45 protein-coding genes, 2 tRNA genes and 3 rRNA genes (2 of these 50 only partly in view) are annotated in these 57,671 nt (G+C 42.4%); 26 read left to right on the top strand and 24 right to left on the bottom strand.

Annotation, left to right across the window (positions count from 1 at the left end; all coding sequences use genetic code 11):
• From ACAY00_RS01275 to ACAY00_RS01230, 10 genes are all read left to right on the top strand, one after another.
• On the top strand, nucleotides 1-933 hold the 3' portion of the coding sequence (locus tag ACAY00_RS01275) for an alpha/beta hydrolase-fold protein (protein WP_371376145.1). The gene continues 66 nt to the left of window position 1, outside the view; only the last 933 of its 999 coding nucleotides appear in the window; the start codon falls outside the window, past its left edge; it ends in the stop codon at nucleotides 931-933.
• A gap of 20 nt (nucleotides 934-953) precedes the next feature.
• Nucleotides 954-1,202: a DUF2164 domain-containing protein gene (locus ACAY00_RS01270; RefSeq protein WP_371376143.1), complete on the top strand. Its 249-nt coding sequence runs from the start codon at nucleotides 954-956 to the stop codon at nucleotides 1,200-1,202.
• Nucleotides 1,203-1,209: 7 nt separating this feature from the next.
• Complete coding sequence (locus ACAY00_RS01265) at nucleotides 1,210-1,662, top strand: YaiI/YqxD family protein (RefSeq protein WP_371379486.1); 453 nt, start codon at nucleotides 1,210-1,212, stop codon at nucleotides 1,660-1,662.
• Nucleotides 1,663-1,809: 147 nt separating this feature from the next.
• Nucleotides 1,810-2,439, top strand: a complete 630-nt coding sequence (locus tag ACAY00_RS01260) for a dUTP diphosphatase (RefSeq protein WP_371376141.1) — start codon at nucleotides 1,810-1,812, stop codon at nucleotides 2,437-2,439.
• A gap of 260 nt (nucleotides 2,440-2,699) precedes the next feature.
• Entirely contained in the window at nucleotides 2,700-2,888 is a 189-nt protein-coding gene (locus ACAY00_RS01255; protein ID WP_371376139.1) for a hypothetical protein, read from the top strand.
• Nucleotides 2,888-3,067, top strand: coding sequence for a hypothetical protein (locus ACAY00_RS01250; RefSeq protein ID WP_371376136.1), 180 nt, complete (start codon nucleotides 2,888-2,890; stop codon nucleotides 3,065-3,067). The genes ACAY00_RS01255 and ACAY00_RS01250 overlap by 1 nt, the downstream gene beginning before the upstream one ends.
• Before the next feature lie 297 nt (nucleotides 3,068-3,364).
• On the top strand, nucleotides 3,365-4,339 hold the full coding sequence (locus ACAY00_RS01245) for an alpha/beta hydrolase (RefSeq protein WP_371376134.1): 975 nt from the start codon (nucleotides 3,365-3,367) through the stop codon (nucleotides 4,337-4,339).
• A gap of 145 nt (nucleotides 4,340-4,484) precedes the next feature.
• Nucleotides 4,485-5,192: a 5'-methylthioadenosine/S-adenosylhomocysteine nucleosidase gene (gene mtnN / locus ACAY00_RS01240; protein ID WP_371376132.1), complete on the top strand. Its 708-nt coding sequence runs from the start codon at nucleotides 4,485-4,487 to the stop codon at nucleotides 5,190-5,192.
• An 88-nt stretch (nucleotides 5,193-5,280) separates the two neighbouring features.
• On the top strand, nucleotides 5,281-5,685 hold the full coding sequence (locus tag ACAY00_RS01235) for a rhodanese-like domain-containing protein (protein ID WP_371376129.1): 405 nt from the start codon (nucleotides 5,281-5,283) through the stop codon (nucleotides 5,683-5,685).
• Nucleotides 5,686-5,708: 23 nt separating this feature from the next.
• Complete coding sequence (locus tag ACAY00_RS01230) at nucleotides 5,709-6,362, top strand: trimeric intracellular cation channel family protein (RefSeq protein ID WP_371376126.1); 654 nt, start codon at nucleotides 5,709-5,711, stop codon at nucleotides 6,360-6,362.
• Nucleotides 6,363-6,385: 23 nt separating this feature from the next.
• On the opposite strand, the gene ACAY00_RS01225 is transcribed toward ACAY00_RS01230, so the two are convergent.
• The 3 genes from ACAY00_RS01225 to tyrS all read right to left on the bottom strand — a co-directional run bounded on the left by ACAY00_RS01225 (nucleotide 6,386) and on the right by tyrS (nucleotide 8,616).
• Nucleotides 6,386-6,715, bottom strand: coding sequence for a ribonuclease E inhibitor RraB (locus ACAY00_RS01225; protein WP_371376124.1), 330 nt, complete (start codon nucleotides 6,713-6,715; stop codon nucleotides 6,386-6,388).
• A gap of 63 nt (nucleotides 6,716-6,778) precedes the next feature.
• Complete coding sequence (locus tag ACAY00_RS01220) at nucleotides 6,779-7,321, bottom strand: DUF4136 domain-containing protein (protein WP_371376121.1); 543 nt, start codon at nucleotides 7,319-7,321, stop codon at nucleotides 6,779-6,781.
• 95 nt (nucleotides 7,322-7,416) lie between these two features.
• The gene (gene tyrS / locus ACAY00_RS01215) at nucleotides 7,417-8,616 is read right to left on the bottom strand and encodes a tyrosine--tRNA ligase (RefSeq protein WP_371376115.1); all 1,200 of its coding nucleotides are present in this window, start codon (nucleotides 8,614-8,616) and stop codon (nucleotides 7,417-7,419) included.
• A gap of 157 nt (nucleotides 8,617-8,773) precedes the next feature.
• Here tyrS and ACAY00_RS01210 point away from each other — a divergent pair, with 157 nt between their 5' ends.
• From ACAY00_RS01210 to ACAY00_RS01190, 5 genes are all read left to right on the top strand, one after another.
• On the top strand, nucleotides 8,774-10,111 hold the full coding sequence (locus ACAY00_RS01210; protein WP_371376112.1) for a peptidoglycan DD-metalloendopeptidase family protein: 1,338 nt from the start codon (nucleotides 8,774-8,776) through the stop codon (nucleotides 10,109-10,111).
• Between the two features lie 102 nt (nucleotides 10,112-10,213).
• Nucleotides 10,214-10,405 (top strand): hypothetical protein, encoded by a 192-nt coding sequence (locus tag ACAY00_RS01205; RefSeq protein ID WP_371376109.1) that lies wholly within the window; start codon nucleotides 10,214-10,216, stop codon nucleotides 10,403-10,405.
• 170 nt (nucleotides 10,406-10,575) lie between these two features.
• Nucleotides 10,576-12,363 carry an ABC transporter ATP-binding protein/permease gene (locus ACAY00_RS01200; RefSeq protein WP_371379483.1) on the top strand — a complete coding sequence of 596 codons (1,788 nt, stop codon included), beginning with the start codon at nucleotides 10,576-10,578 and terminating at the stop codon, nucleotides 12,361-12,363.
• Nucleotides 12,364-12,594: 231 nt separating this feature from the next.
• The gene (locus tag ACAY00_RS01195) at nucleotides 12,595-14,130 is read left to right on the top strand and encodes a DUF3360 family protein (RefSeq protein ID WP_371376106.1); all 1,536 of its coding nucleotides are present in this window, start codon (nucleotides 12,595-12,597) and stop codon (nucleotides 14,128-14,130) included.
• Between the two features lie 55 nt (nucleotides 14,131-14,185).
• A complete protein-coding gene (locus ACAY00_RS01190; protein WP_371376103.1) occupies nucleotides 14,186-14,683 on the top strand; it encodes a glycine cleavage system protein R in 498 nt (165 codons plus the stop codon).
• Between the two features lie 32 nt (nucleotides 14,684-14,715).
• On the opposite strand, the gene yfcE is transcribed toward ACAY00_RS01190, so the two are convergent.
• Complete coding sequence (gene yfcE / locus ACAY00_RS01185; RefSeq protein WP_371376100.1) at nucleotides 14,716-15,261, bottom strand: phosphodiesterase; 546 nt, start codon at nucleotides 15,259-15,261, stop codon at nucleotides 14,716-14,718.
• Nucleotides 15,262-15,830: 569 nt separating this feature from the next.
• Between yfcE and pflB the strand changes: the two genes are divergently transcribed.
• The 3 genes from pflB (at nucleotide 15,831) to ACAY00_RS01170 (ending at nucleotide 20,566) form a co-directional block, all read left to right on the top strand.
• Nucleotides 15,831-18,116, top strand: coding sequence for a formate C-acetyltransferase (pflB, locus tag ACAY00_RS01180; RefSeq protein WP_371376097.1), 2,286 nt, complete (start codon nucleotides 15,831-15,833; stop codon nucleotides 18,114-18,116).
• A 158-nt stretch (nucleotides 18,117-18,274) separates the two neighbouring features.
• On the top strand, nucleotides 18,275-19,012 hold the full coding sequence (gene pflA / locus ACAY00_RS01175) for a pyruvate formate lyase 1-activating protein (protein WP_371376094.1): 738 nt from the start codon (nucleotides 18,275-18,277) through the stop codon (nucleotides 19,010-19,012).
• Between the two features lie 240 nt (nucleotides 19,013-19,252).
• On the top strand, nucleotides 19,253-20,566 hold the full coding sequence (locus tag ACAY00_RS01170) for a M20/M25/M40 family metallo-hydrolase (protein WP_371376092.1): 1,314 nt from the start codon (nucleotides 19,253-19,255) through the stop codon (nucleotides 20,564-20,566).
• Between the two features lie 86 nt (nucleotides 20,567-20,652).
• Here the strand turns inward: ACAY00_RS01170 and glpD are convergent, their stop codons facing one another.
• Complete coding sequence (gene glpD, locus ACAY00_RS01165) at nucleotides 20,653-22,173, bottom strand: glycerol-3-phosphate dehydrogenase (RefSeq protein WP_371376089.1); 1,521 nt, start codon at nucleotides 22,171-22,173, stop codon at nucleotides 20,653-20,655.
• Between the two features lie 284 nt (nucleotides 22,174-22,457).
• On the opposite strand from glpD, the gene glpK reads away from it, so the two are divergent.
• Nucleotides 22,458-23,936 (top strand): glycerol kinase GlpK, encoded by a 1,479-nt coding sequence (glpK, locus tag ACAY00_RS01160; RefSeq protein ID WP_371376086.1) that lies wholly within the window; start codon nucleotides 22,458-22,460, stop codon nucleotides 23,934-23,936.
• Between the two features lie 203 nt (nucleotides 23,937-24,139).
• Nucleotides 24,140-24,820 (top strand): type 1 glutamine amidotransferase domain-containing protein, encoded by a 681-nt coding sequence (locus ACAY00_RS01155; protein WP_371376083.1) that lies wholly within the window; start codon nucleotides 24,140-24,142, stop codon nucleotides 24,818-24,820.
• Nucleotides 24,821-24,874: 54 nt separating this feature from the next.
• Here ACAY00_RS01155 and ssb read toward each other — a convergent pair whose 3' ends face one another.
• From ssb to ACAY00_RS01130, 5 genes are all read right to left on the bottom strand, one after another.
• Nucleotides 24,875-25,519: a single-stranded DNA-binding protein gene (gene ssb, locus ACAY00_RS01150; RefSeq protein ID WP_371376080.1), complete on the bottom strand. Its 645-nt coding sequence runs from the start codon at nucleotides 25,517-25,519 to the stop codon at nucleotides 24,875-24,877.
• A gap of 282 nt (nucleotides 25,520-25,801) precedes the next feature.
• A complete protein-coding gene (locus ACAY00_RS01145; RefSeq protein WP_371376077.1) occupies nucleotides 25,802-29,008 on the bottom strand; it encodes an amidohydrolase family protein in 3,207 nt (1,068 codons plus the stop codon).
• 169 nt (nucleotides 29,009-29,177) lie between these two features.
• Nucleotides 29,178-29,798, bottom strand: coding sequence for a flavin prenyltransferase UbiX (locus ACAY00_RS01140; protein ID WP_371376075.1), 621 nt, complete (start codon nucleotides 29,796-29,798; stop codon nucleotides 29,178-29,180).
• 7 nt (nucleotides 29,799-29,805) lie between these two features.
• Entirely contained in the window at nucleotides 29,806-31,176 is a 1,371-nt protein-coding gene (gene mpl / locus ACAY00_RS01135) for a UDP-N-acetylmuramate:L-alanyl-gamma-D-glutamyl-meso-diaminopimelate ligase (protein ID WP_371376072.1), read from the bottom strand.
• 38 nt (nucleotides 31,177-31,214) lie between these two features.
• Nucleotides 31,215-33,644, bottom strand: a complete 2,430-nt coding sequence (locus tag ACAY00_RS01130; protein WP_371376069.1) for a zinc-dependent metalloprotease — start codon at nucleotides 33,642-33,644, stop codon at nucleotides 31,215-31,217.
• 357 nt (nucleotides 33,645-34,001) lie between these two features.
• On the opposite strand from ACAY00_RS01130, the gene ACAY00_RS01125 reads away from it, so the two are divergent.
• Together ACAY00_RS01125 and ACAY00_RS01120 are read left to right on the top strand one after the other, a co-directional pair.
• Nucleotides 34,002-34,982 (top strand): class 1 fructose-bisphosphatase, encoded by a 981-nt coding sequence (locus ACAY00_RS01125; protein ID WP_371376067.1) that lies wholly within the window; start codon nucleotides 34,002-34,004, stop codon nucleotides 34,980-34,982.
• Between the two features lie 370 nt (nucleotides 34,983-35,352).
• On the top strand, nucleotides 35,353-35,667 hold the full coding sequence (locus ACAY00_RS01120; protein WP_371376064.1) for a DUF3718 domain-containing protein: 315 nt from the start codon (nucleotides 35,353-35,355) through the stop codon (nucleotides 35,665-35,667).
• 197 nt (nucleotides 35,668-35,864) lie between these two features.
• Here ACAY00_RS01120 and rrf read toward each other — a convergent pair.
• From rrf to ACAY00_RS01095, 5 genes are all read right to left on the bottom strand, one after another.
• Nucleotides 35,865-35,979 (bottom strand): 5S ribosomal RNA (gene rrf / locus ACAY00_RS01115).
• 159 nt (nucleotides 35,980-36,138) lie between these two features.
• Nucleotides 36,139-39,028 (bottom strand): 23S ribosomal RNA (locus tag ACAY00_RS01110).
• Between the two features lie 539 nt (nucleotides 39,029-39,567).
• Nucleotides 39,568-39,643 (bottom strand) — tRNA-Ala (locus tag ACAY00_RS01105).
• 128 nt (nucleotides 39,644-39,771) lie between these two features.
• Nucleotides 39,772-39,848: transfer RNA gene (locus ACAY00_RS01100), tRNA-Ile, on the bottom strand.
• Nucleotides 39,849-39,949: 101 nt separating this feature from the next.
• Nucleotides 39,950-41,489 (bottom strand): 16S ribosomal RNA (locus tag ACAY00_RS01095).
• The 16S, 23S and 5S rRNA genes sit together here with 2 tRNA genes alongside, the layout of an rRNA operon.
• Nucleotides 41,490-42,249: 760 nt before the next feature.
• On the opposite strand from ACAY00_RS01095, the gene ACAY00_RS01090 reads away from it, so the two are divergent.
• On the top strand, nucleotides 42,250-42,699 hold the full coding sequence (locus ACAY00_RS01090) for an RNA recognition motif domain-containing protein (protein WP_371376061.1): 450 nt from the start codon (nucleotides 42,250-42,252) through the stop codon (nucleotides 42,697-42,699).
• 86 nt (nucleotides 42,700-42,785) lie between these two features.
• Here ACAY00_RS01090 and purD read toward each other — a convergent pair whose 3' ends face one another.
• The 6 genes from purD to prmA form a co-directional block, all read right to left on the bottom strand.
• Nucleotides 42,786-44,072: a phosphoribosylamine--glycine ligase gene (purD, locus tag ACAY00_RS01085; protein WP_371376058.1), complete on the bottom strand. Its 1,287-nt coding sequence runs from the start codon at nucleotides 44,070-44,072 to the stop codon at nucleotides 42,786-42,788.
• A gap of 40 nt (nucleotides 44,073-44,112) precedes the next feature.
• Nucleotides 44,113-44,931, bottom strand: coding sequence for a class I SAM-dependent methyltransferase (locus tag ACAY00_RS01080; protein WP_371376055.1), 819 nt, complete (start codon nucleotides 44,929-44,931; stop codon nucleotides 44,113-44,115).
• Between the two features lie 119 nt (nucleotides 44,932-45,050).
• Nucleotides 45,051-46,634 (bottom strand): bifunctional phosphoribosylaminoimidazolecarboxamide formyltransferase/IMP cyclohydrolase, encoded by a 1,584-nt coding sequence (gene purH, locus ACAY00_RS01075; RefSeq protein ID WP_371376052.1) that lies wholly within the window; start codon nucleotides 46,632-46,634, stop codon nucleotides 45,051-45,053.
• A gap of 243 nt (nucleotides 46,635-46,877) precedes the next feature.
• Nucleotides 46,878-47,165: a DNA-binding transcriptional regulator Fis gene (gene fis, locus ACAY00_RS01070; protein ID WP_371376049.1), complete on the bottom strand. Its 288-nt coding sequence runs from the start codon at nucleotides 47,163-47,165 to the stop codon at nucleotides 46,878-46,880.
• A 16-nt stretch (nucleotides 47,166-47,181) separates the two neighbouring features.
• Entirely contained in the window at nucleotides 47,182-48,147 is a 966-nt protein-coding gene (gene dusB, locus ACAY00_RS01065) for a tRNA dihydrouridine synthase DusB (RefSeq protein WP_371376046.1), read from the bottom strand.
• Between the two features lie 192 nt (nucleotides 48,148-48,339).
• The gene (gene prmA / locus ACAY00_RS01060; protein ID WP_371376042.1) at nucleotides 48,340-49,224 is read right to left on the bottom strand and encodes a 50S ribosomal protein L11 methyltransferase; all 885 of its coding nucleotides are present in this window, start codon (nucleotides 49,222-49,224) and stop codon (nucleotides 48,340-48,342) included.
• A gap of 162 nt (nucleotides 49,225-49,386) precedes the next feature.
• Here prmA and ACAY00_RS01055 point away from each other — a divergent pair, with 162 nt between their 5' ends.
• Nucleotides 49,387-50,316 carry a siroheme synthase gene (locus ACAY00_RS01055; RefSeq protein ID WP_371376039.1) on the top strand — a complete coding sequence of 310 codons (930 nt, stop codon included), beginning with the start codon at nucleotides 49,387-49,389 and terminating at the stop codon, nucleotides 50,314-50,316.
• A 240-nt stretch (nucleotides 50,317-50,556) separates the two neighbouring features.
• Nucleotides 50,557-51,954 (top strand): ADP-ribosylglycohydrolase family protein, encoded by a 1,398-nt coding sequence (locus ACAY00_RS01050; protein WP_371376036.1) that lies wholly within the window; start codon nucleotides 50,557-50,559, stop codon nucleotides 51,952-51,954.
• An 83-nt stretch (nucleotides 51,955-52,037) separates the two neighbouring features.
• Here ACAY00_RS01050 and ptsG read toward each other — a convergent pair whose 3' ends face one another.
• The 3 genes from ptsG to ACAY00_RS01035 all read right to left on the bottom strand — a co-directional run bounded on the left by ptsG (nucleotide 52,038) and on the right by ACAY00_RS01035 (nucleotide 56,732).
• Nucleotides 52,038-53,846, bottom strand: a complete 1,809-nt coding sequence (gene ptsG, locus ACAY00_RS01045; RefSeq protein WP_371376033.1) for a PTS glucose transporter subunit IIBC — start codon at nucleotides 53,844-53,846, stop codon at nucleotides 52,038-52,040.
• 29 nt (nucleotides 53,847-53,875) lie between these two features.
• A complete protein-coding gene (gene ptsP / locus ACAY00_RS01040; protein ID WP_371376031.1) occupies nucleotides 53,876-56,443 on the bottom strand; it encodes a phosphoenolpyruvate--protein phosphotransferase in 2,568 nt (855 codons plus the stop codon).
• 88 nt (nucleotides 56,444-56,531) lie between these two features.
• A complete protein-coding gene (locus ACAY00_RS01035; RefSeq protein ID WP_371376028.1) occupies nucleotides 56,532-56,732 on the bottom strand; it encodes a hypothetical protein in 201 nt (66 codons plus the stop codon).
• Nucleotides 56,733-57,003: 271 nt separating this feature from the next.
• On the opposite strand from ACAY00_RS01035, the gene pykF reads away from it, so the two are divergent.
• A protein-coding gene (gene pykF / locus ACAY00_RS01030) for a pyruvate kinase PykF (RefSeq protein WP_371376025.1) crosses the window boundary here: on the top strand, nucleotides 57,004-57,671 show its 5' end (the start). Its footprint extends 742 nt past the window's final position; the window shows 668 of its 1,410 coding nt (coding positions 1-668); it begins with the start codon at nucleotides 57,004-57,006; its stop codon lies beyond the right edge, outside the window.

The raw sequence follows: 57,671 nt of genomic DNA, 5'->3' as shown, positions 1-57,671 counted from the left end.
CACAGTGACCCTTCTCACTCCGCCTTTGCGCCGAGATCAGCGGGTGCCAACGTTGCAGCCGACTTCAGCCGCCCTTTAGATGATCAATTGGTGCGTCACAGTTTTTTGAGTTCATTAGACAATAGCGAACGTGACTATTTTGTTTATTTACCAAGGGGATATGATAAAAACCCTAACAAGAAATGGCCTGTACTGTTGTTTTTACACGGCAATGGTGAGCGCGGAAATGGCAAAAGTGAACTGGGCTACGTGTTAAAACACGGACCACTGTACGAGGCTTGGATACAAAAAAAACCTCTCGATTTCATTATTATTGCACCTCAACTGCCGATGTTTGGGATGGATAAATATGCTGACTATTTAAAAAATCGAGATATTACGAGCATCCCACAACGATTACCCCAAAGTATCCCTACGAGAGAGCCGGACTTTGTTACTTCGGAGCCGATGGCGCAAGAGCTCGCTATAAAAGATATGAGCAATATCAAACCTCTTCTCCCAATGGGATGGGAACAAATCGAAAATGACTTATTGCAGATGTTAAAGGATGTTGCGCAACATTATCACACCGACCAAACGCGGGTTTACTTATCTGGATTAAGCTATGGTGGTTTTGGTACTTGGTATATGGCCAGTAAACACCCTGAAATGTTCGCAGCCATTGCCCCTGTTGTGGGCTGGGGACACCCAACATTAATGGCCCCGATAGCCAAAGCTCAGTTACCGGTTTGGGCGTTTGCAGGAGGTCGTGACCGGGTTATATTGGCTAAACACTTCTTTGCAGGAATCAATAAACTGGAAGCTTTAGGTCACCAACAGGTACAATTTACCATTCATCAAGATATGGGCCACGATGCCTGGAAACGGGTATATGCAGGTGATGATTTATACAATTGGTTTTTACAGCATAAAAAACCCCGCCCCCAACAGTAAAATTAACATTTAGGATAAACATGAGTTCAATAACGCTAAACTCAGAGCAAAAACAGGCTTTGGTTGGTAAATTACAACGCTATTTTGAAGACGAGCTACACCAAGAACTTGGTCAATTTGATGGCGAGTTTTTATTAGACTTTATCGCCAGTGAAATGGGCAGTGTGTTTTACAACCAAGGGCTCTATGATGCACAAGCCATATTATCAGCGAAAATGGACGATATTAGTGATGCCATTTTACAAATAGAACAGCCGGTGGACATCTAAGATGGCAATGCAAATATGGGTAGATGCTGATGCCTGCCCAAACCCCATAAAAGAGATTATTTTTAGAGCCGCTGATCGCACTCAAACCCTGACGACTTTAGTGGCCAATCACTCTTTGCGTACACCACCATCAAAATATATTCGCTTTGTCCAAGTACAAAATGGTTTTGATGTTGCCGATAACGAAATTGTTAAACGCGTAAACCCAGGTGATTTAGTGATCACGCAAGACATTCCTTTAGCGGCCGAAATTATTGCCCTTAATGCCATTGCATTAAACCCAAGAGGTGAGCGTTATACTAAAGCCAATATTGGTGCTCGTCTAAATATGCGTGACTTTATGGATACCTTACGCGCAAGCGGGGTACAAACAGGTGGGCCAGCAAGTTTAAGTGCGGCAGACAAACAAGCGTTTGCCAACCAATTAGATCAAATTTTGGCGCAAATTAATAACAATTAAAGGTTGCGATTAGGCCACAACAAACGGCCAATCCCTTTACCTAAAGGCGATTTTTTCGAGACCATAACTCACTAGTGCATCCCGTTTTTTTCTGGCACAATAGCCAGCAATTAATGAATACAATAACAAACCCAACAAAGGCGAAACATGTCTGAACTATCTACAGCAATCAATCAAATTTCTCAAATGCTAAGCATGCAGGATGCGATGAATTCTCGCGTATCCCAGACTTGGCGTGACAATGGCTACGAATGGTATCGCGCCATATGGGTAGAATGTGCCGAAATGCTAGATCACCACGGTTGGAAGTGGTGGAAACATCAAGAGTGTGATGTACCACAAGTACAATTAGAGTTGGTTGATATTTTTCACTTTGGTTTAAGTTTGCGTCTAATGACGGAACCAAACACTGACATTATCGCCAAAGAATTAGCCAACGAGCTTGCCCAAAGTCATGATTACACTGACTTTAAACTGGCTCTTGAAGACTTAGCCTCAGCAGCCGTTAGCAATAAAGCCTTCGACGGTAAAAGTTTCGCTGCTTGTATGACCCTAATGAATATGGACTTAAACGAATTGTTCAGACAATACGTTGGCAAAAACACGCTAAATTTTTTCCGCCAAGATCATGGCTACAAAGAAGGCACATACATCAAAGTTTGGGCTGGTAAAGAAGACAACGAAGTACTTGCCAATTTGGTCTCGCAATTAGATACCACTGCACAAGATTTTCAACAGCAAGTATATCAAGGCCTAAAGAACGCCTATCCGGCATAAGCTAGAGCCGCTAAATGAAATTCAAACCGCCTTCGGGCGGTTTTTTATTATTTCCACCTTTCAAGTCCCGTCTTGTTTCTTTGAAAGAAAATATAATCCGTTGATTAAAAGTAATTTTTCACGTTAATATGGGGTATTAGCCTCGTATAAACGAATACTGATTTGGCTCTTATATGTCACTTTTTACAAACATCTTTTGACTCGATTTTCACCAACGATTTATAACAAACACAGTTACCACTAACATAGGGAGATAATACGTGGTTATCATTGAAATTTTGATCGCTATTTTCGCTTGGCTTACCTCCGGTCATGCCATTGAGAAAATATGCAATAAAGTAGGATTTATTGACACCCCAAAATATGTCTTTTGGTTACCGGCTCTAAACCTAGTGTTTTTAGTGTATTTAGCATTTGCTAAATGGCCAAACTACGAGGAGCGTAATTGATGTCTATTTTAGTCACCTTGCTGATATGGTCGATTATTGGTTTTGCCGGCTGGCGAGTCTTTACCAGAGCAGGATTTAAAGGCCAATTCGGTCTGTTTTTTCTGGTGCCCGTAATGAATTTTATCGCTTTAATACTTTTAGCTTATAAACCTTGGCCTATTGATAAAAAATCCAAATAACCAATATAAAGTTATATTTTACAAAACATTAGGCCACTTTAAGCGACTGTTGCCGCCATTATTTTCGACAAAGTGCAACCACCTGATATAAGTACAACTACACCTCAATAAGCTCGGTTTTAGCTCAAAAAAGCGACAATCGAGCAATTTATCAACCTATCATTACTGTTAGTGTAAATAACATGCAACAATTGATTTCACGATTATACTATAAATATTAAGGACTTAGATATTTAGCCAGATTTATTATTCACACGCTCAATGTAGATTGGGGCCAAAGCATGTAAAGGAGATAATATGCTGTTTATAACCAATAGAACCCCAAAACAATCGCAGAGATCGAGAAAAGGGCGCAAAATTAGCTTCAATTACGATAATACAACGGTTTCTCAATCTTTGTATTTTTGCTTTCGTGAAGACATCAACCAATATACCGAAATTATGTCACCGGCATTTTTTCAAACGCTTAAAGAACTTCCAGAAAACACTCAACTGTTGTTTTATTTGCACGGTTTTAACAACAATATGGAACCAGATGTGTTTCAAAATGCCGCAAAATTACAAGATTTACTCAACCGCACGACGCCTGATTTAGTTTATGTCATACCAATTATTTGGCCATGTGATGATGACGCAAAAGTCGCCATTATTGATGATTATTGGGACGATCAACAAGCCGCCGATGCCAGTGGTTCTTCGTTCGCCCGTTTGCTGGGGAAATTTGACGATTGGCGTCGAGAAAAATCTCAACAGCAAACACCCTGTTTAAAACGTATTAATGTTATCGCCCACTCAATGGGCAATAGAGTTCTTAAAAATGCCTTAGCGCATTGGGCCAGCCACTATTGCGCAGGTAATATGCCGCAGCTTTTTAGAAATGTGTTTATGATTGCCGCCGATGTTGAAAATGATGTCTTAGAAAAGTCAGAGCCCGGTCGGTACATAGTTGATTCAACAAGAAACCTTGTTGTTTACTACGCCAGTGATGACTTGGCAATGCCGGCTTCGAAATTGGCCAATATAAAAAATAAAACAGCGTCGAGAAGATTGGGAATGACGGGGCCAGAGGATTTGACTAAGTTACCTAAAAATGTATACGAAGTGGATTGCGATGACTTTAATAACCATTTCGATTTAAAGGGGCATTGTTATTTTTTGGACAATCATCAAAAAGAACCGAGCCCCATTATTGCTCATATGTTTGCAGCCATACAAACGTGTCGGATCAAACCGGCGACAAGAAGCCACATATTAAAACCTAAATCAGACTAAGCTATCGGTTAGATTTGACCATGATAGCCAACGCCCAAAATTAAAATATTACATTGATTGATTTTAATTTTTCTGCAATTTTGATTCAGTCAACAACACGATTTAGTTTATAATTGCGATAATTTTTATTGACAGAGTCTCCCTTATGAAAGCAGGTATTATCGGCGCTATGGAGCCGGAAGTGGCTATTTTAAAAGCCAAACTTGAAAACCTTGAAACGCACCAGCACGCCAACTTCACCTTTTATACAGGTCTTATTGATGGCAACGACATTGTTCTTGTGCAATCTGGTATTGGTAAAGTGGCGGCAACAATTGCAACCGTCCTAATGATTGATAAATTCGCCCCAGATTACATCGTAAATACGGGATCGGCCGGTGGTTTTGAACAATCTCTGGTGGTTGGTGATATTGTTATCAGTAATGATGTTCGCCATCACGATGCCGATGTAACCGCATTTGGTTATGAAATTGGTCAGTTACCAGGGATGCCTGCTGGATTTACACCACACCCAACTTTAGTAGAAGCGGCACAAGCAGGTATCGACAAGCTTGAAGGGATCAAAACCTTAACTGGGTTAATCACCACGGGCGATACCTTTATGACCAAAGATGATGACATCGCCAAAGCCCGCTCAAATTTCCCCACTATGGCGGCGGTTGAAATGGAAGGTGCGGCTATTGCTCAAACGTGTCACCAAATGGGGGTGCCATTTGTGGTCATTCGATCGATGTCAGATATTGCCGGTAAGGAATCGCCTACCTCGTTTGAAGCGTACCTAGAAACCGCATCCATTAACTCATCAAAGCTGGTTATAAACATGCTAAATGAGTTAAAAAATAACAACCTTTAACTGAAAAAAGTGTCTGATGTAAATCAGACACTTTTTTTTGGCAACTGCTATAGTTGCTATGTGTGGTCTACATTTACGGATATTTCAGATGAAAAAAAACATAATTATTATCACCTTGTCTTGGCTTTTAACCACTTGCATCAATATCGCCCTTGCTCAAGTAAGTGAACTCGAAGCCGAAGTCAGTAAAGCGCAGTTACTGGCGTTACAAGCAACCAACGAAGACATCTTACTTCTAGATGTGCGCACCGAAGAAGAATATAACAATCAACATATTCCTGGGGCGAAAAACATCTCTCACACCCTGTTGCCCGAAAAGTTGTCGCAAATAGCAGAGTACAAGGACAAAAATATTGTGGTGTATTGTCGCTCCGGTCGTCGAGCCCAAATCGCTATCGATATTCTTAAAGCCAATGGCTTTAACCATGTCAGTCATTTAACCGGTGACATGTTAGGTTGGAACGCTGTCGAACTGCCGCATAAAACACACTAGGTATAAAGCTTAAGGTCACTTCATTGTTATTTCAAACCTTATCGGTCAGTGCTTTTGTCTACCTTATTGATATCCTTGGGGTGATCGTATTTGCGATTTCTGGTGCGCTCGTTGCCGGCAGGTATCGTCTTGACCCGTTTGGCGTAATTGTGTTGGCATCCGTGACGGCTGTTGGTGGCGGTACCCTTAGGGATGTCATTTTAGGTTTACCCGTTTTTTGGACCTTAAATAGCGAGTACATCGTGGTGATAGTACTCACAGCATTGTGCACTATTGTTCTGGTTCGCCAACCTAAATTAGTGCCAAGACGCTCTTTATTAGTAGCCGATGCTTTTGGCTTGGTATTTTTTGCCGTCTTAGGGGCGCAAAAAGCCTTAGTGTATGAGCATGACTTTATCACTGCGGTCATTATGGGCACCATAACAGGGGTTGTGGGCGGGATGTTAAGAGATATTATCTGCAACCGTATCCCATTGATTTTACAAGAAGAGATTTATGCTGTTGCCGCAATCGTGTGCGCAACACTATACGTAGGGCTAATTAAAATAGGTCTTGCAGAACCGTTGGCAGGAGTCGTTGCGATTATTGTTGGCTTGTTATTACGACTGGCAGGTATTTATTGGAAAATATCGCTACCAGCCTTTCATTTTGACGATGACCCACAAGACAGTAAATGATTTTTGCGTCAAACTAGGGCCGATTAATCGTCGATTTGCACACCCCAGCCATCGTTATAGCCGTCAAACTGACGCGCAAGCTTTTCAAATTCCTGCTCTTTTTGCACGATATTGTCATAACTTGGCACCATAACTAGAGTGCAATCCACATCCCAGACTTGCGGTGTTTGGTCAGGATGAACCTTGACCACAACATCGGGCATGGTTTGCTTAATATGTTCCGCCAGCGCTCGGGCATTTTGTTCTTGCTCAAACAACTGGAAATACTCCACCCGCATTGGTTGCGCTAAATCGATGCCGGCCTCGATCATTTCAGCTAATACAGATCCGGTTTCATCATTTGGTAAGCTCATATAGTCTCTTAACGTTATATAGTAAAATTATAAAATTGTGCGATAGTATATCACTGTCTTGTTTTATTGCGATTTTCCAAGCGGAAAATTCATTAACATTTTATCGACCGCTTGCATAATAATTTGCTGATTTTCGTCACTGGTATTTTTTAATTCTGTTTTTAGGGAAGTGTAGCTCCGATAAACACTGCGCTGGCTATCATTATCTAACACATCAAGAACCAAGGTTTGGGGTTTGATTTTGTGATGTTGTTTGGCAAGCTTTTGTTTACTACAGCCTAAACAAGCCTGCACTAACTTATTGTACTTAATAAAATCCTCAGTAGAGTCCCTTACTAAAAAGTAACTGACAATCACATCGGCATTTGCCACTGGTGCATAGGCATAGTTTTTTTCTTCCATCGTGCGTTCTATCGCCAACTCTATCCGGTTGCGTTGGTAATCGCTGAGTGCTTGTATTTCATTAAATTTGGAAGCGCGTGCAAATAAGCTGTAGGTTTTAATGCTATTAAAGTTATGGTCCTGAATATGCACTGGGGCAGGCGAAGCACAGCCAACTAAATAAACAAGAGCAAAGATAGGTAAGCAAAAAAATATTCGAATCATAGACATAACATTTTATTTATCGTCCTATCACTTTACGATAAATAACAATAAAAAAGCCAGTCGATGACTGGCTTTTATGATATCGAGTTAAGCAGTTAGCTTAAAGTAACCTTAGCAAATTTACGCTTACCGACCTGGTAAACGGCGGTTGTACCGGCTTCACAAACCAACTTAGTATCGCCAACTTTTTCACCATCAATTTTAGCCGCGCCTTGTTTGATCATGCGCATAGCTTCTGACGTACTTGCCACTAAACCAGCATCTTTAAGTAGGTTAGCGATGCCAATGGTGCCATCGTCGGTTGCTAACGTTAGCTCTTTGATGTCATCAGGCACGGCACCTTTTTGGAATCGATTAATAAATTCCTGATGGGCTGCAGTAGCCGCTTCTTGATCATGAAAACGGGCAATCAATTCTTTGGCTAGCTCAATTTTAAAATCTCTTGGATTAGCGCCGTTGGCTGCCTGTTCTTTGTATTCATTAATTTGTTCAATGTCTTTAAAGCTTAGTAAGTCAAAGTAACGCCACATTAAATCATCTGAAATTGACATCACTTTACCAAACATATCATTTGGTGAATCGGTGATACCAATGTAGTTGCCCAAAGACTTAGACATCTTTTGCACGCCATCTAGACCTTCAAGTAGTGGCATCATTAATACAGTTTGTGGACGTTGACCCTCTGCTTTTTGTAATTCACGACCCATTAACAAGTTAAATTTCTGATCGGTACCACCTAATTCAACATCAGCTTCTAGGGCTACAGAATCCCAACCTTGAACCAGAGGATACATAAATTCATGAATAGCAATCGCCTGACCATCTTTGTAACGTTTTTTAAAGTCGTCACGCTCCATCATGCGGGCAACCGTTTGACGAGAAGCCAACTTGAGCATCCCAGCTGAGCCTAGTTTCTCCATCCATGTGGAGTTAAATACCACTTTGGTTTTAGCCGGATCTAAGATTTTAAATACTTGCTCTTTATAGGTTTCAGCATTTGCTAATACATCTTCTTGTGATAATGGCTTACGGGTAACGTTTTTCCCCGTTGGATCACCAATCATCCCGGTGAAATCACCAATAAGGAAAATAACTTCATGCCCTAATTGTTGAAATTGACGCATTTTGTTGATCAAAACCGTGTGGCCTAAATGCAGATCCGGTGCTGTTGGATCAAAACCCGCTTTAATTTTTAGTGGTTTGCCCGTTTTCAATTTTTCCAGTAATTCATCTTCTAGTAAAATTTCTTCCGCACCACGTTTGATTTCTGCAAACGCTTGCTTTATATCCGTCATTTTTTCGCCCTACTATTGGTCAACATATTAAATAAATTACCGAATTCTACTTTAAATTACAGTTGAGATAAAACCCTAGGGTTGTTTGCTTTTTGTATTTTTTGATATAGTTACCCTTTGTTAAATCGGATTTTTCCACTAAAAAAGTTATAAAACATTGAATAAGTTAAAGAATATATTTTTAGAATTGCCTCTTAAGCATCGAATTTTAATCGCTGCTAGTAGCTTATTTTTACTTTTTTTGCTTATTTTACCCTCAGATCCGGCCTCTGCGAGCCGTGTCAGTGGAAAAAATGCGATAGAAGTAGGTAAAGTTTACACCCTAGAGGTGCCACAACAAGATCAGATCAAGGTAACGACGCCAAAAGAGGACGTTGAACCGGCAGATGATCCGATAAGTTGGCAAACCAGCACGGTTCAACGTGGCGACTCGTTAGGCAAAATCATGGCTGATTTTGGCTTTACGGCCAAAGAAACCTATGACATTACCCACACCGAACACGGTAAACAACTCACCAATCTAAAAGTCGGTGATGTGTTATCTTTTGCCAGCGACGATAATGGTCATTTAGCGGCTATAAAATACGACCTGAGTATGACTGACGTTTTACACGTAGTGGCCAATGACACTGGCTTTTCTAGCCATATTGAAGAAAAGCAAATTGAAACTCGTGTAGATTACGCTCAGGCTACGATCACCAGCAACTTTTGGAACGCCGGCTCGCAAGCGGGTATGAGCGATAGCCAAATCATGAATCTCGCCAATATTTTTGGCTGGGATGTCGATTTTGCCCTAGATATTCGTGAAGGCGATAGCTTTAGCGTGATGTATGAAAAAAATTATGTTGATGGTGAATTTGCCGGTGAAGGTAATATCTTAGCCGCCGAGTTTATCAACCAAGGTGAGGTTTTTCAGGCGATTCGCTTCAAAGATGGTGAGTTTTACACCCCTGAAGGTAAGAGCATGCGTAAGTCGTTCTTACGGGCACCAGTGAGCTTTCAATACATTAGTTCAAACTTTAAGCCCAAACGCTATCATCCCATCCTAAAACGGGTAAAAGCGCATAATGGCGTCGATTACCGCGCTCCTACTGGGACTCCGGTAAAAGCCGCTGGTAATGGCCGTGTTATTGCGGCGACGTATAATAAATACAATGGCAACTATGTGTTTATTCAACACGCCAATAATATTGTGACCAAATATTTGCACTTTTCTAAACGCGCGGTAAAAAAAGGTCAACGTGTAAAGCAAGGGCAAATCATTGGGTATGTTGGCTCCACAGGTTTATCGCAAGCACCTCATCTACACTACGAGTTTGTTTTAGATGGTGTTCATCGCAACCCACGTACCGTTAAGTTACCGGATGCACAACCGATAGAGAAAAAATATCAAGCCGAGTTTAATCAGCACGCCGCAACGCTGCTGGCCAAGCTTGATAGCTCAAGACGCGCAATGTTGGCGGCAACCGGCGAAACCTCTGCAACCGCAGAGTAGTCTCTATATCCACTCCAAAGACCAAGCCAAGCGAGTTAAGTGATGAACTTACCTCGCTTGATGCTGTCTAAAAACTACCCTGCAGACAATATAGGAGGATACATGGATCTAGATAAAATCCGTATTGGCATGGTCTGTGGTAGCCATAAAGGCTGTGGAACTGTTACTTGGGTAGATGGTGCAACCCAAACCATTTACTTAACCGATGTCATCGACAATCACAAATTTGAAGTTGGTATTGAAGAAATAGTCGATGACCCGCAGATTCACAATCACGATGATTTTTATTATTAACATCATTTTAGAATGTAAAAACCGGTCGCATCTGCCACCGGTTTTTTAATCTAATCCGAGCGAAACTCCTCCCCATTTTTTAATCGTTTTGGTCATTCTCAAGGTCAATTCTTTCGCCTTCACCAAAGCGATGATGTATGCTCAATAAAACCCTTATTAAATTGACGTTTATGCGCTCTAGACATTACCCCGATACCGATATCAAAGGTTTTAATTGGCAAATCATAAAAAAAATACTGCCTTATTTATTAGAATATAAGAATCGGGTACTGATGGCGCTTGCCTGTTTGATTTTCGCTAAGATCGCGAGTGTCGGCTTACCTTTCTTACTCAAGTATACGGTCGATGGCTTAGAGGGTAATGCCAGTGTGCCTATTGTTGCCCTAACGCCGATAGCTTTGATCATCGCGTATGGCTTAGTTCGTTTTTCAAATGTGCTTTTTGGCGAGTTAAGAGACACGCTTTTTGGTCGGGTTACCGAACGTGCGATACGACGTATTGGCTTAAACGTTTTTCAGCATTTACATGCCTTAGATTTAGCTTTTCATTTAGACCGACAAACCGGTGGTTTATCAAGAGACATTGAACGAGGTACCTCTGGCATTAATTTTCTAATGCGCTTTATGGTCTTTAACATTGTTCCAACCTTAATTGAAATCGCTCTGGTTATTGTGATTTTATGGAGTAACTATGGCCCCTACTTTGCTCTTATCACCTTTACAGCCATTGGCTGTTATATTGCTTTTTCGGTCATTGCGACAGAATGGCGAACCCGTTTTGTTCGCGAGATGAATCGTGCCGACTCTGCCAGTAACTCTAAAGCCATTGATAGCTTGATCAATTTTGAAACCACAAAATATTTTACCAATGAGCAATTTGAAGCGAACCGATATGACCAACAGTTGGCGGATTGGGAACAAGCTAAACGAAAAAATCGACTGTCAGTTTTTGCCCTTAATTCAGGTCAGGCTCTTATTATTAGTGTTTCGATGACATTAATGATGTTATTAGCGGCAATAAACGTAAAAAATAACAGCATGACTTTGGGCGATTTTGTCTTAATTAATGCCTTTATGATGCAAATCTTTTTGCCATTAAATTTTCTCGGTTTTGTTTATCGAGAAATGAAAGGGTCGTTAGCCAATATTGAGCTGATGTTTAACCTCCTGTCAATTAAACCTAAGGTCACAGAAACAAAAAATCCTAGCCCATTAATCGTAACACAAGGACGGGTTCGATTTGACAACATCGGCTTTTATTATCAGCCACAACGTAAAATCATCGACAATTTAAGCTTTAGTATTCAACCTGGAGAAAAAGTGGCTATTGTTGGCGAAAGCGGTAGCGGTAAATCCACCTTAGTTAAACTGTTATTTCGCTTTTACGACCCACAATCGGGGCGTATCTCTATTGATGGCCAAGACATCAAACACGTCGACTTCTTATCTCTTCGCAAAAGCATTGGCATCGTGCCACAAGATACCGTGCTCTTTAATGATTCTATTCTGGAAAATGTACGCTACGGTCGAGTCGATGCCTCCGATGCTGAGGTGATGCAAGCCATTGAACATGCCCACTTAACCGAGTTTATTACTCGCCTGCCAGAAGGCGTAAACACGGTCGTTGGTGAACGCGGATTGAAATTATCCGGAGGTGAAAAACAACGAGTAGCCATAGCAAGAACCATGTTAAAACAACCTCCCATTCTGGTTTTTGATGAAGCCACATCATCCCTTGATACTCATTCAGAGCGCACCATTATGGAAACCCTAAGAGAGCTTTCACAAGGCGTAAGCAGTTTGGTTATCGCACATCGGCTTTCAACCATAGTCGATGCCGATAAAATTCTCGTACTTGATAAGGGAGAGCTAAAAGAGCAAGGTACTCATGCACAGCTATTAGAAAAAAATGGCCTGTATGCAAATCTTTGGTATGTGCAACAAAAAAGCCATGACTAATCCACTGATAAATCTCGTAAAATTACGCCATTAAGGGATTATTTTTGATTAAATTTAGGTCAAGACAAGAAAAATGATCTTTTTTATCCATTCTTTGATGTAAAACACTTTCTTTATCATCTCATCGTCTACAATAATCACATAAATTAGTGGAAGCTGGGTTTATCAGCTTATTGCTAAATGATCTATCAAAAGCCTATGTAGGCATGTACAAACAATTTGAGAGCAAAGATGCAAGAGAATCAAACGGTACAGCAGCATGAAGCTGAGGCGGAAAAATCCTACCGCGAAGCGCACCGCCCTGCTAATGAATTTGCCAGTCGTTCAGACTATTTAGATAACGAACTCAAAATTATGAAACCACGTCGTTGGGGGTTAAACCTACCTGGACGTGACTTTAATTTTGAATGGGAAGATTTAGTGCCCGCCATTGCAGGTACCATCGGTATTACCGTGATGTATTCAGCCGTTATGTCAGCTTGGGCCGCTGGCTTAAGTGAAAGGTGGGATCACGTATCTTTAGGCGCGGAGTTTGCTATTTCAATTGTTCGGGTAGAAATGCTTATTCCTGCCTTATTATTTTGTATTATCAGCTCAGGCTTAATTAACCCAAGAGCCAACTTAGCGGGTAACCACGGCCCCATGATCCCATTAATTGGTGCCATCGCTCTAGCTGGTGCTCACCCTCTTGCATTAGCCATATTACTGGGCGTTTTCGGGCTTTTGCTCAGTTATTTTAAAGGGGGATCAAGGCTTGTTAACCTCACCAGTGATGGGGTTGCTGGGGGTCTGTTGGTCTTTCTCGGCTTTGGCGGCGCAACCAGTCAAATCCAGTCTTTATTTACTTGGGCTGGTGACTTACAAAGCAAACATAGCCTAGACTACAGTTTGAGTCATGTTGCCTTTATTATTTTAGTCGCTAATGTTGTTTTATACTCATTTTTAGCTCGCATTGGTAAACGCTGGCTGGCGATCCCGCTGTGTTCCATTGTGTCGATTATTATCGCCTTTTTATTTGGCGCCGGCTTAGACTTACAATTTGTCACCGCACCTGGTATTCCCAATCTAAATCCAGTTTACTGGTGGGGTAGCACAACAGAGGGCTGGATGCTTGGTTTACCAAACTTAAGCCATTTTATCGCTTCACTACCGTTTGCCATTTTAGCGGTTGCGATGTGGTCGCCTGACTTTTTAGGACACCGTATTTTCCAAGAGCTTAACTACCCTAAAGGTACCGATAAAGTATTAATGGATGTGGATGACACAATGACCACGTGTTCATTTCGTCAAATTGTCGGAACCGCAGTAGGTGGTGGTAATATTACCTCTTCATGGGGTACCTATATGATCCCTGCCGCAATAGCAAAACGCCCAATTCCTGCCGGTGCGATTTTGTTAGGCACGCTTTGTATCATTGTAGCGATTGCCGGTTATCCGATGGACGTAGCGGTTTGGAAACCCGTCATGGCGATTGCGCTGTTAGTGGGCGTATTTTTGCCTTTACTTGAAGCCGGTCTGCAAATGGTTAAAGCAACCAAAGATGCACAGTCTGCTGGGATTTGTATTTTTGCTGCGTTTGTTGCCAATCCAGTATTAGCTTGGTCACTGACCATGCTACTTGATAACAATGGCTTAATTGGTGATAAAGAAAGAGCTAAAAAGCTGTCTTTTGCGGATCGAATTGTTATTCCAGGCTTAGCCTTTGTGATTTGCTTAATCGCAATGTTAGCGGTTGGCATGTTACCGGGTGTGCCCGCTTTACTTTAGTAATGACATACAATACCGCCTTCTGGCGGTATTGTTTTAAGAAGGAGACGACAACATGAATGTTCAATTTATTGCAACAATATACGGAACAAAACGCTCCGGTATTATGCACGCATTAGCAGAAAAAACGCATCAACTCGACGGCCTTTGGCTCAATTCAAAAGTGAACCAAATGGGCGGGCAATTTATTGCTCTGATTAAAATCGATATCCCGAAAGAGAATGTTGATGAGCTTAAGCGCTTTTTTAGCTCGCAACAAGGTTGTACATCGGTATTTAACGAAGTCGTCCAATTAAGCGAAGGTACCAAGTTAATGAACCTCACCTTTGAATCTAAAGACCGTTACGGTTTAGTACAAGATATCTCAAATGTCCTCCAGCAAAAGTACATTGATATAGACAAAATGGATGCTAATAGAGTTGCTGTTGCCGACTTAGGCCAAAGTATGTTTAGCGCTTCTTTCGATTTACACGTTCCGGTTGATTGTGACTTAGAGGCGCTTAAACATTGTCTGAATCAAGTCGATGAACATGCCATTATCCATTTACATTAGTGGTTAGCCGTATATTGCGAGATTGCCGACAATTACTCGAAAGCAATTTCGCAAATCAAAGCGTCTGCTAAATCAAAGACCGAAAAACCTTCATTCGTCAACACCCCATAACTGTGTTTATAACCGCCTTTAGGTAAGGTAATAGAACCTGGGTTTAATAAGTATTTTTGTTCTAGGTATTCGGCTCTAGGGATATGAGTATGGCCTGATAAATAGACATCACCACGGGCAAAGAAAGTATCGTTTGCATCCTTATTATATAAATGACCATGACTTAAAATTACTCGGTGATTTGACAACATCAATACCGCCATATCCGACAGTAAGGGAAAATTTAGCACCATTTGATCGACTTCACCGTCACAGTTGCCACGAACAGCAACAATTTTGTCGGCATATTGGTTTAGTAGAGCAATACAGGCTTTTGGATCATAGACATCGACCAAAGGGTTTCTAGGTCCGTGATTTAGCACATCGCCCAATAATAATATATTGCGATATTGGCCTTGCTCAAATTTATTTAATGCCTGTTGCAAGTATGTGATGCAACCATGAATGTCTGAAATCACCAAAAACATATTTTCTCCTAGGACATGGGATAAATACCAATCCCATAACTTGACCATGTAACAAATCAACCGCCAATTTCGATAAAATTACGCTATTTACAATTTAAACCTGTCTATGATAAATTTTTTGGTTAAAATTACAGCAAAGATTGTAATTTGCCTTTCAATGCATGTAATTTAATTACATAAATCAACTTACCGTCAAACAACCGATTTACGGCAAAATACAACGCTTTATTAGAACAACTTTGATCTGGATCAAAACAACAACCAAAACCAATAAAAATAAAGACTTAAGCAAAAACAAGACGGCAAGATAAAGTTACAAATAGGCAACTAAAAAAGCCGATTTTTTTTGTCATAAAACAAGATTTCTTTATGTAATTTTACTACAATGCATTACATAGAGATTGAAAAAACGTAAATAAAGAAATTTAATTACAGCAAGAATTTTCAATACACAAGTTTCGAAATTTTAGTCATCAAATGATTGACTAAAATAAATATAGTTGAGTTTGTTCACTCGTTTAACGCAGTACTTATTTCAACTTATTTTCTTAAATTTTTTGGAGACCGTTATGGTTAGTGATAGTAAGACAAACGCGTGGAGCGATTTTACTCCTGGAAAATGGCAAGAAGAAGTTAACGTTCGTGATTTCATTCAAAAGAACTACACTCCGTATGAAGGCGATGAAAGCTTTCTAGCTGGTGCTACTGAAGCAACAAATACGTTATGGAACGTTGTTGCTGAAGGCATCAAAAAAGAAAATGCGACTTTAGCACCTATTGATTTTGATACAGACAACCCGTCTACCATCACTTCACATGACGCTGGTTACATCAACAAAGACCTAGAAACCATTGTTGGTTTGCAAACCGACGCCCCTCTAAAACGCGGTATCATCTGTAACGGTGGTATTCGGATGGTTGAAACCAGCTGTAAAGTCTACGGTAAAGAGCTGGATCCTGAAGTTAATAAAATCTTTTCTGAATACAAAAAGACTCACAACCAAGGTGTATTCGATGTTTACACCGGCGATATTCTTAAGTGTCGTAAGTCTGGCGTTATCACCGGTCTTCCTGATGCATACGGACGTGGTCGTATCATTGGTGACTACCGTCGTGTTGCTCTATACGGTATCGACTTCTTAATGGCTGATAAAGTTGCTCAACATAAATTAATGGAAGAAGCACTTTATAACGCGCAAACCAGCGAAGACTTAGACAAAGTAATTCGTGGTCGTGAAGAAGTTTCAGATCAACACCGTGCACTTGCGGCCATGAAAGTGATGGCTCAGAAGTACGGATTCGATATTTCAAAACCAGCGACCAATGCACAAGAAGCGATTCAATGGACATACTTTGGTTACCTAGCGGCAATTAAGTCTCAAAACGGGGCGGCAATGTCTTTCGGTCGCGTATCGTCTTTCCTAGATATCTACATTGAGCGTGATCTTGCTAAAGGCATCATTAACGAAGAAAAAGCTCAGGAAATGATTGACCACTTAGTCATGAAATTACGTATGGTTCGTTTCTTACGTACACCTGAATACGATGAGTTATTCTCAGGTGATCCTATTTGGGCTACAGAGTCCATCGGTGGTATGGGTCTTGACGGTCGTACTTTGGTCACTAAGTCAAACTTTCGTATCTTGAATACGCTATACACCATGGGACCAAGCCCAGAGCCAAACCTTACGGTTCTGTGGTCAGAGCGTTTACCACAAGGGTTTAAAGAGTACTGTGCAAAAGTATCTATTGATACCTCGTCAATCCAGTACGAAAACGACGACTTAATGCGTCCAGATTTAGATTCTGACGACTATGGTATTGCATGTTGCGTTAGCCCTATGGTTATTGGTAAGCAAATGCAATTCTTTGGGGCTCGCGCAAACTTAGGTAAAGCACTGTTATACGCCATCAACGGCGGTATGGACGAAAAATTAAAAATTCAAGTTGGTCCTAAACTACCGGTAATTGACAGTGAGTACTTAGACTACGACCAAGTGAAAGAAAACTTCGACATCATGACAGATTGGGTAGCGAAACAATACGTCACGGCCCTAAACTGCATCCATTACATGCATGACAGACACAGTTATGAAGCCGCTTTAATGGCACTTCACGATCGTAAAGTACGTCGTACAATGGCATGTGGTATTGCAGGTCTGTCAGTAGCCGCAGACAGTTTGTCAGCGATTAAACACGCGAAAGTAAAACCAATCCGTGACGAAAACGGTATTGCTGTTGACTTTGAAATCGAAGGTGACTTCCCTAAATTTGGTAACAACGAAGCCGCTGTAGATGATATCGCTTGTGAACTAGTTGAAGACTTTATGAAGAAGGTTCAGAAGAACCCAACTTACCGTGGTGCTCGTCCAACTCAGTCGGTACTTACGATTACTTCTAACGTGGTATATGGTAAGAAAACAGGTTCTACGCCAGATGGTCGTAAAGCCGGTACCCCATTTGCGCCAGGCGCTAACCCAATGCACGGTCGCGATACCAAAGGTGCTCTTGCATCATTAACATCGGTTGCAAAACTACCATTCAAGTACGCACAAGATGGTATCTCTTATACCTTCTCTATGGTACCTAACGCTCTTGGTAAGACAGATCAAAGCAAACGTGCTAACTTAGCAAGCCTAATGGATGGTTACTTCTACAATAACCAAACTCGTGAGGGTGGCCAACACCTTAACGTAAACGTGTTAGACCGTGATATGCTATTAGATGCTATTGATAACCCAGAGAAGTACCCGCAACTGACTATTCGTGTTTCTGGTTACGCTGTTCGTTTTAACTCGCTAACCCCAGAGCAACAACAAGACGTTGTAAACCGTACATTTACTGAAAAAATGTAATAGAACCGTTTATTGCAAGAGGCGGCATTAGCCGCCTCTTTTTTTAATCAAACCAAAACAACTAAACTTGTACCAATACGAATACATTTTTAACCTTTTATTAAGCCAATTTGTATTCGTATTCGTACAATGAACAATATTCAACATAGGCAGAAAAAATGCTGGAAGGCAGAATTCATTCGATAGAAACATGTGGTACCGTTGACGGACCAGGCATTCGCTTTATTGTATTTATGCAAGGGTGCCTAATGCGCTGCAAGTACTGTCATAATCGTGACAGTTGGGATGAAGATGCCGGTGAGGTTAAAACAGTTGACCAAATGATGGAAGAAATCCTGCCCTATAAGCACTTTTTTAGAGCCAATGGCGGTGGTGTTACGGCATCAGGTGGTGAAGCAACATTGCAAGCCGAATTCGTCACCGAGTTATTCAAACGTTGTAAGGCTGAAGGCATTCATACCTGTTTAGACACCAATGGCTTTGTAAAAAATCACAACAAGCGTATTGATGATTTACTTGCGGTAACCGACTTGGTGATGTTGGATTTAAAACAAATGCAAGATAAAACCCATATCGACTTAACCAAAGTCAGCAATCGGTATGCGATTGCGTTTGCTAAGCACCTACAAGACATTAATAAACCCACATGGGCTCGCTATGTGGTGGTTCCTGGCTACAGTGACGACATGCCTTCGGCAAAAATGTTAGCAGATTTTATCGCGCCAATGAAAAATATTGAACGCCTTGAACTCCTACCCTATCACTCTTTGGGGGAATATAAATGGGCAGAGTTTGGCGAAAAATATGAATTAGAGGGGATTTCCCCCCCTTCAAAAGCAACGATGAAAGCGTTGGAGTTGGTGTTTAAAGACAGTGGTATTAATGTCATCTACTAGCAGCCTTTAGACCATTCTAAGAATCCATGATGATGACGTTTATCATGGTCCTTCTTGTCATTAATATCTGCGTATACCAATTCCACTAAGTTTTTGCTCACTCAGCGAGAATAAAAACCTTTAAAACTCACCCTTTGAAGTGATATTACATATTAAGTTTCTGCGCTGTCGATATTATGCAATAATCGATCAGGTTTATGTCGATTTCGAGCATACCCCAGAGACAATACGGAACCTAATATGACAATAAAAAGAAAAATAGTGTGTTTGTTCAGCAGTTTAATATGGTGTTCAAATGCGTTTGCTAATATCAATAAAGATCAATTGATAGATGATCTTACCTTTTTAGCCAGTGATGAGCTAAATGGCCGTCAAACCTTTTCAGCCGAAATAGATCAAGCAGCAAACTACATCAACGACCGCTTTAAACACATTGGTTTGACTCCGTTTAATCAACTTACCGATTTTAAACAAACCTTTGAGCTTACCGATATTGCTCCAACTTCAATTAGCGTTAAGCTAAACGGTCGAGAGATAGGATCAAAAGATATCGCTTTTGCAGCCACCCAAGCCTCAGTTAACTGGCAATCGGTCGACGATATCACGGTGAGTGTTATTGGCGCAGATACAAATTTTAGAGACGCTTTGTTTAACGCCAATGCAATGGGTGGCCAACAGTTGCTGCTGGTACATCCTGCCCATGCACCTTTTTTTAGCCGGATCCAAGATTTTTTAGCCGAAGGTATTCGCACCCAAAACGCTAACGATGATGCAGCCATGGTCTTAATTCTGACCAGTGAAACCAAGCTAGAGACTTTTAATATTCAAGGGACTACCACTAAACAGCAACGAAAGCTAACCAATGTCATCGGTGTGTTACCAGGGAAATCCAAACCAAATGAAGTGGTGATTTATTCTGCTCATTATGATCACTTAGGCTTAAATCCTGGCGGTGAGGGTGATGTTATTTTTAACGGGGCTGACGATGATGCCTCAGGAACCGCTGCGGTGATCAATTTAGCCGAATATTTTACCAAACAAAACAATAATGAACGCACGCTCATGTTTGTCGCTTTTACTGCGGAAGAAATTGGCGGTTATGGTTCTAAATACTTTTCCGAGCAACTCGACCCGAATTCAATTGTTGCTATGATCAATATCGAGATGATTGGTAAACCGTCTAAATTTGGCGCCGGCACCATCTGGATGACAGGCCCTGATAAGTCCGATTTACGCACCCTTTTAAACGCCCAGTTAAAAGATAAAAACATCGAAATTTACCCCGACCCATACCCTGAGCAAAAACTGTTTTATCGCTCAGATAACGCTACTTTAGCCCGTCTAGGAGTTCCCGCACACAGTTTTTCAAGTACTCAACTTGATAAAGATAAGTACTATCATAGTGTCTCAGATGATATCAGTAGCTTAGATTTAGACTCGTTCCATTTGGTTGTCGAGCAATTAGCAACATCGACCTTAGGATTAAGTAACGGTAGCATCACCCCACGTCGAGTAGATCCTGCCAACATCCGCCCCACAGGAAAGATCTTTTAAATAGGTGCGAAACAGCGTCCTCTTTTTAGTCAAAATAAATTGAACAAAGGCGCCTTAACTGGCGCCTTTGAGTGTTGTTAAGCCACTCATGCTTGAGCTTGCTGAGGTAGTCTTAGCTTTAGGTAGTGAGAAATGTATTGCTCAATTTTTTGCTGTTGGCGCTTATTGATAAACAGGCCAACCTTGGTGCGTCGCCACAAGATATCTTCAACGCTACATGCCCATTCGTGATCGATTAAATAGGCGACTTCGCGAGCAAATAAATCATGACCAAATAACTCACCCATGTCCTCTATCGAATGGGCATGTTCTAGCAGCTGATAAGTCAAACTGCCATAGGTTCTGGCAAAGCGTTGTAATAGGGCTTTATCAAGCCAAGGATACTGTCGATATAACGTGCGGATGAAGCTATCTAAGGATTCAATATCGCCTCCAGGTAAACGACAATCTTTAGTCCACGGCCCTTTTATATGACTAAAAAATTGAGACAATTGATTTACAGCTTGTTCTGCCAAGCTTCGATACGTTGTGATTTTGCCTCCAAAGACCGACATCAATGGTGCCTGATTTGTCTTTGCATCTAAGGTTAAGGTGTAGTCGCGGGTAACATCTTGGGCACTTACGCCTTGTTCAAACAACAAAGGCCGAACCCCGCTAAAACTGGAAACAATATCGGCTGGTGTTATCTTGCGTTTCATATAGCGATTACTGATATTGATCAGGTAGTCACGCTCTTGCTCTGACATCCGACATTTTGCCGGATCCCCCTGGTAATCTTCGTCGGTCGTACCGATAAGAGTAAAATATTGCTCGTAAGGTAAAATAAAGACAATGCGGTTATCTTCATTTTGCAAAATATAGGCCTGCTTGTCATTGTGTAGTTTAAGCACAACAATATGACTGCCTTTGACCAAACGAACTTGTTTGGGCGAAGGTAAAGACAAAGCCGAATCAAAGAGACTGGCAACCCATGGACCCGTTGCATTAACCAGCGCTTTAGCCCCAATCGATGTTTGTTGCATGGTGTTCATATCTTTCAGACGAATTTGCCATTGGCTATTAACTCTTTGTGCCTTTATACACTGAGTATGAGTGAGAACCTTAGCACCGTGTTGACTTGCCATTTTGGCATTTAACAGCACCAAACGAGCATCATCAACCCATGCATCAGAATACTCAAAGCCCTTGGTAATGTCACTTACCAAAGGCGAATCGGGTTCTATAACAATGGACTTGGATGCAGCAAGCGAGCTCCGGCTGGCAAGATGATCATACAAAAACAACCCCAAACGAATCATCCAAGCAGGTCTTAGATGCGGTTGGTGGGGCAACATAAAACGTAATGGGGTAATAATATGAGGGGCAATATTTAGCAATACTTCACGCTCAGCTAGAGCTTCTTTTACCAGCTTAAATTCATATTGCTCAAGGTAGCGCAGCCCCCCGTGTATGAGCTTACTGCTATTAGAAGACGTGGCACTGGCTAGATCGTTTTGTTCTATTAATGCGACGGACAAACCTCGCCCTGCCGCATCGGCCGCGATTCCTGCCCCATTGATCCCGCCACCAATGATCGCAACATCAAATAGCTCGGTATTTATTTGCATTAGCCACCCAACATTTCACCCTATATTACTTAGCATAGTGCGAAATAAGTAAATTGTATAAAGTCATACGTTGATAATACTTGGCCAGATTAAGGCAGCATAAATAAAGCGAGGATTTTCATTTGGAGTACTTTCACCAGCCCTAAAAATGCATTTTAAGTCGCTGTAATAATTACGACTTTTAAGGAATAATCGGTGTTTTAAGATTATGCTTATTAACAAAGTAGTGAGTAAAAAAAATAAACATTCGCGCTAAAGTAGCACGCACATAGGGCAACAAGAAGATGAGTAAATATATTTTAAGTATTGACCAGGGAACCACCAGCACCCGCGCGATTTTGTTTAGCTTAGAAGGCAAAATACACGCCACCGCCCAACGTGAATTTAACCAATACTTTCCTAAAAATGGCTGGGTAGAGCATGATCCCATGGAAATACTGGACTCAGTTATTAGCACCTGTAAAGACGTACTACAACAGCAAAACCTGACAGCAAGCGACATCTTAGGCATTGGCATCACAAATCAACGTGAAACAACGGTGATATGGGATAAAGCCACTGGCCTGCCCGTGTACCCCGCCATTGTATGGCAAGACCGACGTACTGCTGATTATTGTAAAGCCATTACCTCGCCTCATCTTGCGCAATTAGTGAATGATAAAACTGGACTCATCATCGATTCCTACTTTTCAGCAACCAAAATAAAATGGCTATTGGACAATGTGCCTAATTGCCGGGCAAAAGCGTTAAACAATGAGTTGGCGTTTGGCACTATCGACAGTTTTTTAATTTGGCATTTGACCGCTGGTAAACATCATAAAACCGACGCCACCAACGCCTCTCGCACCATGTTATTTAATATCCACAATCAACAGTGGGATCCTGAACTTTTGCAGCTATTTGATATACCGAACACTATTTTGCCGCAGGTAATGGACTGCGCCGATGATTTTGGCGTCACCGCCAGCGCTCTCTTTGGCCAAGCAATTCCCATTATGGCGGTTGCTGGCGATCAACAAGCGGCCTTGGTTGGGCAAGCGTGTTTTAGCCAAGGCATGGCCAAAAGTACCTACGGTACCGGTTGCTTTTTAATCCTAAATACGGGGCAGAAGGCATTAAAATCTAAAAATCGCCTCCTAACCACTATTGCGTATCGTCTTAATGGCGAAACGACTTATGCCATAGAAGGCAGCATTTTTATCGCTGGCGCCACCGTTCAATGGTTACGAGATGGGTTAAAAGTTATCGACTGCGCCGAACAAACAGAGTCGCTTATCGCCGATATGCCACTTGACCATGGCGTGTTTTTGGTACCCGCGTTCACCGGTTTAGGTGCCCCTTATTGGGACCCTAATGCAAGGGGCGCCATTTTGGGCTTAACCCGAGATTCAGGTATTAGGGAAATCGTTACCGCAGGCATTCAGTCGGTTTGCTATCAAACCAAGGACTTACAAAAAGCGATGGAGCGAGATGGTTTACGACCTACGGAACTAAGGGTCGACGGAGGAATGGTGGTAAACGATTGGATGTTGTCGTTTTTGGCCGACATACTGGACGCCAAAGTTGGCCGACCTGAAATCATCGAAACCACAGCACTAGGCGTAGCCTACTTAGTCGGTTATAAAGCTGGGGTGTACCAGACTATCGATGAAATAGCCAACATGTGGCGTTGCCAGTACACCTTTACCCCAAACCTCAAAGAGGAGCAACGTCAACATTTATACCAAATGTGGCTTAAAGCGGTAGCTCGGGTGAAAAGCTAAAAAGTGCGCCAAAACCTGCTTTGAGCGGTTCAATAGATACAGTGGTTTTACTTTGCCCTAGCAAATACCAACATCATCCACTGGCAGGGAACTATTTTTATAAAAATGGAACCATGTCGTTATGCATTGTCCAATGAATATTTACACCATATAATTTCAGTCTCAGCTTCACATTCATTCACTTAATTCCTAAAGGACTTCTAATGAAAAAAATATTAATGGTACTAACCTCACATGATCAATTAGGCAATACTGGCGAAAAAACAGGGTTTTGGGTGGAAGAGTTCGCGGCCCCTTATTATCAGTTTTTGGATGCTAATCTCGACATTACCTTAGCTTCACCACTCGGTGGCCAACCACCTATTGATCCAAAAAGTGAATTAGACGATTTTCAAACACCGGCAACCAAGCGTTTTAATCAAGATCCTGTGGTACAAGATAAGCTCACCAATACTCTGCCTTTAGCGGATCTATCGGCTTCAAACTTTGATGCGATATTTTACCCTGGCGGTCATGGTCCGCTTTGGGACTTAGTCGATAATCAAGCGTCCCTAAAGTTAATTGAAGCATTCCATTGCAATAAAAAGCCGATTGGCGTTGTTTGTCATGCAACCGCAGTACTGTTAAATGCGAAAGATAGTCACGGTAATAGCTTAGTAGAGAACAAGAAGGTAACCGGATTTTCCAACAGCGAAGAAGCTGCGGTTGAACTTACCGATGTGGTGCCATTTTTACTTGAAGACGAATTAACCGCTCGTCATGCGCATTATCAAAAAGGCGATGATTGGTCTGAGTTTGTGATCACTGATGGCCACATAATTTCGGGGCAAAACCCAGCAAGCTCTGAATTAGCAGCCAAAACGTTGCTGTCAAAATTGGTATAAGGCATAAAAAAGCCCAGATACTCTGGGCTTTGACATTGATTAAAATATTGGTGTCTAGAACGGAATATCGTCGTCAAAGTCCATCACAGGTTCTTGTGGATTTACCTTAGGTGCAGATTGAGCAGGTTGTTGCTGCTGGTAACCTGATTGGTAACCACCTGATTGTTGTGACGATTGATTTGGTGCTGACTGATAACCGCTGTTCGCTTGTGGCGCTGGCGCACTTTGGTTTTGCGAATAACCACCTTGTTGCATTGCTGGTGTAGCTGGCTTGCTGTAGTTGTTTGTATTTTGGTTTTGGTTTTGAAAGCCTGCATTTTGGTTCATACCGCCGCCTTGGCCCATTCCTGCGCCTTGGCCACGAGCATCCAACATTTGCATTTCGTTTGCACGAATTTCAGTTGTGTACTGATCTTGTCCTTGTTGGTTCTGCCATTTACGCGTACGTAAACTGCCTTCAATGTAGACTTTAGAACCTTTTTTCAAATACTCGCCAGCAATTTCAGCTAAACGACCATTAAAAACAATACGATGCCATTCGGTTAGCTCTTTTGGCTCACCAGTTTGTTTGTCTTTCCAGCTTTCAGACGTTGCCACCGTAATGTTACATACCGCACCGCCATTTGGGAAAAATCGGGTTTCAGGATCTTGCCCTAAGTTACCCACAATAATTACTTTATTTACACCACGACTGGCCATAAAAAATCCTGTGTTTTACCTGTTATATTACGTTAAATAGCTCGCCGTTGAGGTATTAGGTACAAGCTACGTTTATCTGTTACACCGCGCTCATTGCGATGGATGCCTTATCCAAAGCCGTTGTTTAAATTGTTCGGATGAGTTGCTCAGTGTAGCACCGAAAAATCATTTAAAAAAGCGTTTATGTTGATCATTTTTGTCACTTTTTAATGCCCTTTTTCAGATAAAAAAAAAGCCTTAATTAAATTAAGGCTTTGCTTGATATTCGCTTACTTTGTCGGTTTATTGTTCAAAGTAAAATGGTTTACGTTTATTGTCGTAATGACCAATCTCATTCATCGAATCGGCATCGAACAAACGACCATTTAACATCACATGCGACACTTTGTCCGATTGACGAATATCGCTTAACACATCAGCATCAACGACAATCAAGTCGGCTAACTTGCCGGCTTTGATTGAACCGATGTGCGCATCTAAACCTAAATGCTTAGCCGGGTCGATAGTCGCGGTGCGAATGGCTTGTAATGGCGTCATACCACCTTGCGCCATCATCCACATTTCCCAATGAGCGGCTAATCCCTCTCGCTGACCATGGGCACCAATGGCGACCTTAACCCCTAAATCTTGCATTTCTTTCGCGACACTGGCGACACTGACGTGATTATAATGATGATCAGGGGCTTTTGTACGGCGCATCGAAGCCGGTGCCAATACATCCGAAGGGACATATTTACTTAATCTTGGGTGTTGCCAAACCTCGGTTTTATCATACCAGTAATGTTCGCCTGATATACCACCATAAGCAACAACTAAGGTTGGTACATAAGCGGTTTCAGATTGTTGCCAGAACTGACGAATATCATCGTAAATGGTCGCGGTTGAAATAGAGTGTTCTAAAGACGTATGACCATCGGCCACCATGGTTAAGTTATGTTGTAATAAAGAGCCACCTTCAGGAACCACCATCATGTCTAATTCACGGCCCGCTTGAATAATTTGCTGGCGTTGATTACGTCGCGGTTGGTTATACGACTTAACCGTGAAAGCACCCACTTTTTTCAAACGCTCTAAATGGAATTTTGCATCGTCTAAATTATCAACATGCGACGTGTAACCCGGACCAGATGCACCGTATAAAATGGTACCAGTAGAGAAAATACGCGGAGCAACAATATCGCCCGCTTTTTGTAACTCACTGGCGGCAAAGACTTCGGTGGTATCATTTGACGGGTCATGAATGGTGGTTACGCCTAATGACATGGTGGCGTAGTTTTTCCAGTTTTGCTGAGGAATAATTTCATTACTGCCTTGGGCGCCATGAGCGTGTGCATCAATAAGGCCTGGCATAAGCGTTTTACCGGTCAGATCAATCACCTTAGCATCACTTGGTATGCTCATTTCATCTCGCTGACCAACGGCCTTAATGTGCTTACCATCGGTTAAAACCACACCATTTTCGATAACGTCATCACCCTCCATCGTGATCACTTTCGCGCCCACTAAAGCTATCATCCCTTTTGGTGCATCGGCTTTTTGCTCAAAACCTAAATGCGTCATTTTAGGTTTCGCTTGTTCATCTTTTTCATAACCAATATCAAACATACCGCTCAAGCTTTGTTGATATAAATCTGGCCCTAAGCTCCAGTAAAGCTCGTTTGCTTGCGCATTCCAACTGATGTTTTCGCCAGCACGAGCAGAGAGTTGATGAACCGGAATATTTTTTGCCGAAGGGCCGGTATCAATGACCGCACCACGTTCAACAAGCGGGGTGACAAATACTTTAAAGCGTTCAGCAAACGCTAGGTACTTGCCATCTGGAGATACACGAAATTCGGTAGCGTATTTGCCTTTATACAAGTCTTTTTCATTTTTACCGTCTAAGTCAACACGCGTTAACGTTGGCATGTCGGTCCAATTTTGCAGATAAATGCGATCGTTGCGCTGAGCAAACTGCGGTTGTGAACCTTTCTCGGTAATAAGCTTAGGTTCGCCACCTTCACTTGCAACCTGATAAATACCCGGGTTTAAACCATGTTCAGGGCTGGTAATATAGCCACCTCGAACTTTGCGATAAACCACGGTTTCACCATCGGGTGAGAATGTCGCCTCAATATATTTACCTGGCTTTGACAACAAGTTTTGACCTTGACCTGTTTTCGCTGAAACAACGCGTAAATTACCTTGCTGTTGGTCATTCCAAGTCGAATACACAATGCGCTTACCATCGCGAGAAAAACTTGGGTTAAGTTCAAAGTGGTCGTTTTGTTTGGTTAAACGCTTGGGTTTACCATTTGGTAAATCGCGAGTATAAACATGGCCTAAGGCTTCAAAGACCACACGCTTACCATCAGGTGCAATTTCAACATCACGCAGCATTTTTACATCAAACGTATCGACATCAATATTTTGAGCAAATCGCAGTGCTGGCTGCATTTTCTTGCTGGTTTCAATGTTAAATTCAATCGTTTGAGCCTTGTTATCAGCTAAGTTTAGTTTATTAATTTTACCACCGGCCCAGAAGATTAAATGTGCATTATCTGGGGTCCACGCCATGGTTGGATATACACCATGAATCGCCCATGTTTCTTGCATATCACGGTCAAGTTTGTCATAAACAGCGGTTTTCTTACCGGTTTCTAAGTCATAAATAAACAAGGTTGACTGAAAATCGACTCGGCTTATGTACGCCAGTTTTTTGCCGTCTGGCGAAGGCGTTGGGCGAATCGCGCCACCGCGACCAGAGATGATCACATCAATTTCGCCGGTTTCACGATCTAACCGTTTGATTTTATAAATGCCTTTTTCACTGTCCTTTGAATAGTGAAAGGTTTTGCCAGGGGTCGCATCTTGTGAAAAATACACATAACGACCATCTGGTGAGAATGCCGGTTCGCCTAAATCTTTTTGTTGATTTGGGCGTTCGGTTAGCATCATGCCATTGCCACCGGTTTTGTGGTACATCCAAACTTCACCCGCCCCTAAAGAACGCGTGCCGGTAAAGTGTTTACGCGCAACGATGTAATCGCCATCTGGGCTCCATGCAGGAGAGTTAACCAATCGAAACGTTTCTTTGGTGACTTGAGTTGGGTTTGAGCCATCAGCTTCCATCACCCAAATGTTATCACCACCACCTTGATCAGAGGTAAAAGCAATGTATTTTCCATCCGGAGAAAAGGTTGGCTGCATTTGCCAAGCAATGTCATTAAACAAAGCTTTGGGCTTGCCACCGGTGATTGGCATAGTGTAGATATCGCCTAATAAGTCAAATACGATGGTGTTACCATCTGGCGAGATATCTACATTCATCCAGGTGCCTTCATTCACCTTAATATTGACATCGTAAAACTCACCCATTGGCTCGTTAACAGACCATTGTTTTTTATCTTCTGTGGCATTTTCTTCTGCCAATGCAGCAGTGCCTGTTAGCAATAAACCCAAAGTCGCAGCAATCAAACTACGCTTGGTATTTAACCTTATTAAGGACATATATGAACCCTTTGTTATTAAAAATTCCAGCTTTGCACTAAACCATATTCGGCTAAAAGAGTAAAGGAAGGTGACTAGGTATAACGAATATTATTAGATAGACAGACAGATTATTGCGATAAGGGTAAAAACTAAAAAACGGCTTAAACGCCGTTTTTCTCAGAACAGATCAAGCAGAGGTATAACCCCACCTTGGCATAATGGTTTGCTCAATACCAAGATGGTCTAGCATTCGACCCACCATAAAATCAATTAAGTCGTTGATTGATTCAGGATTATGGTAAAAACCCGGAGCGGCAGGCATTATCGTGACCCCTATTTGAGACAAGCTGTGCATGTTCGCCAAGTGAATGGTCGAAAAAGGGGTTTCTCTTGGCACCAAAATTAACTGACCACGTTCTTTAATCACCACATCGGCGGCGCGTTCAATTAAGTTATCACTCATGCCTTGGCTGATGGCGGCCAGCGTTCCGGTTGAACAAGGACAAACCACCATTTTTTTCGGTGCTGCAGAACCAGATGCCACTGGTGAAAACCACTGCTCTTTGCCAAAAACCTTTATTTGCTCATCTTTTGCTTGGAACTTTTCACTTAAAAATTGGCTTGCTTTTTCTGGGTTACCAGATATTTTGATCCCTACTTCGGTATCTAATACAACTCGAGCAGCGCCAGAGATAAGGACATAGACCTGATAATTTGCTGCTACTAGGCATTCTAATAGTCGAAGCGCGTATAAAGAGCCGGAAGCTCCAGTAATTGCCAAGGTTATTTGGCCGTTAAAATGTGTCAAAGTAGATTTATTCCTGATATTTTTGTGCCAGTATATTCAACAGCTTAGTATGAAATCCAGCGAAGCCGCCATTACTCATCACAACAATGTGATCATTGGGCTTAGCATGACTTGCGACTAACGCTAATAAAGCGTCAATATCGGATTCACAATACGCCGGTGCTTGGCATTGGTTGATAAGATCGCTTACCGCCCATTTTACCTGATCATCTTGATATAAAAACACCAAATCGGCATCATTTAATGAACCGGGTAAGCTGTCTTTATGTACGCCAGACTTCATGGTATTGGATCTTGGCTCTAAAACCGCCAAGATGCGTTGGTTACCTACCTTAGCGCGAAAGCCCGCAAGGTTTTTGGCAATCGCCGTAGGGTGGTGGGCAAAATCGTCATACACTTTAATTGCATTTACTTCGCCAAGTAGCTCTTGTCGACGTTTGGTATTAATAAACTTAGCCAACGCTTCAATAGCAACATGACTTGGTACCCCTGCATGACGCGCTGCAGCGATGGCCATTAAGCCATTATCAATATTAAAGTCACCAATTAAATCCCAGTTAACCACGCCTTGAAGTTGACCGCCAAAATAGACGTCAAATACACTACCGTCGGCTTGTTGTTTTTGTGCAGTCCAGCCATCATGACAATGAGTTAACTCAACATCAGTCCAACAGCCCATTGTTAACGTCTGTTGTAAAGCTTGATCGGGACGTGGCGCTAGAATCAAACCGTTACCAGGCACCATCCGAATAAGGTGATGAAACTGTCTTTGAATGTCTTTAATGCTGTCAAAAATATCGGCATGATCAAATTCCAGATTGTTCATCACCAAGGTTCGAGGGCGATAATGCACAAATTTAGAGCGTTTATCAAAAAATGCGGTATCGTATTCATCGGCTTCAATAACAAAAAAGGGGGAGTCACCCAAGCGTGCCGAACTGTTAAAGTTTTGTGGTACACCACCAATTAAATAGCCTGGGTTAAGCTTGGCATATTCTAATATCCAAGTGATCATCGAACTGGTGGTGGTTTTACCATGAGTACCAGAAACCGCAACAACCCACCTATCTTTTAACACATTTTCAAGCAACCATTGGGGTCCCGAGGTGTAATGAATATTGCGTTCAAGAACATACTCCACCATAGGGTTACCACGCGACATCGCATTTCCGACAATCACCAAATCGGGCTCGTCCTTTAGATGTTCGACGTTATAACCTTGCATTAACTCAATGCCTAATTGTTCTAATTGCGTACTCATTGGGGGGTACACATTGGCGTCACAGCCTGAAACTCGAAAGCCCAACTCTTTGGCTATCGCAGCGATGCCCCCCATAAAGGTGCCACAAATGCCGAGAATGTGTATGTGTTTTGTCATGAAAATCCTACTGTAATTATCTGCGCTAAACTTTGGCCTTACTCGCTACCAATTGGCGAGCCAGGTGGCATAGGTGCAGGAGCCTGAATGTTATGTATTTTACCCTGTTGCAACGAAAACGCTATTTGTTGCACAAACAAGGGGTGTTGCTTGGTTAATTGTTTAGGTTGATTTTTGCTTAAAGCGGCATCACTTAACCATTGAACTAATTGCGTTAATTGGCCATATAAGGCCACTCTAACCTCTGCAACCAACTGCTCTGAGTGATAAAGAGCCAATAAACAATCGACCACTTGTTGGTTCACTCGTTGCTGTACAGCAACCTCTAAGCCTTGCAATGAGGTTGATGTCAGATCTGCTTTGATGGTGGCATTCAATACACTTGCAAGCAAATCGTCAATTGATGGAACGTTAGATCCGATTAAGTGTTGTTGTTGTAAACGAGCTAAACGTTGATGATTTAACAACATAGATAATACATTTTTTGCACTGGATTGAGCCGCCGTCACCGGATCAAAGGTAATTGAGGTATTACTGGCAAAGCTCTCGCGGGTGCGATAATAACCATACGCTTTGGGTGGGATCAATTTCACAATATGCAAAGGTAAGGTAAGAAATTTCGCTTGTAAAGTCTCAAGCAATGCCGCTATCGCAGCTTGCTGACGTTGACCATCAACAATCGTTTGGGCTTTGCTATCTTCGCCTTTAACCGCGTAGGTATACTCGATACCTGCCACTTGCTTTACAACGGCTTCGACCTGAAAGCGATGAAAGTTATAAATAGGAACTAAGGTATTTTCCAGTTCAGAGAAAGGTTGGCCATTAGCAATACTATTGAGCCCAAACTGATTTAATGCGATTTGTCGAACTTTTATCATGCGCTTAAGCTCGGCAACAGCATCATTGCCATTATCCCATAAGTGTCCTCTCGACTCTGCCCCAGCTATTGGTCTGGCATCTGGATCTGATGTATACAACAAACCTTGTGTTTTCGCAGCTTTAATCACCTGAGCTAAACCGCTATTCTCATTTTCAAAATCACCATAGGCATAATGAATCACGTGTTTATCCCAGTCACCAATGCCGCTATCGTACGCATTGGATAAATCGATATGGCCATCTTGGTCAATCTCAACATAGGGGTGGGGGTAGTCCATCACGGAAGCTCTATTGTTCACACTGGCCGAAAAGTTATGTGCAATGCCTAAGGTATGGCCGACCTCGTGCGCGGATAACTGACGGATCCGAGCCAGAGCCATTTCTTTTTGGGCGTTAGTATTGGGATTAGCCTCAGAAAATGGTGATGTTAAACCCAGCGCAATCAAATAATCTTGCCTAACCCGTAACGATCCTAAGGTGACATGACCTTTTAATATTTCACCGGTGCGAGGATCAATAACCGAAGAACCATACGACCAGCCACGGGTTGCCCTATGCACCCATTGGATCACGTTATAACGCACATCCATCGGATCGGCATCTTTAGGTAGCATTTTGACTTGAAATGCATCTTTATAGCCTATCGCTTCAAACGCTTGGTTCCACCATAAAGCGCCGTCAATTAAGGCTGATTTTACCGGTTCGGGAACACCAGGGTCTAAATAGTAAACTATTGGCTCAACCGCTTCGCTAAGCGTCGCCTTAGGCTGTTTCTTTTGCAAACGATGACGAGGGATAAGCCTCGTTAATAAAGACTTATCAATATCACTGGCATAGTCGGCATACTCTAGTGACCACATACCCGAATAAGGATGAAATTGACGTGTTTGGTAGTTGTCATCCGGTAAACGAATTAATGAATGATGCAGATTAACCGTAACGGCTGTATGTTCAGGGGTAACACTGCGTAAATAGGCGCCGGAGTCATTGCCTTTGAACGTTACCGTTGCTTCGAGCTCGGTATTATCGGGAAAAGCTTTACTGCGTTTTTGATAATAACCGCTACGACTAGGATCAATTTTATAGCTACCTTGCTCTCTGGCCTTTAACTTGGCGGCAAGACCATGAATATCTGACAACAAAAACGGCGTATAATCAATAATCACATTATTACTGGCATCTTGTTCAATAACCGAAAAACCCCAAATAATTGAACTTGCAAAGGCCTCTGTTACCGCATCTTGCTCCAGTGAATTTGTACTTTCTGCTCGATAATAAGTGTTTAACTGACGTAAAAACACTTTACTGCCAACACGTTCAAACTGTACCAAGCGAGTATCACCTAACTGGCCTCGATCGAGCCCAATATCATTCGAGCCGATCCCGTGTGGTAGACTACTTTGAAATAAAAATGGTTGATTGAACATTTCGATTTCTAAGAACACCTGACCACTATTTCGATCAACATAGAACGGCATAAAGCCGGCATGGTAAGTTTTATTATCAACAAAATTAGTTTGAGCCTGAACGGTTAAAACACTGCTAAAAAAGATACTGAATAAATACATCAGTATTTTGCTTAATTTCATGAATATCCCTGTATGTTTTATTATTTTTGATAGTACTAGACTCTGACACAGTAGCAAATGTATGACTGTTTCACCATAAGCGTTGACGAAACACTCTTGGCAAAACCGACGTTTATTAATATACCGAACATTGAGACCGTTGATTAGCTTTAATTCAAAGCAAAAGCTATGGAATAACGTCATTGATAGTCAAAAAGACTTGTTGCAATGCAAAAAAGAGACTGGGGGATGGTTAACCTTTGCAAGGTCGTCATTTCAAATTTTGATGCAAACCAATAGATTGCGCCAAAGAGCAGATAAAATAAGGTAACTACGGTACAATTAAGTCACTTTCTATCCTTAAAAAATGCCAAAGCAATGAAGAGACTTGTACAATCTTTAAAGGACGATAACGCTCCTTCCGATCTGATAAATTTAATCAATACCATTTTAGTTGCCACCAAAGAATTATCTTTTCGGGTTGGGCAAGGCTTTTTAAGTGGTTATCATGGCACCACCCTTGATGAAAATATTCAAGGCGAAATCCAGCAAAAACTCGATGTTGTTGCCAATCAATTACTTAAAGACATCATTTTGGAATCCGAAGATGTGAAAGCCATTTCATCGGAAGAAGAAGACGAGATTGTTGCAGGTAACGAAAACGGTAAATACTTAGTTTCATTCGATCCTTTAGATGGTAGCTCTAACATTGAAATTAATTCATTGGTTGGCACCATCTTCTCTATTTTACCGGCACCCAAAGATAACAAAGCAGATGATGCCAGTATGTTCTTACAACCAGGTATTAATCAACTCTGCGCTGGCTATGTCCTTTATGGTCCAAGCACCACATTAGTGATGACAACCGGTAAAGGTACTCACTTTTACACCCTCGATAGATCGCATGGCAGTTATATGTTAACCCATAAAAATGTTGAACTTGCTGTCGACACCAGCGAGTTTGCGATCAATATGTCAAACCGTCGTTATTGGCTAGAGCCTATGCGTCATTACATTGACGATTTAGTACTAGGTGTAGACGGACCTCGGGAGCGCGATTTTAATATGCGCTGGATCGCTGCCTTAGTCGCTGAAGTGCATCGGGTATTAAATCGTTCAGGTATATTTACTTACCCACTAGATACTAAAAAACCAGGCGTCGGGCGTTTGCGATTAGGCTATGAAGCTAACCCAATGAGCTTTATTATTGAACAAGCGGGCGGATTAAGCATGACCAGTGAAGGGCGTATTATGGAGATGACCCCAACCGACATTCATCAACGAGTTGAAATGATTTTAGGGTCAAAAAATGAAGTAGAAAAATGCTTAAGCTACTTTAAAGATTTTAATCCGCAATAACTCAGATAAAATTTTACCCACCATAATCCAGTCAACTTTTTGACTGGATTGTCAAACTCGATAATAAAATTCTCACGACTAAATTACATAATGACAGTCAACGGGTAGGAATACTCAAAAAATCAAATAAAGGTGTTAATTTATTTGGCTTTTTATTTTTTAACACGTAACAAAGTGTGTATGAATTTATTTGTTCAATAACACTACAATACAGGATTTATAAGGCTTAAACGAGGACGAACAAACCCAAGTTGTGTTGATTGTATGTCAGAAAAATAAATCATTACATTTACACAAATTGTAGAAACATCTTTTTTTAAAATTACACCATCCTAATAACTGAACACATTATTTATAAAAGGTAATAATTATGAAAAAGTTAATGTTAATCGGTTTAGCCCTATCTGTGCCGTTCGTTGCAAATGCGCATTCATCTTCAGCAAAACTAACCGCAGGCGACAATAGTCTTGCCACAAACTTATGTATGGCCGCGTTGCAGGGTAATTCAGCTCTTATGTCTAATGAAATCAGAAGCTCTGGCTTTAGTCGTAAATACGTCAGCCAAAACATTAGTTGTAATGGTCTAAGCCTTTATGAATTTGCTCAAACCTATGCTGACAATCCTGAAGCGTTAGCCAGATCACTGTACCAGCCAAAAACAGAAATAAGCATTACAGATCTTTAGGCTTTAACGCTGTAGTCCTGTAAAGCTGTAAAGCTATAAGGCTTTAAGGATAAAAGGTTGCAAGGAGAGTGTTTTAACACCCACCGTCATCCCATCATGCTTTAGGATGGGACCTCGTTGAGGTTCAAGGTGGTTTAAATTTTCAAAACCCAAAAACGAGAAAAGCCCGCTTAAATAAGCGGGCTTTTAGAATAGGAGCCTAGCGATGACCTACTCTCACATGGGAACTCCCACACTACCATCGGCGCTGTTGCGTTTCACTTCTGAGTTCGGCATGGGATCAGGTGGTTCCACAACGCTATTGTCGCTAGACAAAACTTGTTAAACAATTTGAAATCTAATATTAAACGCTACTCAATTCTTACTTAATGCGTGAAGTACATGGATGTACAAATGTCGATATTCTTCATGGATGAACGCATTATATCGACGATTTTTCATGTCAAACCTACAAAACCTCTTGGGTGTTGTATGGTTAAGCCTCACGGGCAATTAGTATCAGTTAGCTCAAGGCCTCGCAACCCTTACACACCTGACCTATCAACGTCGTAGTCTCCGACGACCCTTTAGGGGACTTAAAGTCCCAGTGAGAACTCATCTTAAAGCCTGCTTCCCGCTTAGATGCTTTCAGCGGTTATCAGTTCCGAACATAGCTACCGGGCAATGCCATTGGCATGACAACCCGAACACCAGCGGTTCGTCCACTCCGGTCCTCTCGTACTAGGAGCAGCCCTCTTCAATTCTCAAACGCCCACGGCAGATAGGGACCGAACTGTCTCACGACGTTCTAAACCCAGCTCGCGTACCACTTTAAATGGCGAACAGCCATACCCTTGGGACCGACTTCAGCCCCAGGATGTGATGAGCCGACATCGAGGTGCCAAACACCGCCGTCGATATGAACTCTTGGGCGGTATCAGCCTGTTATCCCCGGAGTACCTTTTATCCGTTGAGCGATGGCCCTTCCATACAGAACCACCGGATCACTATGACCTACTTTCGTACCTGCTCGACGTGTCTGTCTCGCAGTTAAGCTGGCTTATGCCATTGCACTAACCGTACGATGTCCGACCGTACTTAGCCAACCTTCGTGCTCCTCCGTTACTCTTTGGGAGGAGACCGCCCCAGTCAAACTACCCACCAGACAGTGTCCCCAATCTCGATAAGAGACCTAGGTTAGAACATCACGCATACAAGGGTGGTATTTCAAGATTGGCTCCACAACATCTGGCGACGTTGCTTCAAAGCCTCCCACCTATCCTACACATGTAGGAGCAATGTTCACTGTCAAGCTATAGTAAAGGTTCACGGGGTCTTTCCGTCTAGCCGCGGGTATACGGCATCTTAACCGCAAATTCAATTTCACTGAGTCTCGGGTGGAGACAGTGTGGCCATGATTACGCCATTCGTGCAGGTCGGAACTTACCCGACAAGGAATTTCGCTACCTTAGGACCGTTATAGTTACGGCCGCCGTTTACCGGGGCTTCGATCATGAGCTTCGCTTGCGCTAACCCAATCAATTAACCTTCCGGCACCGGGCAGGCGTCACACCGTATACGTCATCTTTCGATTTTGCACAGTGCTGTGTTTTTAATAAACAGTTCCAGCCACCTGGTTACTTCGACTGACCTCAGCTTAAGGAGCAAGTCCCATCACCAAAGTCAGCGTACCTTCTCCCGAAGTTACGGTACTATTTTGCCTAGTTCCTTCACCCGAGTTCTCTCAAGCGCCTTAGTATTCTCTACCTAACCACCTGTGTCGGTTTGGGGTACGGTTCCTTATAATCTGATGCTTAGAAGCTTTTCCTGGAAGTAGGGCATCAACAACTTCAACTCCGTAGAGTCTCGTCTCGTATCTCAGCCTTAAGAAGAACCGGATTTACCTAATTCTTCAGCCTACATACTTTCACATGGACAACCAACGCCATGCTTGCCTAGCCTGCTCCGTCCCTCCTTCGCAATTATAAGAAGTACAGAAATATTAATCTGTTTCCCATCGACTACGCGTTTCCGCCTCGCCTTAGGGGCCGACTTACCCTGCCCTGATTAACATGGGACAGGAAACCTTGGTCTTTCGGCGGGGGAGTTTTTCACTCCCCTTATCGTTACTCATGTCAGCATTCGCACTTCTGATACCTCCAGCATGCTTTACAACACACCTTCAACGGCTTACAGAACGCTCCCCTACCACTTGAACCTAAGTTCAAATCCGCAGCTTCGGTGCATAGTTTAGCCCCGTTACATCTTCCGCGCAGACCGACTCGACTAGTGAGCTATTACGCTTTCTTTAAAGGGTGGCTGCTTCTAAGCCAACCTCCTAGCTGTCTATGCCTTTCCACATCGTTTCCCACTTAACTATGACTTTGGGACCTTAGCTGGCGGTCTGGGTTGTTTCCCTTTCCACAACGGACGTTAGCACCCGCAGTGTGTCTCCCGGATAGTACTCATTGGTATTCGGAGTTTGCAAAGGGTTGGTAAGTCGGGATGACCCCCTAGCCTTAACAGTGCTCTACCCCCAATGGTATTCGTCCGAGGCTCTACCTAAATAGATTTCGGGGAGAACCAGCTATCTCCCGGCTTGATTAGCCTTTCACTCCGACCCACAGGTCATCACCGCATTTTTCAACATACGTGTGTTCGGTCCTCCAGTTGATGTTACTCAACCTTCAACCTGCCCATGGGTAGATCGCCGGGTTTCGGGTCTATGCCCTGCAACTAAACGCGCAGTTAACACTCGCTTTCGCTACGGCTCCCCTATTCGGTTAACCTTGCTACAGAACATAAGTCGCTGACCCATTATACAAAAGGTACGCAGTCACCTAACAAGTAGGCTTCCACTGCTTGTACGTATGCGGTTTCAGGTTCTATTTCACTCCCCTCACAGGGGTTCTTTTCGCCTTTCCCTCACGGTACTGGTTCACTATCGGTCAGTTAGGAGTATTTAGCCTTGGAGGATGGTCCCCCCATATTCAGTCAAGATTTCTCGTGTCCCGACCTACTCGATTTCACGGTAAGTTTATTTTCGTGTACGGGGCTATCACCCTGTATCGCTGCTCTTTCCAGAGCATTCCACTAATTTACAAACCGCTTAAGGGCTAATTCCCGTTCGCTCGCCGCTACTAAGGAAATCTCGGTTGATTTCTTTTCCTCGGGGTACTTAGATGTTTCAGTTCTCCCGGTTCGCCTCATTAAGCTATGTATTCACTTAATGATACCTGCCTTACGACAAGTGGGTTTCCCCATTCGGACATCTGAGCCTATAACGCCTTTTATCGGCTTAACTCAGCTTTTCGCAGATTAACACGTCCTTCATCGCCTCTAACTGCCAAGGCATCCACCACATACGCTTAGTCACTTAACCATACAACCCCAAACGGTCTTGCTCGTTATTAGTCGTTTCTACGGCATTGTCTTCTGATTTCTCTCGATTACATAACACGTTATGCGCATTTCGAGAAAACATTGACGGCTTTGTAGAATCGCCTAATTCCGTCGCAATACAGCCAATTAACTGACCGTATTTGCTTGGACTGTTCGGTGACTAAACCGAACTAATTGTATCGCCTGACATTTTCACGCATTCAATAAGAATGTTTCAAACATGGATGTTTGAATGTCGAATTGCACACGGATGTACTAAATTCGACCCTTGAGTAAGAGATAATCAATAGATTATCAATTTTGAAAACACTAGAAATGTGTTTTCGTTTTGGTGCTTATATCATTTGATAACATCGTGCGACACGTTGTTATCGATACAAACACCGGGTTTAATATCAGCTTTCCAAATTGTTAAAGAGTACATTTATGCGCACATTCGGCATAAAGTTGGTAAAAAACCAAATTTAAATCATCATCTTGATGCCTTAAATTTGGCTTTTCGTCCTGTAAGAAATAAAATGGTGGAGCTAAGCAGGATCGAACTGCTGACCTCCTGCGTGCAAGGCAGGCGCTCTCCCAGCTGAGCTATAGCCCCATCGGATTCCAATGGACATTGGGATTTCGACAAACAGATACAAAGTATTTTTGCTATTTTTCTAGGCATTTTATAACGACGTTTAGTGGACTAAACGAGTTGTAAAATAACACCGAAAAAGCAAAAATTGGTAGGTCTGAGTAGACTTGAACTACCGACCTCACCCTTATCAGGGGTGCGCTCTAACCAGCTGAGCTACAGACCTACTACATCTGTCTTTCGACTTATTTCTTTATCTTTCGTTATCAGTGCAATTTGTGTGAACACTCGCAGTACTTTCGTACTCATTAAGTTGTCTACTTAAGGTAAGGAGGTGATCCAACCCCAGGTTCCCCTAGGGTTACCTTGTTACGACTTCACCCCAGTCATGAATCACAAAGTGGTAACCGTCCTCCCGAAGGTTAAACTAGCTACTTCTTTTGCAACCCACTCCCATGGTGTGACGGGCGGTGTGTACAAGGCCCGGGAACGTATTCACCGCGGCATTCTGATCCACGATTACTAGCGATTCCGACTTCATGGAGTCGAGTTGCAGACTCCAATCCGGACTACGACAGACTTTATGGGATTCGCTCCACCTCGCGGTCTTGCTGCCCTTTGTATCTGCCATTGTAGCACGTGTGTAGCCCATCCCGTAAGGGCCATGATGACTTGACGTCGTCCCCACCTTCCTCCGGTTTATCACCGGCAGTCTCCTTAAAGTTCCCACCCGAAGTGCTGGCAAATAAGGATAAGGGTTGCGCTCGTTGCGGGACTTAACCCAACATTTCACAACACGAGCTGACGACAGCCATGCAGCACCTGTCTCAGAGCTCCCGAAGGCACGAAGCTATCTCTAGCGACTTCTCTGGATGTCAAGGGATGGTAAGGTTCTTCGCGTTGCATCGAATTAAACCACATGCTCCACCGCTTGTGCGGGCCCCCGTCAATTCATTTGAGTTTTAACCTTGCGGCCGTACTCCCCAGGCGGTCAACTTATCGCGTTAGCTGCGCTACCCACGTCTTAAAGACACAAACAGCTAGTTGACATCGTTTACGGCGTGGACTACCAGGGTATCTAATCCTGTTTGCTCCCCACGCTTTCGTGCCTCAGCGTCAGTATTTGTCCAGGTGGCCGCCTTCGCCACTGATGTTCCTTCCAATCTCTACGCATTTCACCGCTACACTGGAAATTCCACCACCCTCTACAATACTCTAGACAGCCAGTTCGAAATGCAGTTCCAAGGTTGAGCCCTGGGCTTTCACATCTCGCTTAACAATCCGCCTACGCACGCTTTACGCCCAGTAATTCCGATTAACGCTCGCACCCTCCGTATTACCGCGGCTGCTGGCACGGAGTTAGCCGGTGCTTCTTCTGCGAGTAACGTCACAGCTAGCAGATATTAGCTACTAACCTTTCCTCCTCGCTGAAAGTGCTTTACAACCCGAAGGCCTTCTTCACACACGCGGCATGGCTGCATCAGGGTTTCCCCCATTGTGCAATATTCCCCACTGCTGCCTCCCGTAGGAGTCTGGGCCGTGTCTCAGTCCCAGTGTGGCTGATCATCCTCTCAAACCAGCTAGAGATCGTCGCCATGGTAGGCCTTTACCCCACCATCTAGCTAATCTCACTTGGGCTAATCTAAAGGCGAAAGGTCCGAAGATCCCCTCCTTTGGTCCGTAGACATTATGCGGTATTAGCAGTCGTTTCCAACTGTTGTCCCCCACCTCAAGGCATATTCCCAAGCATTACTCACCCGTCCGCCGCTCGTCATCTTCTAGCAAGCTAGAAATGTTACCGCTCGACTTGCATGTGTTAAGCCTGCCGCCAGCGTTCAATCTGAGCCATGATCAAACTCTTCAATTAAAAAGTTGTTTTTTGATTCCGAAGAATCGACTCAATGAATTTGCTGGTTGTTTTCACTTTAAAAGTAAAAACAAACTTTACATAAAACATATGTATATATTTTGTGTGTCATCATCATTAAGTTAATGTGCTACCAGTATAAATACTTAGTAGCTTTGTAAATCAATCTTAATGTGAGTGCCCACACAAATTGCATGATAACTAATTGTTAAAGAACTTAGATGAAGACTCATCTAAAGAGCAAAAATCGCATTCGTTTTTGCCGTTGCTTTTCGTTGAAAGCGGATGCGCATTCTACGCATCTGAAGTTTAATGTCAACCGTTTTTAAAATCTTTTTTGAAAAAGTTTTTAAAGCAGGATTTGCTTAAAACTCCCTTCACACTTGGCTTGTCAACCTTGTTGCCTAACCCCGTGGAAGTGGATGCGCATTCTAGAGATTTTTAGTCTTTGGTCAAGCCTTTTTCCTTACTTTTTTATAAAAACGAATCGTTCGCTTATTTTTTAAACAATACGAGTGTAATTTGTCGTTTTTAGCTCAAAAATTTATTGTGTTGGCGACATGATACGGCTACATCAGCGAATATAAGAATGCGTTTTCTTTGCCAAAATTGAGGAAAAAGTTGATCCTAATGGCAAATAATGACTCAAAAACAGTGTTTTAACACTATTTTAACGATTTATGATTGCAGTTTTTATAGATCGGGTTAACATAGGTTTTGATTGGATTATCTTTATTAAAATAAAAATCGGGTAGTGAAAATGAAATCTCCTTTAATTTTAACCTCTTTACTGGTTGCTTCAGGCTTTGCACTAGTGGGCTATTTTAGTGCACCTGTTGTTGGATTAGATGCGTCATCTTTGGCTATAGGTTTACTCGTTGCAGGTTTTCTTTCTCCTGTACTGGTAAATGCAATGCAAGGTGGTGAAACAAAATCAGCGGATATAAAAACCCTTTATGTTGGTAACCTTCCTTATCGAGCAAATGAAGCCGCTGTTAGAACACTTTTTTCTGAACATGGGGTTGTTCACTCAGTTCGACTCATGAAAGACAAGCAAACCGGTAAACGTCGTGGGTTTGGTTTTGTCGAAATGGCCGCTAGCGATGCCAGCAATGCCGTAAACTCGCTTAATGATACAGAGTTTCAGCAAAGAACCTTAAAAGTACGTGAAGCCAAAGAACGACCGGAGTCCGCTGATAGTCAAGACTAATACTGCTCTTTGGTTATCAAAATGACAGTAAATAAAAAAGGCCATCGATGATGGCCTTTTTACTGTTTAAACGATACTAAGCTGGACTAAGATGCTTCTCTAGCAATTGCTCGATAAGCAATGTCAGTTCTAAACTGCACGTCTTCCCAACTTATTTGCTCTAAAAGCTCATACGCTGCTTTTTGTGCTTCTGTTACCGTTTGGCCTAAAGCGGTGGCACAAAGAACGCGTCCACCCGCGGTGACTATATTGCCATCTTTCTCAGCCGTGCCAGCATGAAAGGTTTTACGATCAGATGATGTATTAATGTCCAAACCAGAAATTACGTTACCTTTAGCATAACTACCAGGGTATCCGCCTGCTGCTAATACTACACCAACGGCTGCTCTTGAGTCGAAATCAATGCTGGCTTTATCAAGTTCACCTTTACAAGCAAGCAAACAAAGCTCAACAAGATCTGAATTTAATCGCATCATAATAGGTTGAGTTTCAGGATCGCCAAAACGACAGTTGTACTCAATCACTTTTGGTGCACCTGAATCGTCAATCATTAAACCCGCATATAAGAAACCTGTATATGGAGCACCTTCTTTTGCCATTCCTTCAACGGTTGGCACAATCACTTCGTCCATAATGCGTTGATGAATTTCAGGTGTTACCACAGGAGCCGGTGAATACGCGCCCATTCCACCCGTATTAGGTCCTTGATCACCATTGTATGCACGCTTATGATCTTGGCTAGTTGCCATTGATAAAATGTTTTTACCATCAACCATAACAATGAAGCTGGCTTCTTCACCCGTTAAGAACTCTTCGATTACTACACGATGGCCAGCATCACCAAAGGCGTTACCCGCTAGCATATCTTTAATCGCATCTTCGGCTTCGGCTAGGGTCATCGCCACAATCACACCTTTACCAGCAGCTAAGCCATCGGCTTTGACTACAATAGGTGCACCTTTTTCACGAACATAGTCGATTGCAGGTTCAATCTCTGTAAAGTTCTGATAATCGGCGGTAGGAATGTTGTTACGGGCTAGGAAGTCTTTAGTGAATGCCTTAGAGCCTTCGAGTTGAGCTGCTTTCGCACTTGGACCAAAAATAGTAAGACCTTCAGCCTGAAATGCATCAACTACACCATCAACTAGCGGTTGCTCAGGACCTACAATAGTCAATTCAATTTGGTTTTGCTTTGCAAACTCAACCAATTTTGCAATATCACCCACTTGGATATTTACATTTTCTAAACCTGGCTCTGTCGCCGTTCCAGCATTACCCGGTGCGACAAATACGGTTTCGACACTATTTGATTGGGCTGCCTTCCATGCTAGAGCATGTTCACGACCACCACTACCAATCACTAATACATTCATTTTTATTTTCCTGAAAACTGGTTTGTAACCGGCTTTACTGTTACTTAGCCGGTTTGACAAATTTTAATGTCATACGATCGCTTTCTCCGATCGCTAAATATTTTTCTTTATCCTTTTCACCAAGTCGTAAAACAGGTGGAAGGGTCCAGACACCTTTCGGGTGAGAAGCTGTATCTTTGGGATTCGCATTGATTTCACTGCTCGCGGCTAATGTAAAACCAGCAGCTTCGGCTAACTCAATTGCCATAGCAACTGGAAAATAACCACTGCTTTTATTCGCTTCAAAGTCCTGCTCAGCAGGCATTCGATGCTCAACGACTCCTAACACACCGCCAGGTTTTAATGCTTTAAAAGCGTCAAGAAAGACTTGTTCCACACCACTTTGACCCCAGTTGTGCAAATTTCTAAAGGTTAATACCAAATCGGCACTGCCCTGTGGAGCAAGATCGTTTTGTGTTTTAGGGATAAAGTTCGTTAGTTTTACTTCGCTGTAAATCTCATCAGCTGCAAGTTTCGCCTCGAGTCTTTTACGCGAACGACTGTAATAATTATCTTCGCCTGTATCAGGGTAATGAGCAGCGTACAGGGTACCATTACCTTTTAACGCAGGTGCAAGAATTTCAGTGTACCAACCACCACCTGGGGCAATTTCAACCACAGTCATATCGCTCTTAAAACCAAAAAAGGTTAGGGTTTCAATGGGGTTACGATACACATCACGCGCTTTATTTTGCGCACTACGATGGTCGCCTGAAACCGCTTGCGTAAGCACATCGCTTAGCTCTGTGTTGGCTTGAACTGGGCTGGTAACCATGCTGGCTAATAACGCGCTTGCAAGTAAGCTTTTTACTAATTTCATCTTTATCTCCCAAATATTATTATTTTTCACTAGATCTTTTTATTTGACCTAGCTCTTTTATAGCAGATATTTAAAAGAGGATCAGTGAATTCCACTAACCCTCTGATAAAATTTAGAAATTAATGGCGAAAATGACGCATTCCGGTAAAGACCATAGCAATGCCATGCTCATTAGCAGCGGCAATCACTTCTTCATCTCGCATTGAGCCACCCGGTTGGATAACGGCTTTGATACCCGCTTCGGCAGCTGCATCTAAGCCATCACGGAATGGGAAGAACGCATCTGATGCCATTACTGAGCCAGCCACTTCTAAACCTTCATCAGCGGCTTTAATACCCGCGATTTTAGCCGAATAGACACGACTCATTTGACCAGCACCAACACCAATGGTCATATCGTTTTTAACATACACAATGGCGTTTGATTTAACATACTTTGCGACTTTCCAGCAAAATAGTAAATCTGACATTTCTTGCTCTGTTGGTTGACGTTTGGTCACAACTTTCAAATCGTCCATGCCCACCATGCCTTGGTCTCTGTCTTGAACCAATAAGCCACCATTTACTCGTTTTTGCTCTAAGCCAGTAGTTTTAGTATCCCAACTACCACATTCTAATAAACGAACATTAGGCTTAGCAGACACAATTTGTGCGGCTGCTGAAGATACTTTAGGGGCGATGATCACTTCAACGAATTGACGAGAAACAATGGCTTCTGCCGTATCAGCATCTAATTCTTGGTTGAAAGCAATGATGCCACCAAAAGCAGAAGTAGGGTCGGTTTTAAACGCACGTTCATATGCTTCAAGAATGTTATCACCAAGCGCAACACCACACGGGTTTGCGTGTTTAACAATCACACAAGCTGGTTGATCAAATTCTTTAACACACTCTAATGCCGCATCGGTATCAGCAATGTTATTGTAGGATAACGCTTTACCTTGCAACTGAGTTGCCGTTGCTACTGACGCTTCTTCTGGGTTTGCTTCAACATAAAAAGCAGCGGCTTGATGAGAGTTCTCACCGTAACGCAAATCTTGCTTTTTGATGTACTGACTATTGTAAGTACGAGGGAATTTGCTTACCGATTCTTCATCAGTGTAAGCAGGTAACATGGTACCAAAATAATTTGCAATCATGCCATCATAACGAGCAGTATGCTCAAAAGCAGCAATGGCTAAATCAAAACGCGTTTTGTGCTGTAGTGAACCATTGTTCGCCGCCATCTCAGCTAATACGCGGTCATAGTCAGATGCATTTACAATGATGGTGACATCTTTATGGTTTTTCGCTGCTGCTCGAACCATTGTAGGGCCACCGATGTCAATATTTTCAATCGCATCTTCTAGGGTGCAATCTTCTTTAGCAACGGTATTAGCAAATGGGTATAGGTTAACAACCACCATATCAATGGCATCAATATTGTTTTCCGCCATTACCGCTTCGTCCTGTTCACGACGAGCTAAAATACCACCATGAATTTTTGGATGCAGTGTTTTTACCCTTCCATCCATGATTTCTCGGTGCCCAGTGTGATCAGATACCTCTGTTACTGAAATATTGTTTTCAGCTAATAGTTTGGCTGTACCACCTGTTGATAAAATATCTACACCTTGTTGAGCCAATGCGCGAGCGAACTCAACAATGCCAGTTTTGTCAGAAACACTTAACAGAGCGCGTCTAATTGGGCGTGGAGTATCCATAGTTATTTTCTATACCTTTTTGAAATGTAAATAATGATATTGTTTATTTATTACTTAATGTTGGTAAACATTAAGTCATTATTTTTTAGCTGAAATAATCGAGCCAGTTGAGCCTTATAATTTCAGTACCCTGTTGGGTGTTTGTGTTGACTAGATTGAAGCCCTATTCATTTATGGGTTCATTAATCACAACAATAAAAAAAGCACCCGAAGGTGCTTTAGGCAGGCAAACCTGCCTGTGAATTAGTTCATACCGTATTTTTTCAGTTTCTTACGTAACGTGCCACGGTTAATGCCTAGAAGGTTAGCAGCTCGAGTTTGATTACCACGCGTATACTGCATTACTTCTTCAAGCATTGGCGCTTCAATTTCTGATAAAACCAAGTCGTACATGTTGTCAACATCGTTGCCATTTAATTGAGATAAGTAGTTTTTAATTGCTACTTTAGCTTGAGAACGTAAAGGTGATGCCTTGGTCTGAGTTTGTAGGTCACCGATAACGAATGGAGAAGTAATATTTTGTTCAAACATATAGTTCAGACTCTTTTTAAGTTAATTTATCAAAAAACATATTCAAAGATTGTAACTGCTCTTGTGGCAATTCAATCTTGTTAAATACAGATCGAAATTCTTTGCCTTGGTCTTGCGTTTGCAAATACCAAGATACGTGCTTACGAGCTATCCTTGCGCCCATAAAATCACCATAAAATGTGTGCAGCGCTTGCACATGAGCAAGTAATATTGCTCTGATCTCTGCCAAAGACGGTGGCGCTAAATGGCTACCGGTATCCAGATAGTGATTAATCTCTCTGAAGATCCATGGTCGACCCTGTGCTGCACGTCCAATCATTACCGCATCTGCGTTGGTGTAATGAAGAACATATTCAGCTTTTTCTGCAGAATCGATATCACCATTAGCAATAACAGGGATACTGATTTCTGATTTAATTGCTTTGATCGTGTCGTATTCGGCAGCACCTTTATAAAAGTCACTGCGTGTACGGCCATGAACAGCTAAAGCTTGTATTCCATTGGCTTCCGCTATTTTTGCAATTTCAATACCATTGCGGGTGTTTTCACACCAGCCAGTACGAATTTTTAATGTTACCGGAACATCAACAGCTGCCACTACCGATTGAACAATATCCTCAACCAGAGACGGCTCTTTCATTAATGCTGAACCCGCTAACTTTTTATTTACTTTCTTTGCCGGGCACCCCATATTGATATCAATAATTTGAGCACCGTTGGCAACATTAACTTGCGCGGCAAATGCCATTTCAGCAGGATCTGAACCGGCGATTTGAACAGAACGGATCCCGGCTTCATCGCTGTGTTCCATTCTCAACTTAGACTTACCTGACGCCCAAACCTTAGGATTGGAAGAAAGCATCTCCGAAACAGCCATTGCTGCGCCTAACCGGCAACATAATTGTCTGAACGGTTTATCGGTTATTCCTGCCATAGGGGCTAGAATAACCTTACCGTCTAATTGATAAGAACCTATTTTCACGCTGTTGCTTTTTTGACCTTACCGTTCAAAAGGGCGCTAAGTTTACGTGTTTTTTAAATGAAATAAAAGCGTAATATTTGAACAATTTTGTATTTTTTAGTGATTTTTTATATTGACTTTTTCGGGCTCAAAAAAAATGGGCGAAAAAACAATTTTTCGCCCACTAATTTGTTAAATTACTGTTAATAAATGCTATTTATTTCTGCGACCTGATAAACGCACCCACTCATCTTGTTCACTGATAGGATCCATCGTACACCATTGACCATAGATCTCCTGTAACTCAACCCCCTGGTTTTCTAAAATTCCAGAAAGCGCTAACAAGCCATTATCAGCCACGTAATCAATAATCACAGGAGCGAGTTCACGTAAAGGCCCTGCTAATATGTTGGCAACGACCACATCGGCTTTTAGTTTTGGTTGATCTTTCGGTAAGAATAATTCTAGCCTGTCTTCAACACCGTTGCGTTTGGCATTTTCTAAACTTGCTTGCAAAGCTTGCGGGTCAATATCAATACCAATCACTTTTTTGGCCCCTAATTTGAGCGCAGCTAAAGACAGGATACCCGAACCACAGCCAAAATCGACCACGGTCTTACCATTAAGATCGAGAGAGTCTAACCAAGTTAAACAGAGTGCAGTTGTTGGGTGCGTACCAGTACCAAATGCCAGTCCAGGGTCAAGCATCACATTTACCGCATCCGGCTCAGGAACATCACGCCAGCTCGGACAAATCCACAAGCGCTGACCAAATTTCATGGGATGGAAGTTATCCATCCACTCGCGCTCCCAATCCTTGTCTTCAAGCTGTTCAAGTTTATATTGCATATCGTTCTTATCTGGATGAATCGATTTTAAGTAAGTTAATACTTTGTCCATATCATCACTGGCATCGAATAGCCCCATGACCACAGTATTGTGCCAATAAGTCACTTCATCTCCCGGTAAAGGCTCATAAATAGGCGTATCTTTTGCATCAATAAAGGTTACGGCTTGCGCGCCACAAGCACTTAACCAGTCGCTGTATTTCTCTGCGGTATCTTCATTAGCCGCCAAACGTAATTGGATCCAAGGCATATATCGTCTCTATATTTTTCAATTACCCATAGTTTAACATTAGTTATCAGATGCAAGTAATGGATATAACTAATTCTTGTTTATTATTAAGCTAATTCTTACCCTATCATTATTTAATGATATGCTGTCAACATAATCATATTTACATAACACTGCGCAAAGATGATGAAATACTTCCCCGTTTTCTTGGATGCCAAAAAGCTGAATACCTTGGTTATTGGTGGAGGTAATATTGCCGCTCGAAAAATAGAATCATTATTAAAAACTCCCGCTACCATCACCATCATCGCCCCCAAAGCGAACGACACCGTCAGCCAACTCGTGAGTGAACACTCACTTAATCACATTAAACAAGAATATCACGCCATTCACTTAGAACGGATCAATCTAGTTATTGCTGCAACCGACAACGAGCATGTTAACCAGCAAGCTGCTAAGGATGCGAAGCAACGAGGTATTCTATTGAATGTGGTCGATAACCCCAGCTTATGTGATTACATTACTCCCGCAATTATCGACAGAAGCCCGATGATTGTCGCGCTAAGCAGTGAGGGTAATGCCCCCATGTTGTTGCAGTTGTTAAAAAATCAAATTGACCAAACCTTGCCGAGTCATTACGGCGTACTCGCTACTTTTTGTGGCCAACATCGGCATAGAGTACAACAACAAATTCCTAAATTTGCTCAACGAAAACTATTTTGGCAACAGGTTATCGAAGGTCAAGTTGGTGAGCTTTTAATTCATAATCAGCAAGAAGCGGCTGAATCATTATTTGAACAATTACTTAAAAAGAGTGATAAAGAGACCTTGGGAAAACTCTGTTTAATTAAACTATCTAGCCATGATCCCGACTTACTGACTTTAAAAGCGTATCGCGCTATGCAAACTGCTGACTGTGTATTTCTCTTGGATAACCTACCGACAACATTCTATGACTATGCCCGAAAAGACGCTGATAAATATCGTCATTGGGATCAACAACACGTCACAACCCTAGTGCATAAACAACAAACTGTTGTGGTTTTATACCAATCGAGCATTGAACTCGCTAACAACGGGGTCGGTTTATCGCTGATCAAACTATCGTGTTAGTTGCATTCCTTGGTTCTATTGCTTAGTTCTATTGCTTGGTGACCTTGTGTGCTGAGGGTGTTCGCAAGTCTCCCCTCCTTTGCCATCAATCAACAAAAGTGCCCCTAATTATGGTAAATTTCATTTTATCTCGATATTAAGCAACGTATTATGACAGCTTAACGATTGTTCAATCTCGACCACCAGCCTAAACCAAAACCGAGCTTGATATACCTAAAGATTATAAGCTGAGCACATATTATGATGATAAGACCCTTAACCCTCGCCATTATTCTTGCAACTTCCGTGGTTAGCTGTAGTCAACAAGCAAGCCTTCCCAGTACATTTGAGAGCCCACTGACAACGGAACTGCCGGCAAACAAAATAGCAATTTCTCGAGCGCAATATCAAGATAGGCTATATGGTTTTTGGTTGGGTCAATCCATAGCTAATTGGACTGGACTTGTCACCGAAATGGATAAAATTGGTGGTGAGGGTATTCATGGTCAATTTTATACCCGTGACGATTGGGGCAAGCCCGATCAACCCAGCATTTGGGGGGAAGGCGTCCCCAGTAATTTGTCCACCACGATAGATTTTGTTTTTGCCGATACTGACGAGGTGTGGGGCTCTGATGATGACACCGACATTGAGTACATCTATCAACACTTACTGCACCAGCATCAAACCACCATACTAACTGGCGAACAAATTCGTGACGGGTGGTTAAAGCACATCTATAGCGAGCAAGAGAGTCCTTTAATGCTCGATGGTAAACGCGATAATTTTTTATGGGTATCAAATCAGCGCGCTCATGATTTAATGGCGCAACAGGGCTTAATTCCGCCGGCAACCTCAGATCCCACAAACAATAAAGAATTTGACATGATCGATGCTCAACTTACCACTGAGATCTTCGGTCTATTAGCGCCAACTCGTCCTGATATCGCGTTAAAGATGGCGAAATTACCCATTCAAACCACAGCACGGGAAAACGCACAATGGGCCAGCGAATTTTATGTGATCATGCACTCTTTAGCACCTACATACCAACTGAGCGAGAATAAATCCGACATTATTTTAGCCATGGCCACAACAGCACGCCAGCGATTACCCGAAGATTCCTACTCAGCCAAAATGTTTGATTATGTCCTTCGCCGTTATCAACAAGGCGCTAAATGGGAAGAGGTTCGAGATGAACTTTACATTAAATATCAAGTGAACCAAGAAGATGGTTACGACATCAGTTCTAAAAATTTGTATTGCAATGGCTGCTTTGCCTCAGGCATAAATTTTGCCGCCAGTATTGTTAGTTTATTGTATGGCGAAGGAGACTTACTCGAAACGATAAAAATAGCTGCTTTAGCAGGTTGGGACTCTGACAACCCTGCCGCAACTTGGGGCGGGCTGTTAGGCTTTATGTACGGTAAAGAGGGTATTGAACATGCCTTTAAACGCACATTCTCTAATCGTTTTAACATCCATCGCACCCGTGGTGGCTTTGCTAATAACGGCATTGATACCTTTGAAAATATGGCGTTAAAAGGTGCCGAAATTATTGATCGGGTTGTGGTTGAGCAAATGCAAGGACAATATGATGAACACAATCAGCGCTGGCTTTTACCTAAAGTCAACGTCACCATCGGCAAAGGACAATAATACGAGTAAACATAATGGGATTGGTATAAACACATAAAAAAGCCCTCTACAGAGGGCTTTTTAGTTCATGGGGTTGGCTTTAATTATGACAATTGTTGTTGCAAAGCCTTGGCAAGCTCATCCGAAGACTTATCCAAAATTAAGTGGACACAGCTATCGGTTAATGTGGCAACGCGTTTCACACTACCTTGCTTCAGTTCTGTTAAACCTTGTATCGGCGTATTTAGCGCTACTCGAATGCGGTTTCCAGCACATGCTTGTACCGATTCAATATTGTTTGCTCCGCCTAATAGAGGCAATAACTCAGCTGATTCACTTAAGCTGTCAGCAGAAACAGGTTGTTGTACAGCTTCAACGTTCACTTGCGGCTTAAGGTCTTTGCTTGCACGAACGTCAACACCGCCATTGGCTATAACGGCTTCCATTTCGGTTCTTAAGGTTTCAGCAATAGTACCCATAATCGCTTGCACGCCATTGCCCATAACAATAACCCCAGATGCGCCAAGCTGTTTCAATCGATTTTGATCAACTTTACTGACATCGGCCACTTCAATACGTAGTCGGGTAATACAGGAATCTAAGGTGGTAATATTTGCCGCACCACCATAAGCTAAGATCACTTCTTGCGCTTTTTCTGAACCTTCAAAATGTACTTCTTCTACATGACCATTGCTCTCTTCACGTCCCGGTGTTTTTAAGTTGAACTTAACGATAACAAAGCGGAAAGAGAAGTAATAAACTAAGGCATAACATAAACCAAGCGCACCAAATAGCCACAGTTTTTCGGCGTTGGCAGAGAGTACGATAAAGTCAATCAAACCATGCGAGAACGAGGTGCCGTGAACCATATCAAGGCTATTGCTTAAGAAGTACGCTGTTGATGCTAATAGCGCATGCATGAAATATAAAACCGGTGCCACAAACATAAACGCAAACTCGATTGGCTCAGTAATACCAGTTAAGAATGACGTTAACGCCGCTGAGATCATGATGCCACCAATTTTGGCTTTATTTTCTGGTTTTGCCACATGCCAAATAGCAATGGCTGCGGCAGGTAAACCAAACATTTTAAACATAAAGCCACCGGCTAATTGACCAAAGCCATTACCGGCTGCACGACTTGTTTCATCCGCTTGTAAGTAACAATTTAACACCCCGGTGACGGCTTCACCGGCACTATTTACACAGCTGCCCGCTTCAAAGAAAAATGGCACATTCCAAATGTGGTGTAGACCAAATGGAATTAAGCTACGTTCAACAAAACCATAAATGGCAAAGGCCATTTCTGGATTTTGGTTTGCGGACCAATGTGAAAAGTCTGAGATCAAACCACCAATTGGAGGCCAAACTAAAGCCAGTAGAATACCCAATGCGATGGTACTAAAACCTGTGGCAATTGGTACAAAACGTTTGCCGGCAAAAAAGCCAAGATAATCTGGTAGGCTTATTTTGTAAAATCGATTAAACATATAAGCGCCAACACTACCCGATAAAATACCGCCGGCAACACCGGTATCATAGGTTTTCTTAAATGATTCAATGTCAGCAGCACTCATCACTTGACCAGCCGCTATCATACTATCGATATTAATTTGTGCCATCAGGTTAATGGTGGCGACCATAATGCCGTAACCGACAATCGCGGCTAATGCCGCAACGCCATCATTATTGGTAAAACCAAGGGCAACACCAACGGCAAATAGCAGTGGCATTTGGCCAAAAATAGAGCCACCGGCGCTTTGCATAACCGATGATACCACCTCGGGTAAGAAGCTAAATTCAGCCGCCCCAACACCCAATAATATACCGGCTATGGGTAATACCGATACCGGTAGCATTAACGCTTTACCGACCTTTTGTAATGACGCGAATAGCGTCTTTGCAATACTCATTTTATTTTCCTGTTCTTGATTATCTTTTCTTATTGTTGATAAGCTCTAACAAGCTCTTTAACATCGTCTGTAGTTGCACATGCTAATGCTTGTTGCGCCAGATCCTGACATTCTTTCATATTAAGTGCACGTACTCGATACTTTGTTTCAGCCACTGCGCTTATTTGTACCGAAAGCTCATTCACCCCAAGACCCAATAAAATGGGTTGTGCTAAAGGTTGCGCTGCCATACCACCACATACACCAACCCAGCGATTGTGTTTTCGAGCACCTTTTACGGTTAAATCAATCATTCTAAGTACAGCGGGGTCTAGATTATCAGCAAGTGGGGCTAAGCGTGCATTACCTCGGTCCATGGCTAAGGTATACTGAGTTAAGTCATTGGTACCAATAGAGAAGAAGTCTGCTTCTTGCGCCAAAACATCGGCCATAAGGGCTGCCGATGGAACTTCTATCATAACCCCAAGTTCAACACCTTTGATTGATAATTTTTCCGCTTCTTGGTCAAGCACTTTGCGCGCAAGCTTTAACTCTGTTAATGAGGATATCATCGGCAACATGATGCGCAGTTTTTTACCCACCGAGGCGCGTAATAATGCACGAAACTGCTCGCGAAGAATTTCAGGTCGATCTAAACAAATTCGAATACCACGTTCACCAAGGAAGGGGTTTTCCTCTGGCTCAATAGGTACATAAGGCAATGGTTTATCTCCACCGACATCAAGGGTTCGCACAATGGCCGGCTTATCGACGCCAATACCTTCTAACATTTCACTGTACGCTTCAAACTGTTCTTGCTCGCTAGGTGCGTTTAAGCGATCGAGGAATAAAAATTCACTGCGCAATAAACCAATGCCATCAGCGCCCTGCTCCGCAGCTTTTTTAGCGTCTTTTACATCACCAATATTGGCAGCGACTTCCACTTCCACATTATCTTGAGTAATGGCTGGCTGCAAGGCTTGCGCCAACGCTTGTTCTTTGAGCTTTCGATCATTGTCTTGATCCAATTTCAGCTGCGCCATCGCATCTTCGGTAGGTGAAACTAATACCACACCTTTGTTTGCATCGACCAGTAATTCGGTGTCATTCGCCAGCTCAAGTACACTCTTATCGACGGCGGCTAACATTGCCAAACTTAGCGAACGAGCGATAATTGCCACATGGGATGAGGCACTGCCGGTGGTGGTCAGAACGGCTTTAATGTTTTTACCTTCAAAACCTGCGATTTGTGATGGCGTCAACTCTTCTGCGACTAAAATACAGTTTTCAGGTAAGTTCGCTAATGGATCTTCTGTTTTACCTAATAAGACGCGTAAAACGCGATCGCCAACATCTTTTAAATCGGCCGCACGTTGTTGCATCAATGGATTCGCTAACCCCTCAAGCACATGGACCTGTTCATCAATGGCGTGTTGCCAAGCTGCTGGCGCACTCACTGATTGCTTGATTTGTGCGCTTGCAGATTCAACAAGAGACGGATCCGTTAATAACAACAAATGAGCTGATAAAATTTCAAATTGATCTTTATTTCCAGCTTCCTGCTGCTCGTTTATGGCCGCTTGTAAACTCGCTTGTGCTTGCAAAATAGTCGTTGTTAAGCGTTGCTGTTCTTGCTCACTGTTTTGCGCCTTGGCTTCGTATTCAAAAGATTCTTTTTCAAACTTAAATATTGGCCCTAAAGCAAAGCCCGGCGATGCGGTTATGCCTTTTAATTCGCTCGTGTTTTCACTTGTGGGGAATAATAAAGAAGGCTCTTTAACGCGCTCCAAAGCATGTTTGTCTTCACTTTGTTGCTGAACCTCTTCACCTAAACCAGATAAGACTGCGTCAGTAAGGGCGGCCAAGGCTTCTTCAGCATCAGCACCATTGGTACTGAAGCTGATGTCATCACCAAAACCAATATTTAAGCCCATAATAGCGGTAACACTGCGAGCATTGGCTTGACGATTCGCCGACTTTAAAACTATCTCACCACCATATAAGTTAGCGATTTTAGCAATGTAAGCCGCCGGACGAGCGTGGATACCAGTATGGTTGGCGACTTTCACCGTACTAGACTCTTGCTGTTCACCTAAAAGAGCAACCGATGAATCTTCTGATTTTAGTTTTACTTGGTAAAACATCTGCTCAAATTCAGTTCGTGGCTCAGAAGAAAGTATTATGGTGTCGATTTTTTCTTGGTTGGTGATTAACACAGGTGTAATTAAACTGGTGGCATGTTGAGCAACAAAATCCACATCAAACTGGATTAGAATATCCCCTGTTTTTACTTGCTGACCTGTGGATACTTTTACGCTAAAACCATCACCTCGAAGTTTTACCGTATCAATCCCAATATGCATTAACACTTCAACTCCATTTGAGGCTTCTATGGATACGGCATGGCAAGATGGGTGAATCATCGTGACTTTACCATCACACGGGGCCTTTAGTAGCCCTTCAACGGGATCAATGGCAGCCCCATCACCTACCATTTTTTGCGCAAATGCCTGATCAGGCACTTGTGTTAAAGAGATTAGTTCACCTCGGATCGGCGCCATTAAAGTCATCATGGATGCGCCAATTGCTCCGATTGGGCGATCTTTTTGTTCGGACACAGTTTTTCTCCTGGGAAAGTCTTATGTAATATTTTGCTGTAATGAAAGTGTAGTTATATAAACTTTTATCGTTATCGACTTAGGTCAACTAAACCTTATTTTGCTCACCATTAGCGTAGTAGCTAAGTATCGAAAAATAATACAAACATTTAGTACTGTGCACGATATCGACAAAAAATAATAGGCGCAAGTCCATTTGCGATAAAACGGGTACTAGGGTCTGGCTAAGTCGCATTTTGTCATCTAAACTGCGTAATAGATTTTTCGCGGTTAACACATATTTAACCATCGAACCCCTTATCTGTCGTCACAATGAGATCAGGTTTTCATAAAAGAACAATCGTCTGTAACTTTATTTCGTAATTTCACAAAAAAAACGAGTGTTTTTTCACCAGCGCATAGCGTATTTAGCGTTTTTTTTGTAATAAATGCTACTTTTTCCGATAAAATTATGATCTAAAACAGGGTTCTAAGGCTTTTTTATGCTAAAGTCACCGCAATTATTTAATTAGTTTCACATTAAGTAAACTCACACGACATATTTAAAGAGGCTTTCACAAATGCGCAAGACTAAGATTATTTGTACAATCGGTCCCGCTTCCGAATCCAAAGAGATGCTAACCAACTTGGTTAATGCAGGCATGAATATCATGCGTCTAAACTTTTCACACGGTGACTATGATGAGCATCAAGGCCGTATTGATGCCGTTCGCGAAGTAGCGACTGAGACTGGCAAAAAAGTAGCTATCTTATTAGATACTAAAGGCCCAGAGATTCGCACTATGAACCTAGCTGATGGTGATGTTTTACTTGAAGCTGGCCAAACTTTTACACTAACAACAGATCAAAGCATCGTTGGTGACAAGACTCGTGTTGCCGTTACGTACCAAGACTTTGCCAAAGATCTTTCTGTTGGTAACACTGTGTTACTTGATGATGGCTTAATTGAGCTAACCGTAACCGAAATCACTGCGACGGATGTGATCTGTCGAGTAGAAAATACAGGTGAACTTGGCAACAAAAAAGGTGTTAACCTTCCAGGTGTTAGCGTTAACTTACCAGCGCTTTCTGAAAAAGATAAATCAGATATCGTTTGGGGTTGTGGCCAAGGCGTTGACTTTATTGCCGCATCTTTCATTCGTAAAGCATCTGATGTTGAAGAAATCCGTGCTTTATTAAATGCTAACGGCGGTGAAAAAATTCACATCATTTCTAAAATTGAAAACCA

The organism is Thalassotalea sp. 273M-4, assembly GCF_041410465.1.
Classification (GTDB): Bacteria; Pseudomonadota; Gammaproteobacteria; order Enterobacterales; family Alteromonadaceae; genus Thalassotalea_A; species Thalassotalea_A aquiviva.
The sequence above is the reverse complement of the archived record's forward strand: the minus strand, read 5'-3'. Positions and strand labels throughout refer to the sequence as shown.

Coding starts and splice junctions, on each gene's coding strand:
- ACAY00_RS01270 (WP_371376143.1), top strand. CDS start 954: ATGAGTTCAATAACGCTAAACTCAGAGCAAAAACAGGCTTTGGTTGGT.
- ACAY00_RS01265 (WP_371379486.1), top strand. CDS start 1,210: ATGCAAATATGGGTAGATGCTGATGCCTGCCCAAACCCCATAAAAGAG.
- ACAY00_RS01260 (WP_371376141.1), top strand. CDS start 1,810: ATGTCTGAACTATCTACAGCAATCAATCAAATTTCTCAAATGCTAAGC.
- ACAY00_RS01250 (WP_371376136.1), top strand. CDS start 2,888: ATGTCTATTTTAGTCACCTTGCTGATATGGTCGATTATTGGTTTTGCC.
- ACAY00_RS01245 (WP_371376134.1), top strand. CDS start 3,365: ATGCTGTTTATAACCAATAGAACCCCAAAACAATCGCAGAGATCGAGA.
- mtnN (WP_371376132.1), top strand. CDS start 4,485: ATGAAAGCAGGTATTATCGGCGCTATGGAGCCGGAAGTGGCTATTTTA.
- ACAY00_RS01235 (WP_371376129.1), top strand. CDS start 5,281: ATGAAAAAAAACATAATTATTATCACCTTGTCTTGGCTTTTAACCACT.
- ACAY00_RS01225 (WP_371376124.1), bottom strand. CDS start 6,715: ATGAGCTTACCAAATGATGAAACCGGATCTGTATTAGCTGAAATGATC.
- ACAY00_RS01220 (WP_371376121.1), bottom strand. CDS start 7,321: ATGATTCGAATATTTTTTTGCTTACCTATCTTTGCTCTTGTTTATTTA.
- tyrS (WP_371376115.1), bottom strand. CDS start 8,616: ATGACGGATATAAAGCAAGCGTTTGCAGAAATCAAACGTGGTGCGGAA.
- ACAY00_RS01205 (WP_371376109.1), top strand. CDS start 10,214: ATGGATCTAGATAAAATCCGTATTGGCATGGTCTGTGGTAGCCATAAA.
- ACAY00_RS01200 (WP_371379483.1), top strand. CDS start 10,576: ATGCGCTCTAGACATTACCCCGATACCGATATCAAAGGTTTTAATTGG.
- ACAY00_RS01195 (WP_371376106.1), top strand. CDS start 12,595: ATGCAAGAGAATCAAACGGTACAGCAGCATGAAGCTGAGGCGGAAAAA.
- ACAY00_RS01190 (WP_371376103.1), top strand. CDS start 14,186: ATGAATGTTCAATTTATTGCAACAATATACGGAACAAAACGCTCCGGT.
- yfcE (WP_371376100.1), bottom strand. CDS start 15,261: ATGTTTTTGGTGATTTCAGACATTCATGGTTGCATCACATACTTGCAA.
- pflB (WP_371376097.1), top strand. CDS start 15,831: ATGGTTAGTGATAGTAAGACAAACGCGTGGAGCGATTTTACTCCTGGA.
- pflA (WP_371376094.1), top strand. CDS start 18,275: ATGCTGGAAGGCAGAATTCATTCGATAGAAACATGTGGTACCGTTGAC.
- ACAY00_RS01170 (WP_371376092.1), top strand. CDS start 19,253: ATGACAATAAAAAGAAAAATAGTGTGTTTGTTCAGCAGTTTAATATGG.
- glpD (WP_371376089.1), bottom strand. CDS start 22,173: ATGCAAATAAATACCGAGCTATTTGATGTTGCGATCATTGGTGGCGGG.
- glpK (WP_371376086.1), top strand. CDS start 22,458: ATGAGTAAATATATTTTAAGTATTGACCAGGGAACCACCAGCACCCGC.
- ACAY00_RS01155 (WP_371376083.1), top strand. CDS start 24,140: ATGAAAAAAATATTAATGGTACTAACCTCACATGATCAATTAGGCAAT.
- ssb (WP_371376080.1), bottom strand. CDS start 25,519: ATGGCCAGTCGTGGTGTAAATAAAGTAATTATTGTGGGTAACTTAGGG.
- ACAY00_RS01145 (WP_371376077.1), bottom strand. CDS start 29,008: ATGTCCTTAATAAGGTTAAATACCAAGCGTAGTTTGATTGCTGCGACT.
- mpl (WP_371376072.1), bottom strand. CDS start 31,176: ATGACAAAACACATACACATTCTCGGCATTTGTGGCACCTTTATGGGG.
- ACAY00_RS01130 (WP_371376069.1), bottom strand. CDS start 33,644: ATGAAATTAAGCAAAATACTGATGTATTTATTCAGTATCTTTTTTAGC.
- ACAY00_RS01125 (WP_371376067.1), top strand. CDS start 34,002: ATGAAGAGACTTGTACAATCTTTAAAGGACGATAACGCTCCTTCCGAT.
- ACAY00_RS01120 (WP_371376064.1), top strand. CDS start 35,353: ATGAAAAAGTTAATGTTAATCGGTTTAGCCCTATCTGTGCCGTTCGTT.
- ACAY00_RS01090 (WP_371376061.1), top strand. CDS start 42,250: ATGAAATCTCCTTTAATTTTAACCTCTTTACTGGTTGCTTCAGGCTTT.
- purD (WP_371376058.1), bottom strand. CDS start 44,072: ATGAATGTATTAGTGATTGGTAGTGGTGGTCGTGAACATGCTCTAGCA.
- ACAY00_RS01080 (WP_371376055.1), bottom strand. CDS start 44,931: ATGAAATTAGTAAAAAGCTTACTTGCAAGCGCGTTATTAGCCAGCATG.
- purH (WP_371376052.1), bottom strand. CDS start 46,634: ATGGATACTCCACGCCCAATTAGACGCGCTCTGTTAAGTGTTTCTGAC.
- fis (WP_371376049.1), bottom strand. CDS start 47,165: ATGTTTGAACAAAATATTACTTCTCCATTCGTTATCGGTGACCTACAA.
- prmA (WP_371376042.1), bottom strand. CDS start 49,224: ATGCCTTGGATCCAATTACGTTTGGCGGCTAATGAAGATACCGCAGAG.
- ACAY00_RS01055 (WP_371376039.1), top strand. CDS start 49,387: ATGATGAAATACTTCCCCGTTTTCTTGGATGCCAAAAAGCTGAATACC.
- ACAY00_RS01050 (WP_371376036.1), top strand. CDS start 50,557: ATGATGATAAGACCCTTAACCCTCGCCATTATTCTTGCAACTTCCGTG.
- ptsG (WP_371376033.1), bottom strand. CDS start 53,846: ATGAGTATTGCAAAGACGCTATTCGCGTCATTACAAAAGGTCGGTAAA.
- ACAY00_RS01035 (WP_371376028.1), bottom strand. CDS start 56,732: ATGGTTAAATATGTGTTAACCGCGAAAAATCTATTACGCAGTTTAGAT.